The following is a 57671-nucleotide window of genomic DNA, read 5'->3' as shown; positions in this document are numbered from 1 at the left end:
TGTTCAAGGACGAAGTCCGCCGTCTGGGCCTGGAACTCGGCCTGCCGTACGACATGGTCTACCGCCACCCATTCCCAGGCCCGGGCCTGGGCGTGCGTATCCTGGGTGAAGTGAAAAAGGAATACGCCGACCTGCTGCGTCGCGCCGACCACATCTTCATCGAAGAACTGCGCAAGGCCGACTGGTACCACAAAGTCAGCCAGGCCTTCGTGGTGTTCCAGCCAGTTAAGTCGGTTGGCGTGGTAGGCGATGGCCGTCGTTACGCATGGGTAGTTGCGCTGCGTGCCGTAGAAACCATCGACTTCATGACTGCGCGTTGGGCGCACCTGCCGTACGAACTGCTGGAGACTGTCAGCGGCCGTATCATCAATGAGATCGAAGGTATTTCGCGCGTTACGTATGACGTGTCGAGCAAACCGCCGGCGACGATTGAGTGGGAGTAGGGTTGATTCGCAACTATATGATTTTTATCAAAAAAAATAAAAACAGAAAGCGATGTTTGCTACGACGTCAATGGCGTTCTTAATGGCGCGCATCGTACGCATGTGAGAGAGCTACATCGATACCATGGCCTGGATAAGGAATGCCGACATGGTATCGAGAACGCTTGGCTGCGCAGATGTCAGCAGTAACTGTTTGCCAGTCTCCACTTAAAGTAACTCTGCGCCCGGAAGCCTTGTCCGGCTGTGTATTCAGCGCTGCCGTACGGGCCAAGGCCGAAAAGCAGACGGCGGTAATTGGCGTAGTCGGAATTTTTTCGACTGGAAAAATCACGCCGAGTCGGTCATCAGCAGCGTGCGTCTGAGCGACGAAGAACGCGCGCGAAGCCGAGTGATGATAATCGACGCCAACCACAGGATCATTGCTAGCTCGGACGCCCGGGATCACTTGGGCGAAGGCATGGAATTGCGAGCTAAGGCCGGGCAGCCGAGTGGTTACAGCATGTTGAGCGGCAACAGTCGAGGATTACCTGGTGGAGCTGCGCACCTTGCAGTCGGAATTGGAAGCGCGGCGTAATTCTGCGCAATCGGCGGAAGAGTCGGCGTCGGTCAGCCGCGACCAATATGAAGCCGGGGCCATCGACTACCTCGATGTTGCCACTACCCAGTCCACTAGCCTGAGTGAGCGCCAGACCTTGCTCAGTCTGGGTGTCTACGCAGTTGGTGACCAGCGTCCAGTTACAAGTCGCCTTGGGCGGCTCCTGTACTGGGGGCACTGATCATCCCCCGGAGTAACCTGGCACCTGCGCTGCGCTGGTAAGTCGAATGCTGCAAAGCCGGTGCACCGGATGCTGCAATTGGCCAATTATTGTCATGCTAGTATCCGCGTGCCCCTGGGAACGGACCGTTCCTGCGTATGGGCGGTCCATAATGTTTGAGTATTTCGTCCAGTAGGAGGTTTTGCGTGCTCAGGAAGTCAAGTTTCGCACTGCTCGCCCTGTCTGCCGCCGCTTTTTCGGCGCAGGCTCAATCCGATCGTCAAGTGGTCGAGGACATGGTGACCCGCTCGGCCAATGTCTGCCCGGGCCACAGTACCGAGCGCACCACGCCCACCGTGAAGGCGGTGCCCGTCGGCGCGTTGCGGGTCATGCTCGATCGTGGCCTGGTCATGTGCCCCGATCGGCGCCTCGATGCCGACGCGCCGGCCGTGTTCTACGGCAGAGTCGGCGTTTTTGAATGGAACCCCGAAGTATCGGCAGGCTCGGCGGTGATCGTCAATCAGATCGACGCCATGACCCGTAAGGACGATTACCCATCGGACACCCTGGTGTGGGACGCCGAGGGTAGCCTCGAGCAGCGTACCGTGCCGGCTTTTGAAGCCAAGCCAGGGGCTGCGGTGCTGTACAAGGTCCGCTAGGCCCTGAAGACTTGGCGTAAAGCGTTAGATTGATTTCCAGGTGCATGGCTTCCTAGGACAGTCTGACGCGTACCGGCGCAGGTCAGCAGCTTCTGTTGTTGGTTGCGAGCTGGTGCCATTCAAAGGCGGGGCCGCTGCCCTCGTACTTAACAAAACCGCAGTTTCATCGACGCCAGTCGTTCCCTCGGCGTCGGTGAGCTGGCCCCTCTGCCACGGGTTGTTGCCGCTGATGCAGAGTTGACCCTGCTGCCGACTTGGCGTTGCCCCATAAGTATTAAGCCCAAAGTCAGATCGGCTAACGCTTTACGAAGTAGAAGCATGGGGCAGCGAAGTTTCGGCAGTTGGGTCAACTCTGCATCAGTGGCAACAGGCCAAGCTCAGCGTCACGTTTCCTGAGAAATCGACATTTTCAACAGAATTAGCCAAAAGCTGACATTCGGTTAATTGCGACTACCGGCCAAAAAGTAGCGGCCACGCTAACTAGAAAACCACGGGCGGTTCAGTTATGCCGTTTCATTACCAGATTTTGATAACGATCCCAGCATCTCCCTTAGGCGCGTTTCCGAAAGCGGTTCACTGAACAGAAACCCTTGTGCCATGGCACAGCCTGCTTCACTCAGCCATTGCGCTTGGCAGCGCGTTTCAACCCCCTCCGCAAGAGTTGTCAGGCTCAGTCCTTTACTTAGAGAAAGGACGGCTCGGACGATGCGGGCATTCTTGTCGTTTTCAAGAACCGTGCTGATGAAAGTGCGATCTATTTTAAGTTTGTCAAAATTGAACTGAGCCAGTTGAGCCAAGCTGGAGTAGCCTGTCCCAAAATCGTCCATGGCGATACGGATGCCCATTTCATGCAGCGCTTCTATGTGCTTGCTTGCCATTCCAAAATCGCTCACTACGGAGGTTTCGGTCACTTCCAATTCAAGCCTATTCGGTGGGAAGCCGGTTCGCTGTAATGCACCCTTCACTCGGTTGACGAGATTTTCGTCACGAAGGTCCAATGCGCTCAGGTTGAATGCTAGCAATAGGTGCTCAGGCCAAACTGCTGCCTCCCGGCAGGCTCGTTCCAGCAATAACGTGGTGAGCTCGCGCATCAGGCCGGATCGCTCAGCAGCAGGGATGAAATGTAAGGGGGAAATCGGCCCATGCAAGGGATGGTTCAGGCGGGCCAAGGCCTCGAAGCCAACAATACGCTCATCCTCCAGAGCAACAATTGGCTGATATGCCAAGCTCAGATAGCCATTATCGAGTGCTTCGCGCAGCAACTGCACTACTTGGGATTGCTTTTCCAGATGCACATCCCGACTCGGATCGAAAAACCGAACTGTATTCTTGCCGTCATGCTTACCTTGGTACAGCGCAAGATCGGCCCGCCGCAGCAAGCTGCTAAGGTCCCTCCCGTCTTGTGGAAACTGTGCAACACCATAGGTGCCCGCTGTGCAGAGACATACGGAGTCAAATACCATAGGGCTTGAAATCAAAGAGGCGAGTTGATCTAGGAAAAGACGAGCTGACTCGGCTGTTTTTGCAGACCGAATGATGAGCGCAAACTCATCTCCGCCCAGACGGCAGGCGAAATCACCATCTGGTAGGCTTGTACTGATACGGCTTGCCAATTCCCGCAACAGCCGATCGCCATAGCTATGACCATAAACATCGTTTACTGATTTAAAGCCATCCAAGTCAAACAGTACAAGAAAGAACGGATCATTAGGACACAGTCTGCGTGAATGGAACTCCAAGTCCAGCCCTCTACGGTTGGGCAACCGCGTCAAGGTGTCATGGATGGCCATATCGATGGCCGCTTTTTCAGCCAGACGTCGACCGACAATTTCCTTGCGAAGCTCGTAGACCCTTCGAATACCAAAGGCAAAGCCACACCAGCCCATGACGATGAGGCCTAAAAAGAACTCGTCTGCCTGCCAGCTCTCGTGCCGGATATTGAAGCGAGTAAGTGCTTCATAAAGGTCAAGGTGAAGGCCAGCCCAAAGCACGCAAGTGCCCAAACAGGCGACGACGATGAAGTCTAACCACGCTTGGTGGAGTCTCAAGAAGCGACGTAATAAACGGTCGGCCATGGAAATGCCATCATTTTAGGGTTCTCATCTTTAGCTATCGACCCATTTAAAACTTCCTTGAGTCCATCCATCATTCAGGACCCCTTACCGCCAACCACCTTTTTCGGCCCGCTTAACTTGTAATGACGTCCAGACGCTATTAATTTCGCATCATTTAGATGCGTGGGTCAGCGAAATTTCGGCAACTGGGTCAACTCTGCATTGCTGTTTACACCGTCCTGGCTATGGTCCGGTGTTGTGCTCCTGGTAGGTCGTTACGAGCAAGGATATCTGGAGCATTGCCGTCGCTGCGCGCTGGACCACTGATAGTCTGTCCACGCTTAGCCGCAAAGGCTAACTGGCATCAGCTTCGTTAAACGGATGCCGGTTTTCCCCCGCGTAGCTAGGGCGTGCCGCGGCTCAATCCACCCAGACGGGTTGAGATCGACTGCATGCCTTTGCCCAGTTCCCGAAGGGTGCTCGCATCTCGCGCGCCTTCTTCGCTGGCCGCATGGATACGTACCGCCAGCTCGTTGATTTCCTGAGTCACGTGGCTCTGCTCTTGGGCGGCAACGGCGATCTGCTGGGCGCGCTGGACGATGTCATCGAAACTGCCCACCGTAGTGCCCAATGTGGCGGACACGCCGACTGCCTGTTGCACTGACTCGCGAGTGCGTTGAGCGCCGTTTTGCATGGTTGTGACGGCAGAATTTGATGCCTGGCGCAGCTGGGTGATCATCTCCTGAATTTCGTTGGCAGACGTTTGTGTGCGGCCTGCGAGTGTGCGCACTTCATCTGCCACCACCGCAAAGCCACGTCCTTGCTCTCCGGCTCTAGCGGCCTCGATAGCAGCGTTGAGCGCCAATAGATTCGTCTGCTGAGAGATCGATTTGATTACCTCCAGCACGCTGCCAACTCGCTCGATGTCTTCACCTAACTGAGTCATGGCGGTGGCCGCGCCTGAGATGTCGGTCGCCAGGCTTTCGATGGACTCACCGTTGCGGTTGACTTGGTCCTGACTCTTTTGCGCTTCTACCAGTGAGCTGCGGGCCGTGTCCGAGCAGTCTGTGGTGTTGCGTGCGACCTCGTTGGCGCTGGCCGACATTTCAGTAATGGCGGTGGCGAGCAGGGTGTTGTCCATGCGTTGAGTCTCTGCCCGTTCAGCCAGGCCATTGGACAGTTGCGCCAGTTCGTTGGCCTGGGTTTCCAGTGACACCGACTCATCGGCAATGCGTCGCAGCATGGCCTGCAGAGAGCCAGCGTAATGGTTGACCGCAATGCGCAACGCGCCGAGTTCATCTGACCGCAGAATCTCTAGCTGAGCGCCTGCCTGACCGCCTTGGCCCAGACGTTCGATTTGCGCAGTGGTTTCCTCAAGCTGAGTCAGCAGCCGTTTGCCGGCCAGCCATGCCAGCCCCAGCAGGATGCCCAATAGGGGTAGCAAGAACAGCAAGATCTGCCCGGTCAGCTTGTTCGCGAGTCCGACCACGCGGGCCTCTGGCGTGACCAGCCCAATGCGCCAGCCGGTGCCTTCCATGGTTTCCAATGTGATGTAAGCCGGTCCATCCAAGCGCGCATCGTGTTCCAGATACAGCGTTGTCGTGCCGGCCGGCTTGCTCGACAGGCTTTCGGCGACCGGCTTCAACCACGTTTGTTCCTGGCTCAACCCGGCAATGGTCGGCAGGCCCTTGGTGCTCTTTGCATCGGGGAAAAACAGCAGGTTCCCTGAAGGATCGACCGCAAAAGCGTAGCCGCCGGTGACATTGCCCTTGGCCTTGAGAAACGCTGCGAGGCCGTCAAGTTTGAGATCGATAGTGGCGACACCGGCAAACGCGCCCTTTGCGAGGTAGGGCACGCTACAGGTCGTCATTGCCACGCCACTGACCGGGTCCTGGTAAGCATCTGACCAGACGCAACGTCCCGATGGCGCGGATTTCGCTCCCGTGTACCAGGACTCAGCCTGATACGGCGGGGTTTGCGCGGCGTTGTACTCGTCCGAGTAATCCAACCCATTGCTGACGTTGCGTGCCCAGAAAAAACTTCGGCGATCAGTACCGGCAGTAAAACTGTTGGGTTCTGGCCACAGACCGCCGCCTGCAATGGCTGCATCGCCTTGGCTGTCGATTACATTAGGCAGATTAGCCTTGAGCAGGGTTTCGTCGTGGGGCAGGGTTTCAGCCAGGTGCGCCATCGCTGTAGCGGTGCCTTCAATGCGATTCACTTGCAGGGCTAACTGGCGTGTAATCGCACGGGCCGATTGTTCCGCTGCCTCGGTTCCTGCTGCCACTAACTGAGGCTTGCCGCCCAAGGTCATGACTGAGTAAATCGCCAATGCCGTGAGAACCAGCAGCGTCAGGATCCCCAGAGTCATTCGCCCTGCGATGCGGTTGGGAAGTAGCGACATGCTGAAACTCCACAAAATTAAGGTTGGCTTTAGTTAATAGCGGCAGCCAAGCCCGGTAGTTGAGGCGCTACATGATATTTTGAGTGATTAGGCGACCGGTGGCTGTCAACGGCAATGCAGAATTGATACAGCTGCCCACATTTCGCTGACCCAGGCTTCTACTTCGTAAAGCGTTAGCAGGTCTGACGTTGGACTGAGTACTTATGGCGCAACGCCAAGTCGACAGTAGGGTCAATTCGTATCAGCGATAATAAAGAAATCGAAGGTTGTTTATTAATCATAGTATTTTCCATGGGTTTGGCTTTTTTTTATTATGGCCTCTATTTAAAGTGTGGAATTGTCTAGTTGATAATTGCGTGTGAGTAAGCGCCTATAGTAACTAGTTGATTTTGTGTAAAAAATTATAATGGTTACGATATTTTCTATGTAGTTAATGGCGCTGGCCATGGTGCTCAGTGCAACAATCACTATAAAAAGACATCGATACCATGTTCAGTTTTACAATGCTGCTATGGTATCGAGTGTGCTTGTCAGAGGACGTAATGGGTGGCGGGAGTCTGATTCAGCAACAAATGTGGTACAGCTCATGGTTCACACAATATTTGCCGACTCTGCAAAACGAATAATCGCTTGATGCTGTGCGATTATTCTTTGGCTGGAATTGATAACGTAGCTCTCAAACCTCCCTCTGCTCGGTTTACCAGTTCGATACGTCCGTTCAAACGCAGGGCTATTGTGTTGACGATGGTTAGCCCCAAACCGGCGCCTTGCGCCGTTCCACGGCTATAGAAACGCTCAAACAATCGCTCTCTAGATGACTCATCAATTCCCGGCCCCTGGTCGTCGACGGTCAAATGACAGAAGCCATCAGCCTGGTTCAGTTGCACAGCGATTACCCCGTGTTCGGGAGAGAAATTGGCTGCGTTGGTGATCAGGTTGCCCAGCGCGATGTCGATGGCGGAGGGGTTGGCGAATACATAAAATGGCTGGTCGCTGACATCGAATATCAGTTCAAGGTTTTTGCTCAACAACCACGGTGTCAGTTGCACGAGACTATTACGCACGGTTTCGTTGAGGTCGATGCGCTGTAGCGGTGGCGGATTGGGTTGGGGCTCCAGTCGCGCCATGGTCAGTAACTGGTTGACCAGTCGGCTGGTGCGATCAACGCCTGAGATAAGGAATTCCAGCGATTCTCGACGTTCCTGTTCTGTGCCTGCCTCCAGCAGGTTTTGCGCGTGCACTCGCAGCACGGCGAGTGGCGTACGCATTTCGTGGGCTGCGTCGGCAATGAAGCGTCGTTCACGGCCAAGCACTTCTTGAATCTGCGCGAGCATGCGGTTGAGCGCCGCCTGCATGGGCTCAAGTTCGCTGGGCAACGGTGCCAGTTGCAACGGCTCAAGTGAGCCGCTGTTGCGGGCACGTAGGGTCTCGGCCATGTTTGCCAAAGGCTTCAAGCCCCAGCCTATAGCGAGCCAGACCATCGCCGCGAGCAGTAAACTGCCGACGATGTTCGGCCATAGCGTATGACGCACGATGCGGTCGACCAGATCAGCGCGCACATCATCGAGCTCGCCAACCCAGATGCGCATGCCGTTTTGTGGGTCTTCAAGGAGAAAGGCGCGCCAATGACGATGGTTCACATCCACCACAGCACTGAAACCCGGTTGCGTCGGCGGTGAACTGAAGGACGGCGCGCTGGCGGTGTGCACCAACACCTCCCCGCCAGCGCTCCATACCTGAAAAGCAATTTTCCGTTCGTATGGATGACCATCGCCGCGCGGCAGCGCTTCGCCCAGTGCGCTATTGAAGGCCCGGTACAGTTCGGCGTGTTGCTTGCTCCCCAGCGGCATGCGCATCACGCCTTGCAATAAGCGCGCGTTCTGCGCCAGTTGAGCATCGTAAACCTCGGCGATTTCATGATTACTATCGTGCAGATTGAAGAGGCTGAGCACCGCCAGACCGGCCAGCAGCAGGCCAATGATCAGCGTCAATGTACGGCGACGGATCGAAGTCATCAGCGTTCCTCCACCAGATAGCCCACACCCCGAATGGTACGGATCAGCTCAGTAGAGAACTTTTTGCGCAGGTGATAGATGTGCACTTCCAGAGTGTTACTTTCCGCTTCTTCACTCCAGCCATAGAGCAGTTGAATCAGTTGATCTCGAGTCATCACCCGGCCCGGAGGTGAGAGCAGTTCATGCAGCAACTGATACTCCTTGGGCGTCAGTGCTACGGGATGGCCCTGGTAGCTGACCTGCTGGGTGCCGGGGTTGAGGATGATGCCGGCATGTTCGATCAGCGCTTGCGCGCGTCCGGCACTGCGCCGCAACAGCGCTCGCAATCGCGCCTTGAGTTCGGCCAGGTCGAACGGTTTGATCAGGTAGTCGTCGGCACCGGCATCCAGCCCCGCAATGCGATCTTCGGTTGCATCGCGGGCGGTGAGAATCAACACCGGCAGGTTCGAGCCGCTGTCGCGCAGGCGCCGCAGCACTTCGAGACCGTCCATGCGTGGCAAACCGAGATCCAGCACAGCGACATCGAACGTTTCGCTGAGCAGGGCATGCAGCGCGCTGCTGCCGTCCTTGAGCCAATCGACGGTGTAGCCTTCGCGCCCCAGCGCTTGATGGATGCCTTCACCTAGCGCCGCATCATCCTCAATCAGTAATAAACGCACGCGGACTCCTGTCAGTCGAGTTTCTTGTTGACGTCCACCAGCAGAGTGGCGATCTCTTTGCGGCGTCCCGCATCTGCCGTTTCACGGCCGGGACGCGGCGCCGCTTGCAGGGCTTTTTGCAGCGCCGCTTTTGCTTCAGCGTAGTGTTTCTGACGGTAGAGGTGATCGCCCCAGAAGTATAGGCTGTCGATGCCATCGGGGTTGAGTTGCAGCGCCTGCTTGAGCAGCTGTTCAGATTTGTCGCTGTCGCCAAAACCGATAGGCCAGCCGGGCACACGATCATACAGCGCCGCCAGGCTGGTATAGGCCGAGCCTTGCAGAGCCTTGGGGTCGAGGGTCAGGGACTTCTCCAGGTCGGCCTTAGCGTCCTTGGCTTTGCCCAGCGCTCCGAGTCCGCCTTCGGCACCGGCCCAGCTGCTGGTGACAATGCCTTTCCAGATCCAGGCTTCGGCCACCGCCGGGCGCTGCGCAGTGAACGCCTGGGTTTCGCTGGACAACTGCTCGAACGCGGCGGCGCGCTGTTTCTCCGCCACTTCATATTGGATGTGCGCCCAGGTTTGTTGAATGCTGCTCAGGCGCTGCTGGTCGGCGGCCTCCAGGGCCCAAACGCTTTGGCTGAGGGTTGCTATCAACAGGCACGCGAAGATTTTTTTCATGGCTTGAGGGTCTCGTTTTCGGGTTTTTCGCTGAAGCGACGGATCAGGGGCAACTGCTTGCGCAGCCCTCGATCGACCAGTTGCGGCAGTAGATTGTTGAGGCGCACGAAGAAGCGTTCGGGCCATCCCAGATACAGGTCGCGGCGGTCACCGGCAATCGCGTGGATCACCGCCGAGGCCACGGTTTGCGGATCATCAACGTTGGCCTTGAGCGCGTCGTTCAGGGCTTGCGCCGTCGCGCTGTTCATCGACGTGCGGGTGGCCCGCGGTGCGACGTAGAGCACGCTGACCCGGGTGTCGGCCAGCTCTCGGCGCAACGCTTCGGAAAACCCGCGCAGGGCAAACTTGGTCGCGCAATAGCTGGCGTAACCGGCATAGCCGATCGAGCCATAGGTCGAGCCGACGTTAACTACCATGGCGCTATCGGCCTGCTTGAGTAGCGGCAGCAATAGCTTGGTCAGGCAGATCGGCGCGTTGATGTTCACCGCGAGCATCGCATTGATATCACTGTCTTCTAGCTGTTCGAGCATGGCGAAGTGGTTCACCCCGGCGGCGTTGATCAACAGATTGACTCCGCCCATTTCTTCGGCGGCGGCGAGTACTTTGCGTTTGTCGCTTGGGAGTGTCAGGTCAGCCGCGACCCAGCACAGGGCGTCAGGGTAGCGTTTGAGCAGTGGAGCCAAGGCTTCCTGATGCCGTGCCACGGCCAATACTCGAGCACCGGCGGCGCACAAGGCTTCGGCGATAGCCATGCCGATACCGCCACTAGCACCGGTCAAGACGACGCGCGCGTTACGCAGCTGCATGTTCGGTCTCCGCGTCACGCGGCAGGCCACGAAACATGTCGGTGTACAGTCGGTACACGACTTTTGAAGCATGAATCACTGCTGCTTGATCCTCAGGATCTTCCAATTGGTTCATCAGGCGGCGATAGGTTTGCATGTGTTCGATGTCTAGAGAACCGTGAGAGCTCAGGTAACTGAAGGCGGTTTCCGGCAACGCCAGGCGCTCCTGAATGCTCCCTGCCGCGTGTGTGGCCAGGGCGATACTCGTGCCTTCGAGGACATTGACCATGCCAAATAGACCCACCGGGTTGCCTCGGGCAATCAGGTCATAAAGGAAGCTCACCATCAGCTCAATCGGCAGCGAAGGCTGGCCATCATGCACGGCCTTGCGATCACCTCCGCAGGCCGCAATGTCGTTGAGTACCCATTGTTCGTGGCCGTATTCGTCTTCGATGTACTCGCACACGGCTTTGCGCAACCATTCCAGACGCGTCGGCAAACGTGCGCCGCATGCCATCATCAATGGCACGGTGTGGCGCACGTGATAGTAAGCCTGTGCGAGAAAAGCCCGATAGCTATCGAGGCTAACCTTACCGTGCAACGCATCGTGGATAATCGGCAGGTTGAACAGCTCGTCGCGTTCACGCTGTGTGGCTGCTTGCAGGGTGTCGAAAAAACTCATGATGCGGATTCCTCTCGGACAACGGATTCGGTCAATTGGGCGTGGTACTGCGTGACGATGGCGTCACGGCGTGGGCGGCCATTGGCGGTTAGAAAGCCATTGGCTGCAGTGAAGGGTTGTGGCAGACGCGTCCACTGATGCACCTGTGCGTAATCGGGCAATGCCTCGTTGGCTTCGGCGACGGCAGCGGCTAGTTCGGCATCGGTGCAGTCCGGGCGATGCGGCCAGAGCAGGGCGTGATTGCGCGGCAAGGACTCACCGTAAACGAACGCCTGGGCGATGTGGCGGCGCTGGGTCAGCTCGGACTCGACCCATTCCGGGTTGACGTTGCGCCCGTAACTGGTGACGAACTGATGCTTCTTGCGCCCCTTGAGATAAAGAAAACCTTCCGGGTCGAACTCGCCCAGGTCGCCGCTCGGCCACCACTCATCGGCGTACGATGTGTCCCCTAGATAGCCGAGCAGCGTCGAGCCCTTGATTAGCACTTCACCGTCTTCGGCCAACCGCACTTCGACATGGGGCAGCGGTCGACCGACGCTGCCGGGTCTGAGTGCGCCGGGGCGGTTGAGGCACACCACTGACGCGCATTCGGATAAACCGTAACCTTCAAAAACCGGTAGGCCGACCCGTTGCGCACGGTCCAGCAAATCTTTGGAAACTCTTGCACCACCGACCGCCGCAAAGCGCAGAGTTTGCGGGGCGAAGGCTTTCTGTTCGGCGGCGCTGACTAGCATCAGCAACAGCTGTGGCACCAGGATAAGACTCTCCGGCGCACGCCCGGCGAGATAACCCAACAGGTGCGGCACATCGACGCCACTGGCGCCCTGAATACCGAGGGTTTTCTGGCTCGGCAAACTGAGCATCGCACCGGCATACAGCGCGGCATAACAGCCTAGGTTCTCCAGTAGTATCGCCAATGGCAGCAGCGCCAAGTGATGTTGCGGGCCGGTGGTTTCGCTCGCCTGATCCAGCTCTCGTGCGACCCGCAGCAAGCTGTCGGCACTCAGGCAAACACCTTTCGGCGTGCCGGTGGTGCCGGACGTGAAGGTCAGTTTGGCGGTGCCAATCGGCATGTGTCTTTGGCTGCTAAAGGCGCGGCACCAGAACTCGCCGCGTTGCTCATAGCCGGCAGCGCGCAGTTCGGGGTCCAACTCCGGTTCGGCAATCACGCGTTCGGCCTGACTCTGCTCCAGACAATGGGCGCGTTGTGCCGCGCTGAAAAACGGCGGCAGCGTTACGCAGGTCAACCCTTCGAACAACACCGCCAGATCCCAGAGCATTGCGTTGACGCCGTTGTCCAGCGCCAGGGCGACGACTTGCACCTGCTCATCGCGCAGCCGCTCCTGGCGATACAGCACTTCTGCATAGACGGTGGCGTAATCGAGTTTCAGCGTGTCGCCCCACAGAGCGGTCGCGTTGTTATTACGCTGGGCGTGCTCGCGCAATGTTTCCTGAAAGCGTTGCAGTTCAAGCGACATGACAGGCTCCTTCAATTGAGGTCGGCAAACCTAGGCGGCTGAACAGGCCGATATTGCGTAGGTGGACGAACCCGGCGCGGATGTTGCCGACGTGCACCCAGGGTTTGCTCTCGTAATAACTGCCCCAATGTTGGCGCTCGTCGCCCAGTCGATCTGGATCAGCGGCGCACAAGGTCACGGGTTTCAGTCCGAGACGATGGAAGCTGTTGACCAGTCCGATATTGCCAGTGAACGTCACCCATTCCAGGCCACCCATGGCCAGCAAATAGGTGATGGCGATGATGCTCAGGCGCGCGCTGCCGGTGTCGCTGGCCGCCAGATTGCCAACCTCGACAATGGCATTTCGGTCTACCGAGTGATCAGCCGCCGCGCTGATCAAAGGCTCAATTGGTTCATCCAGATACCGCTCCAGAAACAGCGGCTCAAGGTGCGCGCGACGCACGCCGGCCACTGCGCACAACTGGCCCTCACCGTTGTGCATACCGAACAGCTCGGGCATGAAGTGGCGGATGTCGGCGCCGTGGGCCTTGCGAAAACGCTGCTGGATAAAGTCTTCGAATGTCGCTCGCAAAGCGTCGTTCGGCAAAGCACCAGCCAGGGTTAACGGTGACGTTTCAGCCTGGCCGAAATGCAAGGGCAGGGGGATGTTCCAGTCGAGATCGAGCATGGGCCGAACGCCTTCCTCAATGAGATTGAGCGAAGTATCCAAGCCATTTCTTAACGAAGTCTGAAGGTGAAAGAGGAATAACCTTTGGGTCGATCTTCAGACTCTCTTAAGGCAGGACGAGCAGGGTGACGCAGCCGGTTCAAGGAAACCGGATCAACGGTCCCTCACAACAATCAACAGGCGCTTCTTATGACCAGCGACACCGCCGTAACCCGATATGGAAAACTTTCAATAGCCCTGCACTGGCTGATGCTCGCCCTGTTCGTCGGGGTATATGCCTGTGTTGAAATCAAGGGTTATCTGCCCAAAGGCAGCGAAGCGCGGGGTTTGCTCATGGGCTTTCACGGCTTGTTTGGTACAAGCATCTTCGCCCTGGTGTGGGTTCGCCTGGTCGGGCGCCTGAGCCCAAGACCACCGATCATCCCAAGACCACCGGCTTGGCAGACCGCTATCGCGCATCTGACACACCTTGCGCTTTACGGGCTGATGATCGCAACGCCCATCCTCGCCTGGCTGATGCTCGCAGCTGGCGATAAGCCGTTCCCTTACTTTGGCTTTCACGTGCCGGCACCGGTAGCCATTGCCCCGGACTTCGCCAAACAGCTGAAGTACTGGCATGAGCTGGTTGGCACTGCAGGATATTGGTTGATTGGTTTGCACGCGGTGGCGGGTCTGTTTCATCACTATTGGATGAAGGACAATACGCTGGAAAGGATGGTGTTTGAGCGAAATTCATGAAGGACAGCTATTGGCCGAAGGCGACGCGGTGAACTGCCCCGTCGCCGTTACCCGCTCATACTTCAGTCTGCTCAGCCATCTCAAGCGCGTCGTCCACTTCGACGCCAAGATATCTGACAGTGCTTTCTAGCTTGGTGTGACAGAGAAGTATCTGTACTGCTCTGATGTTTTTCGTTCATCGATAGATCTATGAAGCCTTGGTACGACGCATCGTATGAGTACCATATGGCACTGGGTCGAGGCCGATGGAGCTTACCCAGGCTTCCACTATGCGTGAGTATTGACGCGTGGATAGATGCTCGGAAGTTTTTAGCCAACTTGGAAACAGAAAGTCCCTATTTCTAAGTCGAGCCTGTTGTACCCATTCCTCCACAGCGAGTCGCGTCTTCGCAGTGATCTCGAATTGGACGGGCTGCAGTCGGCCAACCGAGGACAGTGACCGAACCGTTGCAAGCAGCCCATCGCCGCTCAAGGTCGCGCGCTCGCTGGTGGACCTTGAACAAGCCGACGGGATCAGACGCGAACACATGGCCGAGGGGCTGCAATATCGGGCGACAATGCTCCAGCCCCTGTCACCCCTTGGTAAGATCAACCAACGGCGTCTGCCGCACCTCAGTCTCCCGCCCATCCTGAATCTCGCTAACCTGCTTCAAGGCTCTATCTACCGCCGCCTTATCCGCCAACAAGCTATAGCTGATGCGGAACTGCTTGTGTTCCTTGGGCCCAATTGTCGGTACCAGATTCAGTGGTCGCTGATAACGGCGGTTGTAGGAAAAACTTGTCCCCGGCTCCAGCCCCGTGACATAGCCCTGGCCTTGGGTGTCGGTGTTTTTCCACAGGGAAAACACGGGCAGTGTCTGGGTATTGAAGCCGACCGAAACGCCCAGGCTACCGGCCTTGTTATGCAACACGGTCAACGTATCGCCCTTGGCATCGGCATACGGCACCACGTTGTACACCGTTTCGTCGTAGTCCTTGGTCGGTGCGCGGTAGGTTTGCCAGTCGGGCAGATCGTCCTTGGCCTTGTCGTTGAACGGCGACACCTGTTTCACCGGCGCGGCGAAACGAGCGCCCTGCTCCAGGAAAGGGGTGCTGAAGTTGCTGTGATAAAGCGCCTGGTATTCCTTCGGATAGTCGCCGTTGTTGGTCAGGGTGTCGTTGAGGGCGAACACGACGCTGCCGGGTTCGGTGACCAGTTCGGTCGCGACCGAGAAGTCGACCTTCTTGAACGCCTGCTCTTTCAGCTCGCCGCGCAGGGTAATGGCGTACGGTGGTTTTTCATCGATATGCAGCGTGACTTTATTCGCAGGAATGTTGGCGGCCCGACCGTGCAGGGTGAGCAGTTCGCCGTTGTCGACGCCGGGGTGGCCGACCCATTCGTATCCGCAGCGGGTGACCAGCTCATTGAAACCTTCCAGCCAGCCCAGACCACCGCGGCCATTGAGTTCGATGAAAGACGGATTGACCACTTCCTTGACCGGCGAATCCCAGCCCATGCGTACATTGCCAACCGAGGCCTGCAAGACGTTCATTCCGCGAGTCGGCACTACCGAGAGTTTCATCGTGCCGTTATCGATGTCGACGATGCTGACGCCCTCCTGCCGACCGCCGTGCAAGGTGCGCAAGGTAACGCTGAAGGGTTTGTCGGTTTTTATTCCGAGTTGCTGACTGGTGATCTGCCAGCTCTGGGCGGCTTTGTCAGTGTCGAGCAGAACGTAATCCCAGGCCATGGCGTGGGAGGCAGCGGACAGTGCGCTGAGGGCAACAAAAAGTTTGAGCGGGGTCATGGCGGCAGCCTTTCTTGGAGTTGTGCCATTTTTATAAACGTGATGAAACGTTTCAGCAAGCTAAAAGATCGACACGGTGATGTCGCTGATAGCTCATTTCTCCCTTCTGTTGCCGGCTAAAGACCCTAAGATGCACTTCGCGAATAGCGGCAATCGACCCAGGCTGTGTGAAGACGTTTTGGAGCAGATTTTTCAGTCAGGACTGGAACGAACATCGCGCTCTCACGCAAATTTTCGGGCCGCTGATTAACAAAACGCTCGCAGATTTTACGTAGCAACGAGACTTCAATACGGCGCATGCGTTTTCACACAGTCTGGCCCCTAAGCCGACGCTCATCTAAAATTCCCTATCGGTTTTGCTCCAAATGTGGTGCTCATAAGGCCAACTCCCTCGACCATTCCCTCAACACCGAAGACATCAAAACCCGCAACTGGGCCCGAGCACGATGTATGCGGTTAACCCGGATTCGACACCGAAAGCTTGCTGGTTCACGCCTGTGGATCCTTGGCGTCGCCAATGTAATGGCCTGCGACTTGGCGGAGACGTTTCAGTGGCCGAGTCGTAATGCGTTGTTGGGAATTGCACAGATCATCATGCTCGGTGAGCTGGCGCTGGATCGGTTGGACCGCCTGCGTAATCCCGACACCGGGCGGCGAGGGCGTGGGTGCCCTTGCCACTGGGCTCATGAGATATCGATCTGGTACCTGAACCCCTCGGCCGCCGCGCGGGAAATTCGGTATTCGAGCGGGGAGCTGTCATAGCCGAGGGCGGTGCGCTCGATGGTGACGACCGGGGCGCCTTCTTTGATCGAAAGGATTTTGGCGATGCCCCGGTCGGCTTGCTGCACGGTGAGGGTCTCGGTCGCCGAGCCGATACATTGGCCGCACTGGGTTTCATAAAACGGGTAGAGCAGTTTGCCGAAGCTTTCGGAATTAATGTCCAGCAATACGCCGAATCGTGTGACGGGGAGCCAGATATCCTCGTGAAACAGTGTGCGGCTTTCAACCATCCGCAGCCGCTCCAGGTGCACGACGTCTTCGTCGTCCGCCAACTTCAGTGCTGTTGCCACCGGCTGTGAGGGTTTTTGCCGGTCCTTTGCCAGGATGCTGCTGGTCGGTATTTCTCGCCCACCCGCGGCATTCACTTGCCTGAAGAATCGCGCCAGTGAGGCATCGAAGTTGGGGCGGCGCACGTAGGTGCCACGGCCCTGGCTGCGCAGGAGCAGGCCTTCATTGACCAGTGTGTCCACGGCCTTTCGTACCGTGCCGATGGCCACACCATAGTGTTTGGTGAGCTCGGTCTCCGTGGGGATGGGCGAGCCTGGCATCCATTCGCCGGTGCCGATCTTGGCGAGCATTTCTTCTCGCAAGCGCTGATAGAGCGGCAAGCGCTCGTCGTATCCGAGTGTAGGGGCGTTCATTTTTTCTTTGATTCCTTTTCGGCATGCGGAGCCACTTTATCACCTGTGTGAGGTTTGACAGATATCTATCCCTGAATATATGGTTATCTAGTCATATATATGAATTTCAGCTTCTATACACATGCTGACGATGGCAGATTAGGCCAAAGGACCTGGTTTCTCATGGGCGGCAGGTGATTTGCCATAACAACAAACGATCGGGGTTATCTGTTTATGACCAGCCTTCACCCGCCTGCCTTCACCGGTGTGGACACGCACGCCCACGTCTTCCGCCAGGATCTGCCGATGGTTGCCAACCGTCGCTACAGCCCGGGTTACAACGCTTTGGTGGAGCAATACCTGGATCACCTGGATCGCCACGGTTTTTCACACGGCGTGTTGATTCAGCCGAGCTTTCTGGGCACCGACAATCACTTCATGCTCGACGCGTTGCGCCGTTATCCGCAGCGCTTGCGTGGGGTGGCGGTGGTGGATGTCGCCGTCAGCGAAACCCAGTTGGACGAATTGGCAGAAGCCGGTGTGGTCGGCATCCGTTTGAATCTCATTGGTAAGGCGCTGGCGGATTACAGCGGCCCAGCCTGGACCGCTCTATTCCAGCAATTAGCGCTGCGGGGATGGCAAGTGGAAATTCAGCGCGGCATCGATGACCTGGCGCTGATCGTATCGGCCATCAGAGCCTGCGGTGTGACCGTGGTCATCGATCATTTCGGCCTGCCGACGGGGGGCATCAATGCAGGGAACCCCAACCATCAGGCGTTTCTAGAGTTGCTGAAGGATGACGGGGTGTGGCTCAAGCTGTCCGCCGCGTACCGCAGTCAATCCGATCTGGCCCAGGCGTCGCATGCGCTGGCTCTGGTGCGCGACGCGAGTGGCGGTCTCCAGCGACTCGTCTGGGGCAGCGATTGGCCCAACACTCAGTTTGAACAGCAGACGGACTATGCCCGGCAAGTCGCTTTCCTCGAGGGCTTGCTGCCGGACGCGGCCGAGCGGGCGCATGTGCTCAAGGACAACCCAGCGAAGCTGTTTGGCTTCGACATTTCCCGCTAAACCATCAATAACAACAATAGGACTTCCATCATGATGAGCCTGCTCGTCGTCGCGGCAATCGTTGTCGCCGTCGCCCTCGGTTACAAAACCAAGATCAACATAGGCCTGTTTGCCATCGCTTTTGCTTACCTGATCGGCTGTTACGGCATGGGGTTGAGCCCGTCCGAAGTCATCAGCCTGTGGCCGCTGAAGATTTTCTTCATCATCTTCTCGGTTTGTCTGTTCTATAGTTTTGCCACCGTCAATGGCACGCTTGAAAAGCTGGCGGAGCATCTGATTTATCGATGCCGGTCGATGCCTCAACTGTTGCCGTTCGCGGTCTTCTTCACGGCAACCGCCATCTCGGCGATGGGGGCAGGCTACTACACAGTGTTGGCGTTCATGGCGCCCATCACGTTGCTGCTGTGTGAGCGCACCGGGATGAGCCTGATCACGGGCGGCATGGCGGTCAACTATGGCGCCTTGAGCGGAGCCAACTTCGTCTCCAGCCAGAGTGGTATCATTTTTCGTGGCTTGATGGTCAATGCCGGCATCCCGGAAAACGAGGCTTTCATCAACGCCGCAGCGATTTTCGCCAGTACCTTGGTGATACCGCTGGCGGTGATTTCGGTATTGGTGTTTCTCACCGGCCATGGCAAGGCGATGAAGGCGTCCGCTTATGCGGTCGCCGTGCCGACGCCGCTGAACCGCGAGCAGACAATCACCCTGTGGCTGACGTTGGCGATGATGGTGATCGTGCTGGCGGCGCCCATCGCGCAAATTGTCTTCCCGGACAACTCCACGGTGAGCTTCATCAATTCGAAGATGGACATCGGTTTGATCGCCAGCCTGTTCTCGGTGATCGCGCTCTTGCTGAAACTGGGCGACGAACGCAAGGCCATGGCGTCCGTGCCCTGGGGCACGCTGATCATGATCTGCGGTGTGGGCATGCTGATTTCGGTCGCGATCAAGGCCGGGACCATCGGCTTGCTGGCATCGTGGATGGGCAATAGCATTGCGCCGATCATGGTACTGATTGTCTTCGGTGTGGTGGCGGCGTTCATGTCACTGTTCTCCAGCACACTGGGGGTGGTGACGCCGGCGCTGTTCCCATTGGTGCCACCGCTTGCCACGGCACTGGGGCTCGATCCGATGATCCTGTTCGTGGCCATCGTCGTGGGCGCTCAAGCCACCTCCATCTCGCCGTTCTCCTCTGGTGGCAGCTTGATATTAGGCTCATGTACCACGGGGCATAGCCGCAGCTCATTGTTCCAGCAGCTCCTGTTTCGCGCAGCGCCTCTTGGCTTTGTCGCGGCACTGGTGTTCAACGCTGTCCTGACGTTCGTTTAAGCACGGCTCTTCACGGCTCGGCGCCTTTGCCGAGCCGTTGCGTTTGGCACGTCGATCAACCAATAGGGAAAAATGACCCTCATTGATGAGCCGGGAAGGGTGCAGGCCATCCGATATCGGTCAAATCGAATGGGATTGCTTGCCGTCACCCATCCCGTTAAGGCTTTGATCGCGCTATCTGCGTTAACGTAGCGAGGAAAAATACTGTGTAGGCGGTTTACCCAAGGCTTTCTTGAACATGGTGATGAAGGCATTAACAGAGTCATATCCCAGAATGCCCGCCACACGCTGCACGGAGACACCCTCCGCCAAATGACTCAGTGCGATCATCAAATGCAACTGTTGGCGCCAGCGTCCGAAGCTCAGCCCAGTCGTGCTTTCCACCAGTCTGGCCAGTGATCGTTCGCTGGTTGCAAGCCGAGTGGCCCACTCGCGCAAAGTGGTTCGGTCGCCGGGGTCTGCAAAAAGCGTATCTGCGATTTTTTTGATCTTAGGGTGGTCTGATATCGGCAAGTGCAGCTCTTTCAACGGGGCATCGCAAAGCTGCTCAAGCAGTACTGCAACCAGTCGCGCTGTCTTGCCCTCGGACAGATAAGAAGGTTCCTGTTCAGCGAGATGCAGGATCAATTCCCGGACAAGGGGCGTGATTGCAACCGTACAGCACGCTTCAGGCATAGCTGCTGCGCCGGGCTCAACAAACAGAAAGCAGGTACGAGCGTTTTCGGTCACTCGGCAACTGTGAGGAGTACCGCCCGGAATCCATACCGCGTGCTGGGGAGGGACAAGCCAGAGTGCATTTTGTACCTCACAACTCACTGCACCTTGCAAAGACAGGATCAGTTGCCCCTTACGATGATCATGCGGGCTGACACTCGAATGATTGAGTTCGGGCGCAACCTTGAGGGCGATCGCTGCCTCAGCGAAAAGATCTGAATCGAAATCTTCCGGGGAGGAAACGCCATTTTTTGAACTTGGCATAATTTAGGTATCAGGTGTCTTGATATCTATATTAGATAATTTTGGGACTCTCTACAGTTGTTCTCTTTTCCGAGGACAGATAGAGAATATGTCAGACACAAAAAACAAGTGGCGGGCTATTGCGCTCGTGGCAGGCATTCTACTTATTGCCGTAAACCTGCGCGTTCCCTTTACCAGCATCGCGCCCGTTTTGCCGCTGATCCAGAATGATTTTGGCTTGAGCGCCTCAGCTCTAGGCCTGCTTACTTCACTGCCATTACTTGCCTTTGCAGCCTTCTCCCCGCTCAGCGCATCGGTCGCCCGCAGGTTCGGCATCGAGCGCACGCTTTTCGGTGCACTGGTGGTCATTTCATCGGGCATCCTGCTCCGCTCCGCAGGCAGCGTATGCGCGTTGTACGCCGGTACGATATTGATAGGCACTGGGATCGCCCTGGGCAACGTGCTGCTGCCCGGCCTGATCAAACGCGACTTCTCGACAAAAATGGCTTCCATGACCGGCGCATACTCCATCACGATGGGCGCAGCGGGCGCTGTCGGTTCAGCCGTAATAATTCCGCTGACCCAATCATGGGGGTGGCCGATTGCCCTGAGTTTGTTGGTCGCAGCCCCGTTGTTGGCGCTGGTGGTGTGGCTGCCGCAGTTGAAAAAACACGAGCACGTAAAGCTGTCCGGTCCGAAACAAGCGCCAACCGTGGCCGTCTGGCGTTCGCCGCTGGCATGGCAGGTCACACTGTTCATGGGGCTGAACGCGATGCCTTTTTATGTTGCCGTCGGCTGGCTGCCGACCATTCTGATGGATCATGGCATATCCCCGGAGCAAGCAGGCACGGTACACGGCACGCTTCAACTGACCACGGCAATACCCGGCTTGATTCTAGCGGCCACGCTTCGCCGTCTCAAAGACCAGAAACTGGCAGCCGCTACCGTCAGCCTGTTAACCGCCTCATCCCTGATCGGGCTCATTTACGCGCCAGACTACGCTATGTTGTGGGCCGCGTTCCTGGGCTTCGGCTCTGGTGCCAGCATGATGCTCGGCCTGACCTTCATCGGCTTGCGCACAAAAAATGCCGGTGACACGGCGGCACTGTCAGGCATGGCGCAGTGCGTCGGCTACCTGATGGCAGCCGCAGGCCCCTTGCTGCTGGGCCAACTGCACGACTGGACCGGGGGCTGGACAGCACCGCTGCTGATCACAGCCGCAATCTCCGTAGCCGGCGCATTCATCGGCATGCTGGCCGGGCGCAACGTTCAACTTGAACCTGCTGACTCATCGTCGCGAACAAGCCCAGCAATCCAGTCAGCGAATGCGCTCACAGCTGGCGATAGAAAGCGCTGATGCGGGTATAGCAGGTGCACAGGAACCGATGCGGGCTGCCAGTCAGCAAGCACTTCAACCAGCCGCCCTTCTCGCAGATGCTCGCTGACCACGTTCTCAGCGAGCTGCACTAGCCCGAAGCCTTCAAGGCACATTTTGATATAGAGCCCAGTCTCGTTGACAGCCGCTTTGCCGTTCACAGGGACTGAGATCTTGTCGGTGCCACGGGCGAAGCGCATTTCGCTTGCTTGCCGTGCGCGGCCCGAGAAGTAATGGATGGCCCGGTGGTGAGACAAGTCTTGCGGAGTTTGCGGAGTACCGTTTTCTTCGAGATAGGCGACAGACGCACAGGTCACCCAGCGAAACCGGCCGAGTGGGCGCGCAACGAGCGTTGAGTCATCGAGCTCGCCTGTACGAATAACGCAATCGACACCCTCTTGAACCAGATCAACCTGCCGATCGTTCACGCCTATCATCAGGTAGATATCCGGGTAGCGCCTGTAAAAGTCTTGCAGGTTTGGCATGACGATGAAGTGTGCAATGCCACCCGGCATATCGACACGCAAACGCCCCTGTGGCCGCTTTACGGAATCCGTCAGGCTGGTCTCTGTGTGTTCGATCAGCTCCAATATTTCCCGGCATTGCGCCAGATATTGAGCGCCCTCAGGCGTCAGGCTGACTCGCCGTGTGGTTCTGTTCAGCAAGCGCACTTGCAGGTACTTCTCAAGATTTTTAACGCTGCTGGTGACCGTCGAGGCTGGCAAAGAGAGCGTCTGTGCCGCCTGGATAAAGCTTCCTGCCTCAGCCACGCGGACGAAAACCTGCATCGCTTGAATACGGTCCATGACTGTTAGCAGCCTCAAAGCAGTGATCGGGAAAGGCCTTATTATTCGTGGAAATTGAATAATTAAAACAGTTTTACCATCTTTTTCCCGCAGTATCGCCTTGCGTACATTGCTTCCAACGAAATGTGAAGAGGTGTACAGAAAATGGCCGAATATAACCGCAGCATCGTGCTGGCCCCGGCCGCTCCCGCCGCCTGCACCCTTATCCGCGGCGCCACTGTGCTGAGCATGGACGGCGATATCGGTAATCTGGCGCGCGGCGATATCTTTATCGAGGGCAGCACCATCACGGCCATCGGTGAAAACATCGAGGCCGGCGACGCCGTTGTTCTCGAGGCATCCGGCATGATTGCCATGCCCGGCATGGTCGATACGCATCGTCACTCCTGGGAGGGCCAACTGCGTCAAATCAATCCGAATGCCCAAACCCTGGAAGACTACTGCAACGCAACGCACTTCTCGTTCGCCAAATACTATCGCCCGGCTGACATGTATATCGGCAATCTACTGACTGCATTGGGCTGCATCGATGCGGGCATCACGACCGTGGTCGATAACTCGCACAACAGCCGCACCGGCGCGCACTCCGACGCCGCGGTCGAGGCGCTGCTCGATGCTGGTATCCGGTCTGTACACGCCTCCGGTGCGCCGGTTTCTGGTGAATGGGACAAAGCCCATTGGCCCGGCAACCTAGAGCGCCTGCAGGAAAAATACGTCAGGAACGGTGACAACCCGCTGCTCTCGCTGGCGGTGATGGCGCAGCTGGAACCTGAACTGTGGGCTGAAGCCCGGCGTCTGGGGCTGCCGATCATCACTGAGTTTTTTGGTGGGGACATGGCAGCTGAGTTGGAGGGTTTGCATCGCGAGGGCCTGCTGCGCACCGATAACATCTTCAACCACTGCACCTCGCTGCCGGACGCCGGCTGGAAAATCCTTCGCGAGGCTGGCGTGCGGGTCAACGTATGCCCGCGTTCAGATGCCCACTACGGCATCGAAGATGGAATGTTCGCCATGCAGTCGGCCCAGCGTCACGGCATCAGTCCGGGGCTGAGTGTCGATAACGAAACCTCCTACAGCGGTGACATGTTCATGGAGATGCGGGTGGCGTTCTATCTGCAGCGCGTCATGGGCATGCATCAGCAGCGCTGCTGCGGCGCAGCACATCATCCGGTGACCCTGCCTGCTCATGGCCTGCTCAAAGCCGCCACTCTCGACGGCGCTACCTGTGCCGGATTGCAGGACAAAGTCGGCAGCCTGGCCCCCGGCAAACAGGCCGACCTGATCCTTATCAACACGCAGGACATCAACCTTTACCCGTCGGGTAACGCATTCGGCACCGTGGTACACGCGGCCGAACGCAGCAATGTCGACACGGTCATGATTGGCGGGCGCATCGTCAAGCGCGGCGGCAAGGTGCTGGGCGTGGACAGCGAAAGGCTGCGTGCAGCAATCGACGAATCCCGTGAGCATCTGTTTGCTGCCGCAGGCTACCAGCCGGATATTTTTGCCGAGACATTTATGCCGCTTGAGTCAGCCAAGTAAGGAGACGCGAGATGAACGCAGCCTACTACCTGCTGGCCATCGCCGCAGGGCTTGGCATAACCCTGCAGACCACGCTGAATGGTCAACTCGCTAAAGGTGTGGGTGGAGATTCCGTAGCGGCGGCGCTGTTCTCATTTACTGCCGGAGCGGTATGCCTGGGCGTCTTTTCATTGATGCGTGGCGGGATAGTGGCCTCACTGGCGGCTATACCTGCCCAGCCCTGGTGGAGCCTGCTGGGCGGTCTGCTGGGTGCCGGTGCCTTGCTTAGTTATGTGGTGCTTGCGCCAAAAATCGGCCTGTCAGCCCTGCTGGGCCTCGCTATCGCAGGTCAGATTATCTCTTCACTGGTTATCGATCATTTCGGATTGATGGGGGCATCGGAAAGGCCGGTGTCTCTCGTAAAGTTGGCCGGGGCGATGGTGATGCTCGCAGGCTTGGCCATCGCCCTGTTCGGTGACAGGTGGTCAGCGCTTTTCTCCAACTGACTGCCTTGTTTACCCCATCCTGTTTCGTAGGACGCAACCATGTTTAAAACCCTAACCGACACCGCCAGTCTTCTTGGCGAATGCCCTGTCTGGTGCGAAAGAACGGAGGGGCTTTCACAGAGCCAGCTTGCGCACCGTCATGGCATGAGCCGCTCCACCATTTCGCGGGGCGAGAACAACACGATCTCCGAAGTTCGCGGCGGTAGGAGAGAAGATGACTGCTGCATGGACGGCAGGGCTGGCAAAAAGTATCGCAGTGCAATGATCTTCCCGGTTGATGCTTACCTGCGCGCAATATCCGAAAAGTAAAACTTATCCAACGTATGCCGCGACTCGGTGTACTCGAACTGCCGCCCGTCCTGCAAAAACGTCTGGTTGCTCACCACGATCACATGGCTCTGCCCTTCGAGGTCAAGGTGTGCCTGGTCGTCCTTGCCGCGTGGCAGGGCTTCGATAGTGCGTTGGGCGTAGGCGATCTGCAGTTGCAAGGTCTGTTCAATGAACGCGTAGATCGACTGTTCGGCGATGTCGCGGTGCAAACCCGGGATCACATCAGCGACGAAGTGGTTGATGTCCAGGATCACGCGTTTACCGCCGATGCGCCTTACCCGCTTGATGCGGGTGATCAGCGTACCGGGCTCTGCTTCGATGTGCTGCAGCAGTGAACCCTCCAGTGGGCATTGGGTGAACTCGACCACTTCAGTGTGTACGTCGTCGCCCAGGTCGGCGTGGGTTTCGTGGAAGCTGACGATGCCGCCGAGTTGGAACTCAATCGGGTTGGGCGACAACACGAACGTGCCCTTGCCATGGATTTTTTGCGCGAACCCACGCTCCTGCAACTGCTCGATGGCGCGACGCACGGTGCCTCGGCTGGCCTGGTAGCTGTCCATCAGTTCGGTTTCGGAGGGAAGGCGCGTGCCGCGCTGCAGGCGTTCGGTGGTGATGCTGGCAAGCAGATCCGTGTAGATCTGGTTGTATTTGCTCATGGGGATGGCTCTTTGCCGGGGTTGCGGTCAAGGCAGGAACCTTAGTGGCAGAGAGGGGGTTTGTCCATTAGGCCCTTGGATTTATGCGGCGTGCAGCGATGCGGCGGCCTACAGGAAATAAACAAAATTAAACTCGTACAGACGAGCTGTTGCTTTAACTCGTACAGACGAGTACTTTTGCCCTCGGCGTGCTGCCAATGACTGCCCCTCAAATAAAAAAATCAAAGTGGAAAACAAGCATGAGCCACGACTATTCGAACATTGCCCGCGAGATCCTCGAAAACCTCGGGGGCCGCGACAACCTTGAGCAAGCTGCCCACTGCGTGACCCGCCTGCGCCTGGCGCTCAAGGACCCGAGCCTGGTCAATGGCAGCGCGCTGAGCCAGGTCGATCTGGTCAAGGGTTCGTTCTTCACCGGCGGCCTGTTCCAAGTGGTGATCGGTCCCGGCGAAGTGGAAAGGGTCTACGCCGCCCTGCGCGAACAGACCGGTCTCGCCGCCGCCACCATCGCCGATGTGAAGAAGAAGGGCGCCGACAAGACCAACGCTATGCAGCGCCTGGTGCGGGTGTTTTCCGATGTGTTCATGCCGATCCTGCCCGCGCTGATCATCGCCGGCCTGTTGATGGGCGTGAACAACCTGATGGGCGCCAAGGGCATGTTCATCGAGGGCAAGACGCTGCTCGAGGCCTATCCAAACCTGGATGGGCTGTGGAGCCTGATCAACCTGATGGCCAACACCTCGTTCGTGTTCCTGCCGGCGCTGGTCGGCTGGTCGGCGGCCAAGCGCTTCGGCGGCAGTGAAATCCTTGGCATCGTGCTGGGCCTGATGCTGGTGCACCCGGACCTGCTCAACGCTTGGAACTACGGCAAAGCCGTGGCCGGGCTCGACGGCCAGAGCCTGCCGTACTTCGATATTTTTGGCTGGTTCCAGATCGAAAAAGTCGGCTACCAGGGGCAGATCCTGCCGATCCTGATGGCGGCGTATGTGATGAGCGTGATCGAGAAATGGTTGCGGGCGCGGGTGCCCAATGCGATTCAACTGCTCGTCGTGCCGATTACCACCATCGTCGTTACCGGTGTGCTGGCCCTGGCGATTATCGGCCCGGTGACCCGTCACCTCGGCATCCTGATCACCGAAGGCGTGGTCACCCTGTTTGACCTGGCGCCGATGGTCGGCGGGGCGATTTTCGGCCTGCTGTATGCGCCGCTGGTGATCACCGGCATGCACCACATGTTCCTTGCCGTGGACCTGCAACTGATCTCCACCCAGGGCGGCACCTTTATCTGGCCGATGATCGTCATGTCCAACCTGGCCCAGGGCAGCGCCGCGCTCGCGGTGTTCTACATGAGCCGCAATGCGCGGGACAAAAGCATGGCTTCGACTTCGGCAATTTCGGCGTATTTCGGCATCACTGAACCGGCGATGTTCGGGGTGAATTTGCGCTTCAAGTTTCCGTTTTATGCGGCCCTTGTTGGCTCGGCGCTGGGCAGCATTTTCCTCGCGCTGAACAAGGTGCAGGCTTCGGCCATTGGGGTGGGGGGCTTGCCTGGATTTATCTCGATCGTGCCGCAATCCATCGCGGTGTTTGTGATCGGCATGGTCATCGCGATGGTGGTGCCGTTTGTTTTGACCTGTGCGTTGAGCATGAAGATTGTTCGGCCCGGATACAGGGTCGCCTGATCTGGCGCCTTCGCCAGCACACAACTCTACTGAAGGAACCCACCATGCAAAACTGGCAACACTCGGTGATCTACCAGATCTACCCCAAAAGCTTCCACAGCCACGCGGGTAACGCCACCGGTGACCTGCTGGGCATCGTGGACAAACTCGATTACCTGAAATGGCTGGGCGTGGACTGCCTGTGGATCACCCCGTTCTTGCGCTCGCCGCAACGGGACAACGGCTATGACATCAGCGACTACTACGCCATCGACCCGAGCTACGGGACCATGGCCGACTGCGACCTGCTGATCAGCGAAGCGGCCAAACGTGGCATTAAGCTGATGCTGGATATCGTGGTCAACCACACCTCCATCGAGCACGAGTGGTTCCAGCAGGCGCGCAGCAGCCTCGATAACCCGTACCGCGACTTCTACATCTGGCGCGACCAGCCGAACAACTGGGAATCCAAGTTCGGCGGCTCGGCCTGGGAATACGAGGCGCAAACCGGCCAGTACTTCCTGCACCTGTTCGACCACACCCAGGCCGACCTCAATTGGGACAACCCCCAGGTGCGCGCCGAAGTGTTCAAGCTGATGCGCTTCTGGCGCGACAAGGGCGTGGGCGGTTTCCGCCTGGACGTGATCAACCTGATCTCCAAGCCCGCCGACTTTCCCGAAGACAACAGCGACGGCCGCCGTTTTTACACCGACGGCCCGAATGTGCACGAATACCTGCAGGAAATGCACCGCGAAGTCTTCGAAGGGCATGACCTGATCAATGTCGGCGAGATGTCATCCACCAGCCTCGAACACTGCATTCGCTACTCGCGGCCGGAGTCGAAAGAGCTGTCGATGACCTTTAACTTTCATCACCTGAAAGTGGACTACCCGAACCTGCAGAAGTGGGTGAAAGCTGACTTCGATTTTCTGCAACTCAAGCAGATCCTCTCCGACTGGCAAATGGGCATGCAAGCCGGTGGCGGCTGGAACGCGCTGTTCTGGTGTAACCACGACCAGCCACGGGTGGTCTCGCGTTTTGGCGATGACGGCGAGCACCGCGTGGTCTCGGCCAAGATGCTCGCCACCGCGCTGCACTTCCTCCAGGGCACGCCGTTCGTGTACCAGGGCGAAGAGTTGGGCATGACCAATCCGGGCTTCGACAGGATCGAGCAGTACCGTGATGTGGAGACGCTGAATATCTTCCGCCTCAAGCGCGATGCCGGCGAGTCCGAGACGTCGAGCATGGCGGCGATCATGCAGAAGTCGCGGGACAACGGTCGCACGCCGATGCAGTGGAATGCGTCGGAAAATGCGGGTTTCAGCGCCGGCGAGCCCTGGATCGGTATTCCGGAAAATGCTTCAACGATCAATGTCGAAAGCCAGCTGGATGACCCGGATTCAGTGCTGCATCACTACCGTATGCTGATTGCCTTGCGTCGGCATGAGCCTCTGATCCAAGAAGGTGTGTACCGTCAACTGCTGCAAGACCACTTACAGGTCTGGGCGTACCTGCGCGAAGGCCATGGCGAGCGCCTGTTGGTGCTGAACAACTTCTACGGCACGCCCTGCGACATCCAACTGCCGGACACCGTGATCAACCCTGCAAGTGAACAACGCCTGCTGATCAGCAACTACCCCGACTGCCCGCAACGTACCGCCACGGTGGCGCTGCGTCCTTACGAATCGTTTGTGCTGCACCTCAAGGACTGAGACTCGTTGTAACCCCGTGTGGGAGCACGGGGCGCTTTGAAAAAACATAATAAAAATATCGGAGTGCTTTATGAAAACAACAATAAAGCTGGGCCTCGTTGCGTCTTGTTTAAGCCTGCCTATTGGCGCTCAAGCCTTGGAATTTGCCGGTTACGTGCGCAGTGGCGCGGGGACTTCAACGGGCAGCGGCCCACAGCAATGTTTCCAACTGCCGGGGGCGCAAACCAAATACCGCCTGGGTAACGAATGCGAGCAGTACGGCGAACTGGAGTTGCGCCAGGACCTGGTTACCCTCGACGACGGCTCGGTGCTCAGCGTCGATGCCATGGCGTCGCTCTACAACAAGTACGACCGTGAACTGAAGTTCCAGGGCGAGAACAACGGCACCGCGCGCATGCCGCAGATGTATGCGCAGTGGTCCAACCTGCCCAGCCTCAATGGCGGCTCGCTGTGGGCCGGTCGGCGTTACTACAAGCGTAACGACATCCATATCTCCGACTTCTACTACTGGAACCAGAGCGCCACGGGCGGGGGGATCGAGGACGTACTGATCGGCGACCTCAAGTACAGCTACGCGATTTCCCGCAAGGACAACCTGTACCAGAAGGAATACGCCACCCGTCACGACTTCAACGTCGCAGGCTTCAAGACTAACCCTGGCGGCGAGCTGGAGCTGGGCTTGAGCTACATCGAAAAAGCGGGCGGGCGTGACACCAACAGCGGCTGGGCGATCACCGCGCAGCACGTGCAAAAACCTTTCCTGGGCGCCAAGAACAAGTTTGCCTTGCAGTATGGCGAAGGCCCAGGCACTGGCCTGGGTTACACCGGCAATACCTTCCTGGATAAGAGCAGCAAAAGTTACCGCGCCGTGGAGTTTTTCGACTGGCAGGTGACTCCGCGTTTCGGTGGGCAGATCGAGGCGGTGTACCAGAAGGACATTCGTCCCGGCAGCCAGGATCAGACCTGGATGTCCCTCGGTGTGCGCCCGGCGTACGCCATCAGCGAGCAGTTCAAGCTGGTCATCGAGCTTGGGCATGATCAGGTTGACGCCAGCGGCGGCACGCGCAAGCTGAGCAAATTTACCTTCGCCCCAACCTGGTCGCCCAAAGGCCCGGATTTCTGGGCGCGGCCGCAAGTGCGCTTGTACTACACCTATGCAACGTGGAACGAAGCGGCCAAGCGCGCGGCGAATGAATTGGCGGCGGGGTCGGCGTTGTCAGACACCGGCTCCTACGGCACGGCGCGGCATGGGGCGAACGTTGGTGTGCAAGTTGAATATTGGTGGAAGTAACTAGACGGGTGTACACGGACTAAACATGTGGGAGCGAGCAAGTCGAATCGTCATACCGCCGCTCCCACATTTTGATCGTCGTTACTCCAAATTTTTGCATCCAGCCAATGATATTTACAGAACAAAACAGCAGGTGAAGCCATGACCACAACTCAACCCTTGGAACTGCTGGCGCCCTTGTCGGGTGTGCTGCTGGCGTTGGACAAGGTGCCCGACCCGGTATTCTCCAGCCGCTTGATCGGCGACGGCCTGTGCATCGACCCCACGTCGCAGACCCTCTGCGCGCCACTGGCCGGGGTGATCAGTAATATCCAGGACAGTGGGCATGCCGTCAGCATCACCGACGACAACGGCGTCCAGGTGCTGATGCATATCGGCCTGGACACCGTGAACCTGGCAGGCCAGGGCTTCACTCGGCAGGTGCAGGAAGGCCAGCGGGTGGAGGCCGGGCAAGCGCTGATCGAATTCGATGCCGATTATGTGGCGCTCAATGCGCGCAGTTTGCTGACCTTGATGCTGGTGGTCAGCGGCGAGCCGTTTACCCTGTTGGCGAACGGTCTTGTGGCGGTCGGCCAGCCGTTGTTGCAGTTATCCCCACGTGAAACTGTTGAAACGCTGGACGAGGAGGACGGCGATGCGCTGTTCTCCAAACCGCTGACCTTGCCTAACCCCAACGGTTTGCACGCCCGCCCTGCGGCGGTGCTCGCCCAGGCGGCGAAGGGTTTCAATGCGAGCATCTACCTGCACAAGCAAACCCAGAGCGCCAATGCGAAGTCGCTAGTAGCGATCATGGCGTTGCAAACCGTGCAGGGCGACACCGTGCAAGTGAGCGCGGCAGGGGAGGAGGCCGAGGCGGCGATCAACGCGCTGGTGGGCTTGTTGGCTGAAGGCTGTGGCGAGGCGGTTGCGACCGTTGCTGAACCGGTCGCGGCGGTATTGTCGGCAACGCTGCTGCGGGGCGTGTGTGCGTCACCGGGTTCGGCGTTTGGCCAGGTCGTTCAAGTGACCGAGCCTGAGCTGGCTATCATTGAACACGGCACGGGTGAAACCGCTGAACGTGCTGCCCTGGCGCGTGGCCTGCTGGCTGCAACCGAAGCGCTGCAAGCTCTGCAAGACAAGGCCGCCGGCAGTGCCCAGGCAGAGATCTTCCGGGCACATCAGGAACTGCTCGAAGACCCAACCTTGCTGGAACAAGCCCACAGCCTGCTGGCTGACGGCAAGAGCGCCGTATTTGCCTGGAACCGTGCCACGGTCGCGACGGCCAGCGTGTTCCAGGGCTCAGGCAATGCTCTGCTTGCCGAACGTGCGGCAGACCTGGCCGACGTCGGCCAGCGCGTGCTGAAACTGATCCTCGGCATTCAAGACAGCGCCTGGGACTTGCCGGAACGCGCGATCCTGATCGCTGAACAACTGACGCCGTCGCAGACCGCCAGCCTGGATACACGCAAGGTGCTGGGTTTCGTCACGGTCGGCGGCGGCGCAACCAGCCACGTCGCGATCCTCGCCCGCGCCCTGGGTTTACCAGCGATTTGCGGTGTGTCGGCCCAAGTGCTGGCGTTGGCCAATGGCAAACAGGTCCTGCTCGACGCCGACAAAGGCGAGCTGCACCTTGAGCCGAACCTGGCCGAGATCGAACAGTTGGAGGCGGCGCGCATGCAACAGGCGCTGCGCCATCAGCGCGACGTGGCGCACGCGTCTCTACCGGCAACCACCCGCGATGGCCATCACGTCGAAGTCACCGCCAACGTGGCTTCGTTGACGCAGGTGGAACAGTCCTTGAACCTCGGCGGGGAAGGCGTCGGCCTGTTGCGCTCGGAATTTCTCTACCTGGACCGCAACCGCGCGCCGAGCCCCGACGAGCAAGCGGCGACCTACACCGCGATCGCCCGTGCCCTGGGCTCCGAGCGCAACCTTGTGGTGCGCACCCTCGACGTTGGTGGCGACAAACCGTTGACCTATGTGCCCATGGACGCCGAGACCAACCCATTCCTCGGTTTGCGCGGCATCCGCCTGTGCCTGGAGCGCCCGGAGTTGCTGCGCGAACAGTTCCGCGCGATCCTCGCCAGTGCCGGTTTTGCGCGGTTGCATATCATGTTGCCGATGGTCAGCCTGCTGTCGGAGTTGCGCCTAGCCCGTAAGATCCTCGAAGAGGAAGCGCTGGCGCTGGGGCTCAGCGAGTTGCCGAAGCTGGGGATCATGATTGAAGTACCGTCTGCCGCCTTGATGGCGGACGTGTTCGCGCCCCATGTGGATTTCTTTTCTATCGGCACCAACGATTTGACCCAATACACCCTCGCCATGGACCGCGACCATCCGCGCCTGGCCGGCCAGGCCGACAGCTTCCACCCGGCGGTGTTGCGCTTGATCGCCACCACGGTCAAGGCCGCGCATGCTCATGGCAAGTGGGTCGGCGTGTGCGGTGCACTGGCGTCCGAAGCGCTGGCGGTGCCGGTGCTGATCGGGCTGGGTGTGGATGAGTTGTCGGTCAGCGTGCCGTTGATCCCCACCATCAAGGCCACCGTGCGCGAGCTGGACCTGGCTGGCTGCCAGATCATTGCCCGCCAGGTGCTCGGCCTGGAAGAAGCCGGTCAGGTGCGTGAGGCATTGCGCCAATATCACGCGGCTACCGTTGAAACCTCACCTGTTGTGGAGCTTTGAGCATGTTCGAGAAATTGCAGCAGGCGTTCTGGAAGGCCCTCACGCCGGATTTGATTGCCGAGACGGTAGCGGCGCCGGGTTTGTTGTCGGCTGATGTGCTACGGGCGTTGGGCGGCGCGGATAATCTCAAGTCGCAGCAGCGGGTGGCGCTGACGCGGGTGCGGGTGCAGCTGCAGGATGCTGCGAAGGTGGATGCTGCAGCGTTAAAGGCTGCGGGTGTGCCTGGGGTGATGGTGTTGGCGGGTGGGGTCGTGCACCTGCTTACCGGGCTGGGCTCGGTCTAGAGATCAACGCAGATCAATGTGGGAGCCGGGCTTGCCCGCGATAGCGGTGTGTCAGGCTGCGGGTATTTCGACTGCCAGGCCGCCATCGCGGGCAAGTCGCACCGCCGCTCCCGCAGGGTTTTGCAGCGTGTTGAATAGCGTGTCTTACAGCTGCGAGTTATCTTCCGGCGGCTTGGTCTTATCCACACCCGGCACGTGCAGGTTGCCCTCAACCACCTGGTTACCTTCCAACTGCGGCTGCGTCACCCAAGTCAGAATGTCGTAATACCGCCGGATGTTCGCCACAAAATGCACCGGCTCACCACCGCGCGCATAACCGTAGCGCGTCTTGCTGTACCACTGCTTTTGCGACAGGCGCGGCAGCATCTTCTTCACATCCAGCCACTTGTTCGGGTTCAAACCTTCGCGCTTGGCCAGCGTGCGCGCATCTTCCAGATGGCCGCTGCCCACGTTGTAGGCGGCGAGGGCAAACCAGGTGCGATCCGGCTCGGCGATGCTGTTGTCCAGTTCATCCTTGATCTTGGCCAGGTACTTGGCGCCGCCCATGATGCTTTGCTTGGGGTCCAGGCGGTTGGACACGCCCATCGCCTGGGCGGTGTTCTGGGTCAGCATCATCAGGCCGCGCACGCCGGTCTTGGAGGTGACGGTCGGTTGCCACAGCGATTCTTGATAGCCAATGGCTGCCAACAGGCGCCAATCGACCTTCTCTTTCTTGGCATAGGCCCGGAAGTTTTTCTCATACTTGGGCAACCGCTGCTGCAGATGCTGGGCAAAGGTGTAGGCGCCTACGTAGCCGAGTACATCGACGTGCCCGTAATAGCGGTCTTTGAGACGCTGCAGGGTGCCGTTCTTCTCGACCTTGTCCAGGTAACTGTTGATCTCGTTGAGCAGGCTGTTGTCTTCACCCGCCGCCACGGCCCAGCTCTGATTGCTGGGATCGCCCAGGTCGAAGGCCACGCGCACTTTGGGGAAGTACACCTGGTTCATGGCGACTTCGTTGGAGTCCACCAGGGTCAGGTCGATTTGCCCCTCGTCCACCATGCGCAGCAGGTCGACGACTTCAACGGCGTCGGACTCTTCGTATTCAATCGCAGGATTCTGCTTCTTGAGCGCCGCCAGTTGTTCGGCGTGGGTGCTGCCCTTGAGCACCATGATCTTCTTGCCCACCAGGTCTGCCGCGTTCGTCGGGCGGGACTGGCCATTGCGATAGATGATCTGTGGGGTGACTTCTAAATAAGGGTGGGAGAAACGCACCTGCGTCCGGCGCTGTTCGCTGCTGACCAGGCCTGCGGCAGCGAGGACCGGGCCGTTGGGCTTGCCCAACTGGCCAAACAGGTCATCCAGGTTGTCGGCGGTCTCGATCTCCAGCTTTACCCCCAGGTCGTCGGCAAAGCGTTTGACCAGTTCGTATTCGAAACCGGTTTCACCGTTGCGGTCCTGGAAATACGTGGCCGGACTGTTTCGGGTGATCACCCGCAATACGCCATCCTCCTTGATTCGCTCGAGCGTGCTGGGCTTATCAACACAGGCGCTGAGCATCAGGAAGAGTCCGGTTGCGATAAGCCATTTGGCGCATCGCGGGCGCAAAGCAGTTGGGGAGAACATCTGCGCAGTATACGCAAACGGCCCACGGCGCCATATCTCGACAGCGCGGGACTTGTCTGCTAGCGCTTGCAAAACTGTGCTGCAGCCCGCAGAAACGGGGCTTGGCGAGGGATTGTGACGGTTAAAATAACTGCGCGGAATACCCCGGACGCCCCCTCAAAAGCGGTGCAATCCGGCCAACTGACGTCTGGCAGTCGCCACCGGTAGCGTTTCGGGTGCCGTTGGCGGCGGTTTACGCTAGAATGCACGGCCTCAAAGCACACCCCTTCCCGAGGCTGTCCCGAAGATGTTGATCCTGCGCGGCGCTCCTGCCCTTTCTGCCTTTCGCCACAGCAAACTCCTTGAGCAACTGAGCCAGAAGGTTCCAGCGGTTACAGGCCTGTATGCTGAATTTGCTCACTTCGCCGACGTTACCGGCGTGTTGGCCGCCGACGAACAGCAAGTGCTCGCACGCCTTCTGAAGTACGGCCCGAGCGTTCCCGTTCAAGAGCCCAATGGCCGCTTGTTTCTGGTTCTGCCACGGTTCGGCACCATTTCGCCCTGGTCGAGCAAGGCCAGCGATATCGCCCGTAACTGTGGCCTGGAAAAAATCCAGCGCCTGGAGCGTGGTATTGCCTTCTATGTCGCGGGCCAGTTCAGCGATGCCGACGCCGAGTTGATCGCCAGCAGCCTGCACGACCGCATGACCCAGATCATCGTCAGCCAGATGGAACAGGCTGCCGGCCTGTTCAGCCACGCCGAGCCCAAGCCGCTGACCGCGATTGACGTGCTCGGCGGTGGCCGCGCCGCCCTTGAGAAGGCCAACACCGAGTTGGGCCTGGCCCTGGCCGAAGACGAGATCGACTACCTGGTCAACGCCTTCAACGGCTTGAAGCGCAACCCGCACGACATCGAACTGATGATGTTTGCCCAGGCCAACTCCGAGCACTGCCGTCACAAGATCTTCAACGCCAGTTGGGACATCGACGGCGAGAGCCAGGAAAAAAGCCTGTTCGGCATGATCAAGAACACCTACGTGATGCACAGCGAAGGCGTTCTGTCGGCTTATAAGGACAACGCCTCGGTCATCGTCGGCTCTGTTGCCGGCCGTTTCTTCCCGGACCCTGAGACCCGCCAGTACGGCGCGGTGCAGGAGCCGGTGCACATCCTGATGAAGGTTGAAACCCACAATCACCCGACCGCGATTGCCCCGTTCCCTGGCGCAGCCACCGGTTCAGGCGGCGAAATCCGCGACGAAGGTGCTACCGGCCGTGGCGCCAAGCCCAAGGCTGGCCTCACCGGTTTCACCGTGTCCAACCTGCAGATCCCCGGCTTCGAACAGCCGTGGGAAGTGCCGTACGGCAAGCCTGAGCGCATCGTGACCGCACTCGACATCATGATCGAAGGCCCGCTGGGCGGCGCCGCGTTCAACAACGAATTCGGTCGTCCGGCGTTGACCGGTTATTTCCGTACCTTCGAACAGTCCATCACCACCCCGCGTGGCGATGAAGTGCGCGGCTACCACAAGCCGATCATGTTGGCCGGCGGCATGGGCAACATCCGTGAAGAACACGTCAAGAAAGGCGAGATCCTGGTCGGCTCCAAGCTGATCGTCCTCGGCGGCCCGGCGATGTTGATCGGCCTGGGCGGCGGCGCAGCGTCCTCCATGGCCACCGGCACCAGCTCGGCGGACCTGGACTTCGCTTCGGTACAGCGCGAGAACCCAGAGATGGAGCGCCGGTGCCAGGAAGTCATCGACCGTTGCTGGCAGTTAGGTGACAAGAACCCGATCAGCTTCATCCACGACGTCGGCGCCGGTGGTTTGTCCAACGCCTTCCCGGAACTGGTCAACGATGGCGACCGTGGCGGCCGTTTCGAACTGCGCAACATTCCAAACGACGAACCGGGCATGGCCCCGCACGAAATCTGGAGCAACGAATCCCAGGAACGCTACGTTCTGGCCGTTGGCCCTGAAGACTTCGCGCGCTTCCAGGCCATCTGCGAACGCGAGCGTTGCCCGTTTGCCGTGGTCGGCGAAGCCACGGCCGAGCCGCAACTGACCGTCACCGACAGCCACTTCGGCAACAGCCCGGTGGACATGCCACTCGAAGTGCTGCTGGGCAAAGCCCCGCGCATGCACCGTTCGGCCGTACGTGAAGCCGAGCTGGGCGATGATTTCGACCCAAGCCCCCTGGAGCTGGCCGACAGCATCGAACGCGTGCTGCACCACCCTGCCGTGGCGAGCAAAAGCTTCCTGATCACCATCGGCGACCGCACCATCACTGGCCTGGTTGCCCGTGACCAAATGGTCGGCCCGTGGCAGGTTCCGGTGGCAGACGTTGCCGTCACCGCCACCAGCTTCGACGTCTACACCGGTGAAGCCATGGCCATGGGCGAGCGTACGCCGCTGGCCCTGCTGGACGCTCCGGCGTCGGGCCGCATGGCGATTGGTGAAACCCTCACCAACATCGCGGCTTCGCGTATCGGTAAATTGTCCGACATCAAACTGTCGGCCAACTGGATGTCCGCTGCCGGTCACCCGGGTGAAGATGCACGCCTGTATGACACGGTTAAAGCAGTCGGCATGGAGCTGTGCCCGGAGCTGGGCATCACCATTCCGGTAGGCAAGGACTCCATGTCCATGGCCACCCGCTGGAACGAAGACGGCACCGACAAGAGCGTCACCTCGCCGCTGTCGCTGATCGTTACCGGTTTTGCACCGGTCACCGACATCCGCCAGACCCTGACCCCGCAACTGCGCATGGACAAGGGCACCACCGACCTGATCCTGATCGACCTCGGCCGTGGCCAGAACCGCATGGGCGCGTCGATCCTGGCACAGACCCATGGCAAGCTCGGCAAGCACGCGCCGGACGTCGACGACGCCGAAGACCTCAAAGCCTTCTTCGCCGTGATCCAGGGCCTGAATGCCGACGGCCACCTGCTGGCCTACCACGACCGTTCCGATGGCGGCTTGCTGACCAGCGTCGTGGAAATGGCTTTCGCCGGTCACTGCGGCCTGAACATCGTGCTCGACAGCGTTGCCGAGGATGCGTCTGAAATCAACGGCATCCTGTTCAACGAAGAGCTGGGCGCCGTGATCCAGGTGCGCCAGGACGCGACCCCGGACGTACTCGCCCAATTCAGCGCCGCCGGCCTGGACGACTGCGTGGCGGTGATCGGCCAGCCGATCAACAACGGCGAGATCAACATCTCCTTCAATGGCGACACCGTGTTTGCCGGCCAGCGCCGCTTGCTGCAACGCCAGTGGGCCGAGACCAGCTTCCAGATCCAGCGTCTGCGTGACAACGTCGAGTGCGCTGAGCAGGAGTTCGACCTGATCCTGGAAGAAGACAACCCGGGCCTGAGCACCAAGCTCAGCTTCGACGTCAACCAGGACATCGCAGCGCCTTACATCAAGAAAGGCATTCGTCCACACGTTGCGGTTCTGCGTGAGCAGGGCGTCAACGGCCAGGTGGAAATGGCGGCCGCGTTCGACCGCGCCGGCTTCAATGCGATCGACGTGCACATGAGCGACATTCTCGCCGGTCGCGTTGATCTCAATGAGTTCAAAGGCCTCGTCGCCTGCGGCGGCTTCTCCTACGGCGATGTGCTGGGTGCCGGTGAAGGCTGGGCCAAATCGGCCCTGTTCAACAGCCGTGCCCGCGACGCGTTCCAGGGTTTCTTCGAGCGCAACGACAGCTTCACCCTGGGTGTGTGCAACGGTTGCCAGATGATGTCCAACCTCAGCGAACTGATTCCGGGCAGCGAGTTCTGGCCGCACTTTGTGCGCAACCGTTCCGAGCAGTTCGAAGCCCGTGTTGCCATGGTGCAGGTGCAGGAATCCAACTCGATCTTCCTGCAAGGCATGGCCGGTTCGCGCATGCCCATCGCCATCGCCCACGGTGAAGGCCATGCCGAGTTCGCCAGCGAAGAAGCCCTGCTCGCAGCCGACCTGTCCGGCACCGTGGCGCTGCGTTTCGTCGACAACCACGGCAAGGTCACCGAGACCTACCCGGCCAACCCGAACGGCTCGCCGCGCGGGATCACCGGCCTCACCAGCCGCGACGGTCGCGTGACCATCATGATGCCGCACCCGGAGCGTGTCTTCCGCGCCGTGCAAAACTCGTGGCGCCCGGAGGAGTGGAGCGAAGACGGCGCCTGGATGCGCATGTTCCGCAACGCACGCGCGTGGGTGAACTAAGACGGTGTACAAGCTCGCCTTCTTCGTGCCCGACAGCCATGTGGAGACGGTGAAAGCCGCCGTCTTCGCCGCTGGCGGCGGGCGCATCGGCAGCTACGACAGCTGCGCCTGGCAAGTGCTGGGCCAGGGTCAATTTCGCGCAATGGACGGCAGCCAGCCGTTTATTGGGCAGGTGGGCCAGGTTGAAGTGGTTGAGGAATGGAAGGTTGAGCTCGTGGTGGCGGACGAATTGATTGCGGCGGTTGTGGCTGCGCTCAAGCTTAGCCACCCGTATGAGACACCGGCGTATGAGGTGTGGCAGTTGGCGGATTTTTAACTCGCACGCTGCAAAAACAAGAAACCCGCTGGGCCAGTTTGGTCAGCGGGTTTCTTGTTGTCTGTGGGGCCTCATCGCAGGCGCCTCAGATCTTTCCCACAAGCCTTTCAGGTTGTCCCTCGGAACTCCTCTCCCTAGCCTCCCTGCTTTGCATTTTCTCAGTGGTGGAATGTTATGAGTCTGACGACCAGAACTGATATGCGGCTATTGCCGGGCGTGATGTATAACGTCACAATCGCGCCATGATCGTTAGTTGGAAACATAAAGGCCTTCGCATCTTTTATGAAACGGGCTCAACGAAAGGGATCAATGCCAACCACGTGAATCGCTTGCGCCGTGTCTTGCTGATTTTAGATAGCGCGATTCATTGGAGTGATCTGGAACTGCCAGGTTGGCGCTTCCATCGCTTGAAGGGAGATCTTGTCGACTACTGGTCAGTGAGCATCAGTGGTAACTGGCGCATCATTTTTCGTATGTATGACGATCAAGTCGAGCTGGTCGACTATCTGGATTACCACTGAGAAGGGGTCTGTTTATGGGTATGCACAATCCTCCTCACCCAGGGGAAATACTGCTTGAGGATGTCATTCCCGGGCTTGGAATGACGATCACTGAAGTTGCTCGACGCCTGGGTTTCGCTAGGGAAACCTTTTCAAGAATTCTTCATGGGCATGCGCCTGTTAGCCCTGATCTAGCTGTGCGGCTTGAGCGCGCAGGCATCAGCAAGGCCCAGATGTGGCTCTCAATGCAGAGCAGTTATGACCTGTGGCAGGCAGAGCATAGAGAACAGCCTGTTATTGAGCGGTTTGCTCGGATTGAGTAACCGAGATTAAAGAGTCCGCCGATAATTTGTTAGTGCTGAACAGCGCACCTATAATCATGCCGCTTTCATACAGCGGTTATTGAGTCATGGTGGCTGTGTGCGGGAGACCCTCGGGTCTGCCGAAGTTCCTAACAACTGAGAGTGTTGGACCTACAGGAAGTACCGATCAGCAACTGACCCCACCCACTCTGTGGCGAGGGAGCAAGCTCCCTCGCCACAGAGTGGTCAGGCGTTGATTGGACGGGTAACCAACCGCTCCAATGCCTCGCCCAACCCTAAAGCCTTGTCACCAATCAACAGGTGCCAAACACCGCTTTCCAGCTGGCTGACGCCTTGGCAACCTAGCGCAGTGAGATCAGCTTCAGACAACCCCGAATCATCCCCCAACTCCACCCGCAACCGGGTCATCGCCACCGCTTCCAACTCCCGCACATTCCCGCGGCCACCCAACGCGCTCAGCCATTTCTCGGCCTCCTGCACATTCACCGTCACCGGCTTATCCACAGGCGCAGCCGACAACGGTGCACTGGCAACAAACGACGGCATCGCCAAGCGAATCTCATCAGCAATGCTATCCGCCATCGGCCCGACCACCACCTGCAAACTCCCGCCGTTCCCCGGCCGAACTACGGCCATGGCGCCCAGTGCTTTGAGCTCCGAGTCCACCGCCTTGGTGCGATCAACCATGTCCAAACGCAGGCGCGTCGTACAGGCGCCGACACTCAACAGATTGGCCGAACCGCCCAACGCACGGATGTAGGCACTGGCCCGCAGGTTATCCGTCATTACCTCAGCCTGCACCACCTGGACATCTTCCCGGCCCGGTGTCTTCAGGTTGAAGCGACGAATGCAGTAGTTGAACACGCTGTAGTAAATCACCGCATAAGCCAGCCCAACCGGGAACACCAACCAACCATTGGTGGACTTGCCCCAACCCAGCACCATGTCGATAAACCCACCGGAGAAGGTAAACCCCAGGTGGATATTCAGCATATTGGTGACAGCCATCGACAGGCCCGTCAGCACGGCGTGAATCAGGTACAGAAACGGCGCAAGAAACATGAACGCAAATTCAATCGGCTCGGTCACGCCGGTCAAGAACGAGGTCAGCGCCATCGACAGGAAAATCCCGCCCATCACTTTGCGGCGCTCAGGCAGCGCATTCCGATACATCGCCAAGCACGCAGCGGGCAGGCCGAACAGCATCACCGGGAACATGCCGGTCATGAACTGGCCGCCTTTCGGGTCGCCCGCGAAGTAGCGGGTGAGGTCGCCGGTCACTACCGCACCGGTCGCCGGATCGGTAAAGGTGCCAAACACAAACCACGCCATATTGTTGAGGATATGGTGCAGGCCAGTGACGATCAGCAGGCGGTTAAACACGCCAAACACGAAGGCGCCAATGCTGCCGCTTTCCATCAGCAGCACGCCAAAGCTGTTGATGCCTTGCTGGATGGGCGGCCAGATCAAACCAAAGATTACCCCCAGCCCGACCGCGCTGAACCCGGTAACAATCGGCACAAACCGTCGCCCACCAAAGAACGCCAGGTACTCCGGCAGCTTGATGTCCTTGAAGCGGTTATACAGCCCGCCCGCCATCAAGCCGCTGGCGATACCGGCGAGCATGCCCATGTTGATGGACGTGTCCATCACCTTGAGCGTGGAGACCATCACCAAGTAACCAATCGCCCCGGCCAAGCCCGCTGTGCCGTTGTTGTCGCGGGCGAAACCCACGGCGATGCCGATGGCGAAGATCAGTGCCAGGTTGGCGAAGATCGCCTGCCCGGCGTCGTGCATCACCGCGATGTTCAGCAGGTCGGTGTCGCCCAGGCGCAGCAGCAGGCCGGCAATCGGCAGGATCGCAATCGGCAACATGAGTGCACGGCCCAGGCGTTGCAGGCCTTCGATGAAATGTTGGTACATGGCGTGTCTCCTTTTGTTGTTGTTATCAGCTCAACGGCCAGTGGTGTTGACAGGCTTGGCGAACGGCCTTTGCGCAGCTCAGGTCGAGCAGGCCTTGGCTTAATTGCCGGCATTGCGCCGCGTCCAGGTGGCGGACGCGGTCCTTGATTTCGCCGATCTGCGGCGGGCTCACCGACAGTTCGCTGACACCCAGGCCGATCAGCACCGGCGTAGCCAGCGGGTCGGAGGCGAGGGCGCCACATACACCCACCCAGCGCCCGTGTTTCGCAGCCCCTGCACAGGTCTGGGCGATCAGCCGCAACAGCGCCGGGTGCAACGCGTCGACCCGCGCGGCGAGGCCGGCGTGGTCGCGGTCCATCGCCAGGGTGTACTGGGACAGGTCATTGGTGCCGATGGACAGGAAGTCTGCGTGCTTGGCCAACTGGTCGGCCATCAGTGCGGCGGCGGGCACTTCGATCATCACACCGAGTTCGGGGCGTTGGGTCAGTTCCAGCTCTACGCACAGTTGATCCAGGCGCTGGCGGATGTGCAGCAGCTCATCCACTTCGCTGACCATCGGCAGCAGGATGCGGCACCGCGCCAGCGGGCTTACTTGCAGCAGGGCACGCAATTGCTGGTCGAGCACGTCGGGGCGGACCTGAGCCAGGCGAATACCGCGCAGGCCCAGCACCGGGTTAGCTTCGACAGGTAGTGGCAAGTAGTCGAGCTGCTTGTCGCCACCCACATCGATGGTGCGGATGATCACGGACTTGTCGCCCATGGCATCCAGCACTGCCTGATAGGCGTGACGTTGTTCCTGCTCATCCGGCGCGGTGCGGCGGTCGACGAAGAGAAATTCGGTGCGCAGCAGGCCGACGCCATCAGCGCCGTTTTCAAAGGCCACCTGGGCTTCGGCACTGGAGGCGACATTGGCCGCGACTTCAATGGTCACGCCATCGCGGGTGCGCGCCGGCTCCTGGGCTTGGGCCTGTTGCTGTTGGCGACGCAGGTTCTGTGCGTTACGAATCTGGTGCACTTCGGCGTGACGCGCTTCGGTGGGCTCCAATTCCAGACGGCCATTGACGGCGTCGAGTACCACGCGTTGGCCTTGGGGCACGTCGAGCACGTCGGCGCCCAGCGCCACCACACACGGCAAGCCTTTGCCACGGGCCAGGATTGCTACATGGGACGTGGCGCCGCCTTCGGCCATGCAGATGCCGGCAGCCTCCTGGGCACTCAATTGCAGCAGATCAGACGGCGTCAATTCGTGGGCGCTGACGATCGCACCTGCAGGCAATTCGAAGTGCCAGGCTTCCCCCAGCAGTGCGCGCAATACGCGTTGTTGCAAATCCCGTAGATCATTTGAACGTTCGGCGAACAGGGGTTTGCCCAAGGCCAGCAACACCGCGCATTGCGCCTGGATCGCATTGCGCCAGGCGTGGGTAGCGGCGCTGCCGTTTTCGATGGCGCCGGTGGCCGCTTCCAGCAGTGTCGGGTCTTCCAGCAAGGCGAGATGCGCCGCGAAGATGTCCTCTTCCTCGACGTTCTTACGCTGGCGGGCGTGCTCCAGTGTCGCGCGGATTTCACTGCGCACTTGCTCCAGCGCAGCGTCCAGGCGTTGCAGTTGTTCGTCGGCAGAATGGTTGCCGGTGTCGGCTGGCAGTTCGATACCGGTCAGGCGGAACAGCGGCCCGCAGACCAATCCCGGCGCAGCGCACACACCTTGCAACACGCCAACTTCGGTATTTGCCCGGCGTGGCGCGACGATGGCAGGGGCGTGGTGTTCTTCTTTGATAGCAGCGGACAAGGCCGCGACCAACGCCTGCAACGCGGCCTCTGCATCCTTGCCGCGACAGCTCACACGGACTTCGTCACCCTCGCCAATGCCCAAACCCATCAAGCCAATCAGGCTGTCGCACGACGCCGACTTATCGCCGAACTGCAGCTGTGCCTGGCTGCTGAAACCCTGGGCGGCCTTGCGCACTAATGCCGCCGGGCGCGCATGCAAACCGCCCCGATGGGTGATGCGCACGTTAGCGCTGGCTTCAGCTTCCGAGTTATCCACAGGCGCTTGAGCCGACGCCGCCGAACGCGCCACGATCTGCACCAGCGGCTCGCCGACCTTGACCGTTTTCTCCACTACCGCGCGCAACTCGAAGCGCTCGCCATTGGTCAGGATGATCAGGCTGACCAGGCTCTTGCACTGGCGCGCAATGCGGTCCAGGTCAAACTGCACCAACGCCTGACCCTTGCTGACCCGCGCGCCGTCCTTCACCAACAAGGCAAAGCCTTCGCCCTTCAGTTCGACCGTGTCGATGCCCACATGCATCAACACTTCGGCGCCGTTATCGGCGCGAATGGTCAGCGCATGCCCGGTGCGGGCGACATGGATGATCACCCCGTCACACGGTGCGTGCAGGCAATCGTTCAGCGGGTCGATGGCAATGCCGTCGCCCATCGCGCCGCTGGCGAACACTTCGTCGGGAACGTTGCCCAGGGCCAGCACCGGCCCGGTGAGGGGAGCGCTGAGGGTCAGATCATTATTGTTCTTGGACATCGGCACGGTACTCATCAGGAAAACACGGCAATCGACTCAGTGAGTGCGAGTGACTTTGCTCAGGTGGCGTGGCTGGTCGGGATTCATGCCCCGGGCTTCGGCTAAACCCGCAGCCATGACGTAAAAGCTCTGGATCGCCAGGATCGGGTCCAGACTTGGGTGTTCGGCGCGGCTCAGGGGCAGGTCGCGCTCGGCGATATCGTCCGGCGCGGCCAGCAAAACGCGTGCACCGCGCTGGCGCATATCGGCGGCCAGGCTCAACAGGCCGGCTTGCTCGGCACCGCGTGGGGCAAAAACCAGCAATGGGTAGTTGTCGCCAATCAGGGCCATCGGGCCGTGACGCACCTCGGCGCTGCTGAAGGCTTCGGCCTGGATCGCCGAGGTTTCCTTGAGCTTGAGCGCGGCTTCCTGGGCGATGGCAAAACCGGCGCCTCGGCCGATGACCATCAGTTGCTGGCAGTCGCGCAGGGCATCGATGGCGATGCTCCAGTCCTGTTGGGCGGCGGCGCGCAGGTCATCGGGCAGGGCGCGACAGGCTTGCAGCAGCTCGGCGTCGCCGTTCCAGTGGCCGATCAATTGCGCAATGGCGCTGAGGGTGGCGATAAAACTCTTGGTCGCGGCCACGCTCTGTTCCGGGCCTGCACACAGCGGTATATGAAACTCGCAGGCGGCTTCCAGCGGCGAGTCTTCGGCGTTGACCAGCGAAATGCTCAAGGCGCCGCGCTTGCGCAGCAGGCGCAGGCTGTTGACCAGGTCCGGGCTCTGGCCCGACTGGGAGAAACCAAACACCACCTGGCCACTGACTTTCATCGGCGCCTGCAGCAAGGTCACCACCGACATGGGCAATGACGCCACCGGAATGCCCACATGCTGCATGGCCAAGTAGGCGAAGTAGCTGGCGGCATGGTCCGAGCTGCCACGCGCGATGGTCATCGCCACGTGTGGCGGCTGACGGCGCAGGCGGCCGGCGATTTCCTCCAGCGCCGGGTCCAGGCCTTGCAGTTGGGCGGCGACGGCGTCGCAGGAGGCCAGGGCCTCTTCAAGCATTTTTGAAGTCAATGGTTTCTCCTTCGACCATTACGTCGGTGAGTATCAGGGAGCGGTCCAGGCGTACGCAGTCGGCAAAGCTGCCGGTTTGCAGGCGACCGCGTTCTTCCAGGCCCAGGTAGTCCGCAGGAAATTGCGACAGGCGTTGTGAGGCTTCGCTGATGGGCAGGCCGATTTTCACCAGGTTGCGCAGCGCCTGGTCCATGGTCAGCGTGCTGCCGGCCAGGGTGCCGTCGGCCAGGCGCACGCCACCCAGGCATTTGGTCACGGTGTGGCTGCCCAGCTTGTACTCGCCATCGGGCATGCCGGCGGCGGCGGTGGAATCGGTGACGCAATACAGGCACGGGATCGAACGCAGCGCCACGCGCATGGCGCCGGGGTGCACGTGGAGCAGGTCCGGGATCAGTTCTGCATATTTCGCGTGAGCCAGGGCCGCGCCGACGATGCCGGGCTCGCGGTGATGCAGCGGGCTCATGGCGTTGTACAAATGGGTGAAGCTGGTGGCACCGGCGGCAAGGGCTGCAACACCTTCTTCATAGCTGCCGAGTGTGTGGCCGATCTGCATGCGCACACCGCGTTCGCTGAGGGCGCGGATCAGAGCGTCGTGCCCGGCGATTTCCGGGGCGATGGTGATCACGCGGATCGGCGCCAGGCGCAGGTAGGCTTCCACTTCGGCCATCAACGCAGTGTGGGCGAAATTGGGTTGGGCGCCGAGTTTTCCCGGATTGATGTAGGGCCCTTCCAAATGCACACCGAGTACGCGGGCGCTGCCTGTCGGGCGCTGCTCGCAGAAGCTGCCGAGTTGGCCGAGCACGCTGGAAATCTCGTCGACCGGTGCAGTCATGGTGGTAGCCAGCAGCGAGGTCGTACCAAAACGCACGTGTGTGCGGGTAATCGTCTCGAAGGCCTCCAAGCCTTCCATGATGTCTTTGCCGCCACCGCCGTGCACGTGCAGGTCGATAAAGCCTGGCAGCAGGTAAGGCAAATCGTTTTCCGCCGGGTCGCAGGGAACACCGTCAATGGCGGTTACCTTGCCGTGTTCGTGCACCAGCCGGCCGCGAATCCAGCCGGCGGGCGTGAGGATATTGTCTTCGGACATGGGCAGTTCTCTAGAGTCGCAGTTCAGCGGAGTAATCATGGCGGCGCAGCTCTGCGACGAAGTCGTAGTAGTCGTTGCGGCAGTAGGTGTCGGTAATTTCGATGGGCGTGTTGTCGGCGGTGTAGCCCACCCGGGTCATCAGCAGCATGGCGGTGCCGGGGGCGATGCCCACCAGCTTGGCGAACTCATCCGAGGCGTTGATTGCCTGGATGTGCTGCAGGGCACGCACCACAGGTTTGCCGATGCCTTCCAGGTATTCGTACAGCGAATTGCCAATGGCTTGCGGATGCGGCAGCACCGAGGCGGGCAGGGTGGTCATTTCAATTGCCATCACCGTGTCGTCGGCCTTACGCAAACGCTTGAGGCGCGCCACTTTGTCGGCGGGCGACAACCCCAGGCGAATCAGTTCTTCGTGGGTCGGCTGGGTAATTTCGCGCTCCAGCCATTGGGAAGTGGGCACAAAGCCCTTGAGCCGCAACATCTCGCTGAACCCCGACAAGCGTGACAGCGGCTGTTCCAAGCGTGGCGAAATAAAGGTGCCGGAGCCTTGATTGCGGCGGATCAGCCCTTGGGCAAACAACACTTCCAGCGCTTTGCGAGCGGTCACTCGCGAGATGCTCAGTTGCTCGCTGAGCACGCGTTCCGACGGCAGTGCCTGTTCGGACGTCCACTGGCCGGCATGGATCGCCGCTTCCAGTTTGCGCGCCAATTGCAGGTACAGCGGCGTGGATTGTTTATCGTCAGGGCGCAGGGCCAGGATGGGATTCATCTGTCAGGTTTCCGATGCGTTATTGGAGTGTTGTCGCCCGGTAATGGCCGAAAATTAATACCACTTAAATACCATGTCAATGCAGCCAAAACGGTGCAAGCAATGGTTTAAGGGCCCTGCAATGGGGCTTGGTATCAAGTGGTATTAGAGAGGTCTGTATCGCGCGCAGAACTGTGCAGCCCGGCCTGGTGAACTGGTATTCACCGGCAGGCGCTGCCTGGCGCAGGAATTTTTTTTGAATTATTTTACGAACGGTACGAGATTACGGACGAATCTCGATCAGGGTGCCGTCTTTGACCAGGTTCCACACTTCACGCATATCCACGTTGCGCATGCCGATGCAGCCGTCGGTCCAGTCCAGGGTGTGAAACCACTGTTCCGGGTAATCCTCGGTGTCGGGGGTGCCGTGGATCATGATCATGCTGCCCGGCTTCACGCCTTCGCGGCGAGCGCGGGCGGCGTCGCTGATATTCGGGTAGGAGATGTGCATGGCCAGGTTGAAGCGGTCGCTGGTCTTGCGCCAGTCGAGCCAGTAGAGGCCCTCTGGTGTGCGGCGGTCGCCCTCGATCAGCTTGTGGCCCTTGGGGTTCTTGCCCAAGGAAATGCGGTAGGTCTTGATGGGCTTGCCGTCGTTGATCAGTTGCAACTGATGGGCGGACTTGAGCACCAGGACTTTTTCGACGGTTTTGCCGCCCAGGGTTTCTACGGTGGCGGCCGACGACAGGTTCGCGAACGACAGGCAGATAAGAGCAAGCAACCAACGCATTGAAACGGGTATCCCTAGTGTCATGGGGCGGGCTTGCCCAGCGGCGGTACAGCCTCGCTGCGCACCGGGAAGGATTGCTGTCGGCGGTCAGCGAAAAAGTATTCCAGGGTCCGCCCGACCGTGCGGAAAGCCAGCTCGGACCAAGGGATGTCGGCTTCGTCGAACAACTGCACTTCCAGGCTTTCGGGGCCTGCGGCAAAGTCCAGGTCGAGCAGGTCGGCGCGGTAGAAGATATGCACCTGGTTGATATGCGGCACGTCAATCAGCGTGTAAATGGCCATGTTGTGCACGCGTGCGCAGGCTTCTTCCAGGGTTTCGCGGGCGGCGGCCTGTTCGACGGTCTCGCCGTTTTCCATGAAACCGGCGGGCAGGGTCCAGTAACCCAGGCGCGGCTCGATGGCGCGGCGGCACAGCAGCACTTTTTCGCCCCACACCGGCACCGTGCCGGCAACGATGTTGGGGTTCTGATAGTGAATGGTTTGGCAGTGATCACACACAAAGCGCAGGCGGCCGTCGCCTTCGGGGATGCGCTGGGAAACCGGTTTACCGCACTGGCTGCAGAAATTCATGCTGGGGTTCCTGGAAAGTGCGTCTATCTTGGCGTGACGGGCAGGGCGCTGCAACAAGTTGTCGTTTAGCGACACCACGCGGGTTTTGGGCTTGGGCACCCGCGAGCTTTGGTGCATGATGCAAGGTAGCCAACAGACCGAGATGACTCATGCTGGACGAGCTACTTCGCCGGGTAAGCAATCACACCCCCCACATGCTGGAAACTGACGGGCGTTTCCCCGAGGCCGCGGTGCTGGTGCCGATTACCCGCAGTGACGAACCTGAGCTGATCCTGACCCTGCGCGCCAGTGGCCTGTCGACCCATGGTGGCGAAGTGGCCTTTCCCGGCGGGCGCCGCGACCCCGAAGACCCGGACCTGATCTTCACCGCGCTGCGCGAGGCCGAAGAAGAAATCGGCCTGCCGCCTGGTCTGGTCGAAGTGATCGGCCCGCTGAGCCCTTTGATCTCCCTGCACGGCATTCGGGTCACGCCTTATGTAGGCGTCGTCCCCGATTACGTCGAATACCTGGCCAATGATGCCGAGATTGCCGCTGTTTTCAGCGTGCCTTTGGACTTTTTCCGACAGGACCCGCGCGAACATACCCACCGAATCGATTACCAGGGCCGCAGTTGGTACGTGCCCAGCTATCGGTTTGGCGAATACAAGATCTGGGGGCTGACGGCGATTATGATCGTCGAGCTGATCAATTTGCTCTATGACGACGCCGACATCAGCCTGCACCAGCCACCCAAGAGCTTCATCAATATCTAAGCCATCGTTTGAATGGCAACGCCGTGAGGGAAAATCATGAAATATCGCCTGGGCGACGCCCGCGTCGAGACTCATCCACAGAGCTGGGTGGCACCGAATGCCACGCTGGTGGGCAAGGTCAAGCTGGAGGAGGGCGCCAACGTCTGGTTCAACGCGGTGTTGCGCGGCGACAACGAACTGATCCTGATCGGCAAGAACAGCAATGTGCAGGATGGCAGCGTAATGCACACCGACATGGGCTACCCGCTGACCCTGGGCACCGGCGTGACCATTGGTCATAACGCCATGCTGCACGGTTGCACGGTGGATGATTACAGCCTGATCGGCATTAACGCGGTGATCCTCAACGGCGCGAAGATCGGCAAGCACTGCATCATCGGCGCCAACTCGCTGATCGGCGAGGGCAAGGAAATTCCTGATGGTTCGCTGGTGATGGGGTCGCCAGGCAAGGTGGTGCGGGCGTTGACCGACGCACAAAAACGCATGCTTGAAGCCAGCGCTGCGCACTATGTGCATAACTCGCAGCGTTATGCGCGTGACTTGGTTGAGCAGGAAGAATGAACCCGAGTGAACGGCCCGTCGCGTCGCCGTGCGTGAGCATTTGCGCGCTGGATGATGATGATATTTGCACCGGCTGTCAGCGCACCGTGGATGAGATTACGCGTTGGAGTCGCATGGACAATGCCGAGCGCCGGGTGGTGTTGGGGTTGTGCCATGAGCGGGCGGTGGCGAGTGGGTTGGTGTTTATGGTTTCCGGCAAATCCGGCGGCTGATTTGCAGTGAGTGGGGCAAGCCCGCTCACTGCAGTCGCCCGCTCGCCACAATGGTTACTGTGAAGTACCCTGTGCGGCATCACCCACAGGCCCACCCCCATGCTCTTCCTGATCGCCTATATCAGCAGCGTCGTGCTGATCAACTTCGCCTTTTCCAACGCCCCGCACCTGGATGTCATCTGGTCCGCCTGGGGTGGCTTGGTGTTTATCCTGCGCGACATGGTGCAGACCCGCTTCGGTCACGGCGCAATCCTCGCCATGCTGGCGGCGCTGGTGCTGTCGTATATCACCTCCGACCCTTCTATCGCACTGGCCAGTGCCACAGCGTTTGCGGTCTCCGAGTGCATCGACTGGCTGGTGTTCAGCATCACCAAGCGCCCGCTCCACGACCGCCTGTGGATCAGTTCGGCGCTGAGCATTCCCCTCGATACCTTTATCTTTTTCGGCCTGATCGGCGCGCTCACTCCCGCGGTAGTGGGCACCGCACTGGTGTCGAAATTTGCCGGCGTCACGGTGGTGTGGCTGATCATGGCGTGGCGGATCCGCAAGCGTGCCGTCGCCAACTGAGGCCAATTTTTACAGTTCATGTAAAATGCCGGCCTTTCTCCCCATGATCCGCTCCCCCTGAGGACCTGAGATGACCCGAATCGGAACTCCATTGTCGCCAACCGCGACCCGCGTTTTGCTGTGTGGCTGCGGTGAGCTGGGCAAGGAAGTGGTAATCGAACTGCAGCGCCTGGGCGTTGAAGTGATTGCCGTGGATCGCTACGCCAACGCGCCGGCCATGCAGGTGGCGCACCGTAGCCACGTCATCAACATGCTCGACGGTGCCGCCCTGCGTGCCGTGATCGAAGCCGAGAAGCCGCACTTCATCGTGCCGGAAATCGAAGCCATCGCCACTGCCACCTTGGTCGAGCTGGAAGCCGAAGGCTTCACCGTGATCCCGACCGCGCGCGCTACCTCGCTGACCATGAACCGCGAAGGCATCCGTCGCCTGGCCGCCGAAGAGCTGGACCTGCCGACCTCGCCGTACCACTTCGCCGATACCTTCGAAGACTACAGCAAGGCCGTGCAAGACCTGGGCTTCCCGTGTGTGGTCAAGCCGGTGATGAGTTCGTCGGGCAAGGGCCAGAGCCTGTTGCGCAGCGCTGACGACGTGCAGAAAGCCTGGGATTACGCCCAAGAAGGCGGGCGCGCCGGTAAAGGCCGGGTGATCATCGAAGGCTTTATCGACTTTGACTACGAAATCACCTTGCTGACGGTGCGTCACGTCGGTGGCACCACGTTCTGCGCACCGGTTGGCCATCGTCAGGAGAAGGGCGACTACCAGGAATCCTGGCAGCCACAGGCCATGAGCCCGATTGCGCTGGCCGAATCCGAGCGCGTTGCAAAGGCCGTGACCGAGTCCCTGGGTGGCCGTGGCCTGTTTGGCGTGGAGTTGTTCATCAAGGGTGATCAGGTGTGGTTCAGCGAAGTATCGCCGCGTCCGCATGACACGGGCTTGGTAACCCTGATTTCCCAGGACTTGTCGCAGTTCGCGCTGCACGCTCGCGCAATCCTGGGGTTGCCGATTCCGTTGATCCGTCAGTTCGGGCCTTCGGCTTCGGCGGTGATCCTGGTGGAAGGGCAGTCGACCCAGACGGCGTTCGCCAACCTTGGCGCTGCGTTGAGCGAACCGGACACGGCGTTGCGCCTGTTTGGCAAACCGGAAGTGAAGGGTCAGCGTCGGATGGGTGTGGCATTGGCGCGGGATGAGTCGATTGAAGCGGCTCGGGCGAAGGCTACCCGTGCTTCCAAAGCCGTTGTAGTCGAGCTGTAATCGAGGCGCGCCTTTCGCGAGCAAGCCCGCTCCTGCATTCGACCGCGTTCCTATTGGATAAATGCGGTCAAACTGTGGGAGCGGGCTTGCTCGCGAAGGCGGTCTATCAGGCGACCTTGTTCAAGTCATTATCCCGCGTCTCTTTCAGGCACAGCACAGCAATCAAACTGAGCAGCGCTGCCGCCGACACATACCCACCGACATAACTCAGCCCACCCATCGCCACCAGCTTGGTCGCGAAGAAAGGTGCCGCTGAAGCCCCCACGATCCCACCCAGGTTATACGCCGCCGACGCGCCGGTATAACGCACGCGCGTTGGGAACAACTCCGGCAGCATGGCGCCCATCGGCGCGAAGGTCACGCCCATCAGGAACAGCTCCAAGGCCAGGAACAGCGCCACCGCCCAGGTCGAGCCGTGGGTCAGCAGCGGCTCCATGGTGAAGCCCGACAGGATCGCCAGGATCGCACCGACGATCAGCACCGGCCTGCGCCCGTAACGATCACTCGCCAGGGCTGCCAGCGGCGTGGCCAGGCCCATGAACAGCACTGCGAAGCACAGCAAGCCAAGGAAGGTCTCGCGGCTGTAGCCCAGGGTCGAAACGCCGTAGCTTAGGGAAAACGCCGTGGTGATATAGAACAGCGCATAGCACACCACCATGGACATGGCGCCCAGCAGTACGGGCAGCCAATGCTGGCTGAACAGTTCCACCAGCGGCACTTTTATTGGTGCTTCTTTGGCCACGGCGTTGGCGAATACCGGGGTTTCATGCAGCTTCAGCCGTGCGTACAGGCCAACCATCACTAACGCGGCGCTGAGGATGAACGGAATGCGCCAGCCCCAGCTGCGGAACTGCTCGTCGTTCAAGCTCATGGCCAGGATCAGGAACAAGCCGTTGGCCGCCAGGAACCCGATGGATGGACCAAGCTGCGGAAACATGCCGAACCATGCGCGCTTGCCCTTGGGCGCATTCTCGGTCGCCAGCAGTGCCGCGCCGCCCCATTCCCCGCCCAGGCCAAGGCCCTGGCCGAAACGCAGTACGCACAACAGGATCGGTGCCCAGGCTCCGATGCTGTCATAGCCGGGCAATAAGCCGATCAGCGTTGTGCACACGCCCATCAGCAACAGCGATGCGACCAGTGTCGATTTACGCCCGATACGGTCGCCGAAGTGGCCGAACAGCGCCGAGCCCAGCGGGCGGGCGATAAAGGCGATGCCAAAAGTCAGGAACGACGCCAGCATCTGCGCGGTGCCGGAGGTCTGTGGGAAGAACACCGGGCCGATCACCAGCGCAGCAGCCGTGGCGTAGATATAGAAGTCGTAGAACTCGATGGCGGTGCCGACAATGCTCGCGGTGGCAACCCGTGCAGTCGAGTTGGTCGGGGCGGCGGGCGCGGCCTCGTTGTAGGTTGTGCTCATGGCAGTATCCCTGATGGTCGTTGCGCGTTTGGACGCGGATTATTATTGGTCAAACACCCATGGATCAGGGTTGTGCGCGGGGCGGCTCGGGATGGGAGCGAACACCGGTCAGACAGGATGAAGCGGTGCCTGGACGCGTTGGGTGCGGGTAGCACACGGTCTGGCGGGGCTTTGGTAAGCCGCAGGGATTATAGGAAGGGGTTTGCGCATACAACAAGGGTGTTGGCGAGGATCTAAGGTTTGGAGCCAGCTCCCACAGGGAACGAGTTGATTCAGGCAGCCACCGGCATCCTACTGGTATGCCAGATCAGCACCTTGCTCACGCGGTTGTCCTCGGTCTCGAGGATTTCCAGGCGATAGCGCCCGATTTTCAGGCACACCGCGCAGTCTGGGATGGTTTCCAGTGCTTCGGTCACCAGGCCATTCAGCGTCTTGGGGCCGTCGCTGGGCAGGTGCCAGTTCAGGCTTTTGTTCAGTTCGCGGATCGAGGCGGCGCCATCGATGATATAGCGGCCATCCGGTTGCGCTTCGATATGCGGGTTGTCCGCACTCTGCTCGCTTTCGAATTCGCCGACGATTTCTTCGAGGATATCTTCCAGGGTGACAATGCCCAGCACTTCGCCGTACTCGTCCACCACCATGCCCAGGCGTCGCTGCTGCTTGTGAAAGTTCAGCAGTTGCAGTTGCAGCGGCGTACTTTCGGGAACGAAATAGGGTTCGTGGCAGGCGGCGAGCAACGCTTCCTTGGTCAGGCTGGCGTCGGGCAGCAGGTGCTGGATCTGCCGCGTGTTGAGCACCGCCTGGACCTGGTTGATATCACTGTGAAACACCGGCAGGCGTGTGCGCTCGGAGGTGCGCAGTTGCTCGATGATTTCTTCGACCGAGTCATCCAGGTTGATGCCGTCCACTTCGCTGCGCGGTACCAGGATGTCGTTGACCGTGATGTTGTCCAGGGCGTGGATGCCGGGCATGCCGGGGCGGTGGTCTTCGTCGGCTTCCGGTTCCGTTTCGTCGTGGTCGTGGTCGGGCAGCGGTTCATCGCTCTTTTTCACCACGCCGGATTGACGTGCGAATGGACGCAACAGCAACAGGCTGATGCCATTGAGCAGCCAGGCAAGGGGGTAAAGGATTTTCAGCGGTACGCCCAGCAGCGTGTTTCCAAAGCCCAGCACCGCTTGCGGATAACGAACGGCGAGGGCACGGGGCAGGTAGTCGGCGAGTATCAGCAGGATCGCGCAGGAGATCAGCCAGCCGAGCCAGGGGCCGTTCTGCGCCCAGGCATAGATCGCCAGCAGCGTGCAGAGGATCACCACGGCGGCGCGACACAGGCTGTTGCACAGGATCAGGCTGTTACGCGGGAAGCTCAGGCGGGCGGCAGCCTTGTCACCCTGGCGTGTACCAGGGCGCAAGGCCAGCAAGTGTTGTTGCGCAGCTTCGATGGCGGTAAACAGCGCGGCCCATAACACCAGCAAGGCGATTACTGCGAGCATCGGCTCCAGCGGCAAGTTGTCCATGATCGCGGCCCGTCAGATGTGCAGGATGTATTCGCGAACCAGCTTGCTGCCGAAATAGGCCAGCATCAGCAGGCAGAAACCAGCCAGGGTCCAGCGGATCGCCTTGTGTCCGCGCCAACCGAGGCGGTTGCGGCCCCACAGCAACACGCTGAACACCACCCACGCCAGGCACGCCAGCAGGGTCTTGTGCACCAAGTGCTGGGCGAACAGGTTTTCGACGAACAGCCAGCCGGAAATCAGCGACAGCGACAACAGCGTCCAGCCGGCCCAGAGGAAGCCGAACAGCAGGCTTTCCATGGTTTGCAGCGGCGGGAAGTTCTTGATCAGCCCCGAGGGGTGCTTGTGCTTGAGCTGGTGGTCCTGCAGCAGCAGGAGCAGGGATTGGAAGACGGCAATGGTGAACATACCGTAGGCCAGGATGGAAAGCAGGATGTGCGCGAGGATGCCCGGCTCTTCATCAATCACCTGCACCGTGCCAGTGGGCGCGAATTGCGCCAGCAACACGGTCAGCATGCCCAGTGGGAATAGCAGCACCAGCAGGTTTTCGACGGGAATCCGATAACAGGCCAGCAAGGTCAGTGCGATGACGGCCGCCGCAATCAGGCTGGCGGCGCTGAAAAAATCCAGGCCCAGGCCGACTGGGGTCATCAGGTGGCTAAAAAGACTGGCAGCGTGAGCCAGCAGGGCTAGGACGCCAAGGCCGACCAGCAGGCGTTTATCAGCCTTGGTGCCTTGGGCCAGACGAGTGCCCTGATAAAGAGTCGCAGCGGCATACAAAATGGCGGCGGCGAGGCTGGGTAGCAAACTGGGTGGCAAAGGGAGCATAAATCCTGATAGGCAAGCCCGAAAGGCGCTGAGTTTGGCATACCCCTGCGTAACACGAAAGACTCTCAGGCCAGACAGCGGGTGTGCATGGCGGCAGTCTTCGCTATAATCCGCGACCTGCCCACGCCGCAGGCTCGCCGAGCGCTGTTTCAAATAGCGATTTACCGCAGCCTGGGCCGCCATTACCTCGGTCTACCGATGCACTTCGTTGAATAGGGCCTGAAAGGATCGCGCATGTTTGAAAACCTGACTGACCGTCTCTCGCAGACGCTGCGCCATGTCACCGGCAAGGCCAAGCTGACCGAGGACAATATTAAAGACACCCTGCGTGAAGTGCGCATGGCGTTGCTGGAAGCCGACGTGGCTTTGCCGGTGGTGAAGGACTTCGTCAACTCGGTCAAAGAGCGCGCGGTAGGTACCGAAGTGTCCCGCAGCCTCACGCCGGGTCAGGCCTTTGTGAAGGTCGTCCAGGCCGAGCTCGAAAGCCTGATGGGCGCGGCCAACGAAGACTTGAACCTCAGCGCCGTGCCGCCGGCCGTCGTATTGATGGCCGGTCTGCAGGGTGCGGGTAAAACCACCACCGCCGGCAAGCTGGCGCGCTTCCTTAAAGAGCGCAAGAAAAAGTCCGTCATGGTGGTGTCGGCCGACGTGTACCGTCCGGCGGCCATCAAGCAGCTGGAAATGCTTGCCAGCGAAGTAGGCGTGACCTTCTTTCCGTCTGACCTGAGCCAGAAGCCGGTCGACATCGCCAACGCAGCTATTAAAGAAGCCAAGCTGAAATTCATCGACGTGGTCATCGTCGATACCGCCGGTCGCCTGCACATCGATGAAGAGATGATGGGCGAGATCAAAGCGTTGCACGCTGCGATCAACCCGGTCGAGACGCTGTTCGTGGTCGATGCCATGACCGGCCAGGATGCGGCCAACACCGCCAAGGCTTTTGGTGACGCACTGCCGTTGACCGGCGTGATCCTGACCAAGGTCGACGGTGACGCGCGTGGCGGTGCCGCGTTGTCGGTACGTGCCATCACCGGCAAGCCGATCAAGTTCATCGGTATGGGCGAGAAGAGCGAAGCGCTCGAGCCGTTCCACCCCGAGCGTATTGCCTCGCGAATCCTCGGCATGGGCGACGTGCTCAGCCTGATCGAGCAGGCCGAAGCCACGCTCGACAAGGACAAGGCCGATAAACTGGCCAAGAAGCTGAAGAAGGGCAAGGGCTTCGACCTCGAAGACTTCCGCGACCAGCTGCAACAGATGAAGAACATGGGCGGCCTTGGCGGCCTGATGGACAAGCTGCCGAACATCGGCGGTGTCAACCTGGCGCAAATGGGCAATGCCCAGGGTGCGGCAGAGAAGCAGTTCAAGCAGATGGAAGCCATCATCAACTCCATGACCCCGGCCGAGCGCCGCGACCCTGAGCTGATCAGCGGTTCGCGCAAGCGTCGGATCGCCATGGGTTCCGGTACCCAGGTGCAGGACATCGGTCGCTTGATCAAGCAACATAAGCAGATGCAGAAGATGATGAAGAAATTCTCCGCCAAGGGCGGTATGGCCAAGATGATGCGCGGCATGGGCGGTATGTTGCCCGGCGGCGGTATG

Annotated in this window: 50 protein-coding genes and 5 pseudogenes (2 of these 55 cut by a window edge); 28 read left to right on the top strand and 27 right to left on the bottom strand. The window is 59.6% G+C overall.

What is annotated here, in order from left to right:
- The 3 genes from guaA to AACY44_RS08775 form a co-directional block, all read left to right on the top strand.
- Positions 1-443, top strand: partial view of a glutamine-hydrolyzing GMP synthase gene (gene guaA / locus AACY44_RS08785; RefSeq protein ID WP_339420569.1) — the end only. Its footprint begins 1135 nt before the window's first position; the window shows 443 of its 1578 coding nt (coding positions 1136-1578); its start codon lies off the left edge, out of view; its stop codon occupies positions 441-443.
- Between the two features lie 530 nt (positions 444-973).
- On the top strand, positions 974-1219 hold the full coding sequence (locus AACY44_RS08780) for a TolC family protein (RefSeq protein ID WP_339420570.1): 246 nt from the start codon (positions 974-976) through the stop codon (positions 1217-1219).
- Between the two features lie 185 nt (positions 1220-1404).
- Positions 1405-1857: a hypothetical protein gene (locus AACY44_RS08775; RefSeq protein ID WP_339420571.1), complete on the top strand. Its 453-nt coding sequence runs from the start codon at positions 1405-1407 to the stop codon at positions 1855-1857.
- Between the two features lie 503 nt (positions 1858-2360).
- Here the strand turns inward: AACY44_RS08775 and AACY44_RS08770 are convergent.
- Positions 2361-3932, bottom strand: coding sequence for a putative bifunctional diguanylate cyclase/phosphodiesterase (locus AACY44_RS08770; protein WP_339420572.1), 1572 nt, complete (start codon positions 3930-3932; stop codon positions 2361-2363).
- 195 nt (positions 3933-4127) lie between these two features.
- Here AACY44_RS08770 and AACY44_RS27715 point away from each other — a divergent pair.
- Positions 4128-4238: pseudogene (locus tag AACY44_RS27715) on the top strand (DUF2252 domain-containing protein); the annotation flags it as partial.
- A gap of 76 nt (positions 4239-4314) precedes the next feature.
- Here the strand turns inward: AACY44_RS27715 and AACY44_RS27710 are convergent.
- The 9 genes and pseudogenes from AACY44_RS27710 to AACY44_RS08730 form a co-directional block, all read right to left on the bottom strand.
- The gene (locus AACY44_RS27710; RefSeq protein WP_370468000.1) at positions 4315-5016 is read right to left on the bottom strand and encodes a methyl-accepting chemotaxis protein; all 702 of its coding nucleotides are present in this window, start codon (positions 5014-5016) and stop codon (positions 4315-4317) included.
- A gap of 417 nt (positions 5017-5433) precedes the next feature.
- A pseudogene (locus tag AACY44_RS27705) lies at positions 5434-6225 on the bottom strand (cache domain-containing protein); the annotation flags it as partial.
- 734 nt (positions 6226-6959) lie between these two features.
- Entirely contained in the window at positions 6960-8330 is a 1371-nt protein-coding gene (locus AACY44_RS08760) for an ATP-binding protein (RefSeq protein ID WP_339455922.1), read from the bottom strand.
- Positions 8330-8989, bottom strand: a complete 660-nt coding sequence (locus AACY44_RS08755; RefSeq protein WP_339435990.1) for a response regulator — start codon at positions 8987-8989, stop codon at positions 8330-8332. The genes AACY44_RS08760 and AACY44_RS08755 overlap by 1 nt, the downstream gene beginning before the upstream one ends.
- An 11-nt stretch (positions 8990-9000) precedes the next feature.
- On the bottom strand, positions 9001-9645 hold the full coding sequence (locus AACY44_RS08750) for a tetratricopeptide repeat protein (protein WP_339420576.1): 645 nt from the start codon (positions 9643-9645) through the stop codon (positions 9001-9003).
- A complete protein-coding gene (locus AACY44_RS08745) occupies positions 9642-10451 on the bottom strand; it encodes an SDR family oxidoreductase (RefSeq protein ID WP_339420577.1) in 810 nt (269 codons plus the stop codon). Before AACY44_RS08745 ends, AACY44_RS08750 begins: the two co-directional genes overlap by 4 nt.
- On the bottom strand, positions 10438-11112 hold the full coding sequence (locus tag AACY44_RS08740; RefSeq protein ID WP_339435991.1) for a TenA family transcriptional regulator: 675 nt from the start codon (positions 11110-11112) through the stop codon (positions 10438-10440). Before AACY44_RS08740 ends, AACY44_RS08745 begins: the two co-directional genes overlap by 14 nt.
- Entirely contained in the window at positions 11109-12590 is a 1482-nt protein-coding gene (locus AACY44_RS08735) for an AMP-binding protein (protein ID WP_339506068.1), read from the bottom strand. Before AACY44_RS08735 ends, AACY44_RS08740 begins: the two co-directional genes overlap by 4 nt.
- A complete protein-coding gene (locus tag AACY44_RS08730) occupies positions 12580-13257 on the bottom strand; it encodes a thermostable hemolysin (RefSeq protein ID WP_339435993.1) in 678 nt (225 codons plus the stop codon). The genes AACY44_RS08735 and AACY44_RS08730 overlap by 11 nt, the downstream gene beginning before the upstream one ends.
- Positions 13258-13446: 189 nt before the next feature.
- On the opposite strand from AACY44_RS08730, the gene AACY44_RS08725 reads away from it, so the two are divergent.
- Positions 13447-13995 carry a cytochrome b gene (locus AACY44_RS08725; protein WP_339420582.1) on the top strand — a complete coding sequence of 183 codons (549 nt, stop codon included), beginning with the start codon at positions 13447-13449 and terminating at the stop codon, positions 13993-13995.
- Between the two features lie 55 nt (positions 13996-14050).
- On the opposite strand, the pseudogene AACY44_RS08720 reads toward AACY44_RS08725, so the two are convergent.
- Positions 14051-14410 (bottom strand): annotated as a pseudogene (locus tag AACY44_RS08720) (tyrosine-type recombinase/integrase); the annotation flags it as partial.
- 32 nt (positions 14411-14442) lie between these two features.
- Here AACY44_RS08720 and AACY44_RS27700 point away from each other — a divergent pair.
- A pseudogene (locus AACY44_RS27700) lies at positions 14443-14549 on the top strand (Mg chelatase-like protein); the annotation flags it as partial.
- A gap of 18 nt (positions 14550-14567) precedes the next feature.
- On the opposite strand, the gene AACY44_RS08715 reads toward AACY44_RS27700, so the two are convergent.
- Positions 14568-15782: an aldose 1-epimerase family protein gene (locus AACY44_RS08715; protein WP_339420583.1), complete on the bottom strand. Its 1215-nt coding sequence runs from the start codon at positions 15780-15782 to the stop codon at positions 14568-14570.
- A 437-nt stretch (positions 15783-16219) separates the two neighbouring features.
- On the opposite strand from AACY44_RS08715, the pseudogene AACY44_RS27695 reads away from it, so the two are divergent.
- Positions 16220-16424, top strand: a pseudogene (locus AACY44_RS27695) (DUF6124 family protein); the annotation flags it as partial.
- A 41-nt stretch (positions 16425-16465) separates the two neighbouring features.
- Here AACY44_RS27695 and AACY44_RS08710 read toward each other — a convergent pair.
- Entirely contained in the window at positions 16466-17203 is a 738-nt protein-coding gene (locus tag AACY44_RS08710) for a GntR family transcriptional regulator (protein ID WP_339435995.1), read from the bottom strand.
- Positions 17204-17416: 213 nt separating this feature from the next.
- Here AACY44_RS08710 and AACY44_RS08705 point away from each other — a divergent pair, with 213 nt between their 5' ends.
- Positions 17417-18250, top strand: a complete 834-nt coding sequence (locus tag AACY44_RS08705) for an amidohydrolase family protein (protein WP_339435996.1) — start codon at positions 17417-17419, stop codon at positions 18248-18250.
- Between the two features lie 30 nt (positions 18251-18280).
- On the top strand, positions 18281-19579 hold the full coding sequence (locus tag AACY44_RS08700; protein WP_339530057.1) for an SLC13 family permease: 1299 nt from the start codon (positions 18281-18283) through the stop codon (positions 19577-19579).
- Positions 19580-19762: 183 nt separating this feature from the next.
- Here AACY44_RS08700 and AACY44_RS08695 read toward each other — a convergent pair whose 3' ends face one another.
- Positions 19763-20557 (bottom strand): AraC family transcriptional regulator, encoded by a 795-nt coding sequence (locus AACY44_RS08695; RefSeq protein ID WP_339420587.1) that lies wholly within the window; start codon positions 20555-20557, stop codon positions 19763-19765.
- A gap of 88 nt (positions 20558-20645) precedes the next feature.
- Here AACY44_RS08695 and AACY44_RS08690 point away from each other — a divergent pair, with 88 nt between their 5' ends.
- Positions 20646-21893, top strand: coding sequence for an MFS transporter (locus AACY44_RS08690; RefSeq protein WP_339530055.1), 1248 nt, complete (start codon positions 20646-20648; stop codon positions 21891-21893).
- On the opposite strand, the gene AACY44_RS08685 is transcribed toward AACY44_RS08690, so the two are convergent.
- A complete protein-coding gene (locus tag AACY44_RS08685; protein WP_339438127.1) occupies positions 21806-22717 on the bottom strand; it encodes a LysR family transcriptional regulator in 912 nt (303 codons plus the stop codon). The genes AACY44_RS08690 and AACY44_RS08685 overlap by 88 nt on opposite strands.
- 144 nt (positions 22718-22861) lie before the next feature.
- Here AACY44_RS08685 and AACY44_RS08680 point away from each other — a divergent pair, with 144 nt between their 5' ends.
- The 3 genes from AACY44_RS08680 to AACY44_RS08670 are packed head-to-tail and all read left to right on the top strand — an operon-like array spanning position 22862 to position 25053.
- Positions 22862-24259: an amidohydrolase family protein gene (locus AACY44_RS08680; RefSeq protein WP_339436001.1), complete on the top strand. Its 1398-nt coding sequence runs from the start codon at positions 22862-22864 to the stop codon at positions 24257-24259.
- Positions 24260-24270: 11 nt separating this feature from the next.
- A complete protein-coding gene (locus AACY44_RS08675) occupies positions 24271-24744 on the top strand; it encodes a DMT family transporter (protein WP_339436002.1) in 474 nt (157 codons plus the stop codon).
- Between the two features lie 39 nt (positions 24745-24783).
- Positions 24784-25053, top strand: a complete 270-nt coding sequence (locus tag AACY44_RS08670; RefSeq protein WP_339455909.1) for a helix-turn-helix transcriptional regulator — start codon at positions 24784-24786, stop codon at positions 25051-25053.
- On the opposite strand, the gene treR is transcribed toward AACY44_RS08670, so the two are convergent.
- Entirely contained in the window at positions 25026-25730 is a 705-nt protein-coding gene (gene treR / locus AACY44_RS08665; RefSeq protein WP_339436004.1) for a trehalose operon repressor, read from the bottom strand. The two genes, AACY44_RS08670 and treR, sit on opposite strands and share 28 nt — an antisense overlap.
- 239 nt (positions 25731-25969) lie before the next feature.
- Here treR and treP point away from each other — a divergent pair, with 239 nt between their 5' ends.
- The 5 genes from treP to AACY44_RS08640 all read left to right on the top strand — a co-directional run bounded on the left by treP (position 25970) and on the right by AACY44_RS08640 (position 33336).
- The gene (gene treP / locus AACY44_RS08660) at positions 25970-27412 is read left to right on the top strand and encodes a PTS system trehalose-specific EIIBC component (protein ID WP_339420593.1); all 1443 of its coding nucleotides are present in this window, start codon (positions 25970-25972) and stop codon (positions 27410-27412) included.
- Between the two features lie 44 nt (positions 27413-27456).
- Complete coding sequence (gene treC, locus AACY44_RS08655) at positions 27457-29103, top strand: alpha,alpha-phosphotrehalase (protein ID WP_339530052.1); 1647 nt, start codon at positions 27457-27459, stop codon at positions 29101-29103.
- A gap of 70 nt (positions 29104-29173) precedes the next feature.
- Entirely contained in the window at positions 29174-30394 is a 1221-nt protein-coding gene (locus AACY44_RS08650) for a maltoporin (protein WP_339530050.1), read from the top strand.
- A gap of 141 nt (positions 30395-30535) precedes the next feature.
- Positions 30536-33052, top strand: coding sequence for a phosphoenolpyruvate--protein phosphotransferase (gene ptsP, locus AACY44_RS08645; RefSeq protein WP_339530048.1), 2517 nt, complete (start codon positions 30536-30538; stop codon positions 33050-33052).
- A 2-nt stretch (positions 33053-33054) separates the two neighbouring features.
- Positions 33055-33336: a PTS transporter subunit EIIB gene (locus AACY44_RS08640; RefSeq protein ID WP_339420597.1), complete on the top strand. Its 282-nt coding sequence runs from the start codon at positions 33055-33057 to the stop codon at positions 33334-33336.
- Between the two features lie 144 nt (positions 33337-33480).
- Here AACY44_RS08640 and mltF read toward each other — a convergent pair whose 3' ends face one another.
- Entirely contained in the window at positions 33481-34941 is a 1461-nt protein-coding gene (gene mltF / locus AACY44_RS08635; protein ID WP_339417328.1) for a membrane-bound lytic murein transglycosylase MltF, read from the bottom strand.
- Positions 34942-35227: 286 nt separating this feature from the next.
- On the opposite strand from mltF, the gene purL reads away from it, so the two are divergent.
- The 4 genes from purL (at position 35228) to AACY44_RS08615 (ending at position 40263) form a co-directional block, all read left to right on the top strand.
- The gene (gene purL / locus AACY44_RS08630; RefSeq protein ID WP_339530046.1) at positions 35228-39124 is read left to right on the top strand and encodes a phosphoribosylformylglycinamidine synthase; all 3897 of its coding nucleotides are present in this window, start codon (positions 35228-35230) and stop codon (positions 39122-39124) included.
- A gap of 4 nt (positions 39125-39128) precedes the next feature.
- Positions 39129-39440, top strand: a complete 312-nt coding sequence (locus AACY44_RS08625) for an NGG1p interacting factor NIF3 (protein WP_339417325.1) — start codon at positions 39129-39131, stop codon at positions 39438-39440.
- Positions 39441-39682: 242 nt separating this feature from the next.
- Entirely contained in the window at positions 39683-39961 is a 279-nt protein-coding gene (locus tag AACY44_RS08620) for a type II toxin-antitoxin system RelE/ParE family toxin (protein ID WP_015885715.1), read from the top strand.
- Positions 39962-39975: 14 nt separating this feature from the next.
- Positions 39976-40263, top strand: coding sequence for a HigA family addiction module antitoxin (locus AACY44_RS08615; RefSeq protein WP_010207958.1), 288 nt, complete (start codon positions 39976-39978; stop codon positions 40261-40263).
- Between the two features lie 225 nt (positions 40264-40488).
- Here AACY44_RS08615 and nagE read toward each other — a convergent pair whose 3' ends face one another.
- The 7 genes from nagE to AACY44_RS08580 form a co-directional block, all read right to left on the bottom strand.
- Positions 40489-42186, bottom strand: a complete 1698-nt coding sequence (gene nagE / locus AACY44_RS08610; protein WP_339417324.1) for an N-acetylglucosamine-specific PTS transporter subunit IIBC — start codon at positions 42184-42186, stop codon at positions 40489-40491.
- A 25-nt stretch (positions 42187-42211) separates the two neighbouring features.
- Positions 42212-44722, bottom strand: a complete 2511-nt coding sequence (ptsP, locus tag AACY44_RS08605; protein WP_339530044.1) for a phosphoenolpyruvate--protein phosphotransferase — start codon at positions 44720-44722, stop codon at positions 42212-42214.
- 36 nt (positions 44723-44758) lie between these two features.
- Positions 44759-45781, bottom strand: a complete 1023-nt coding sequence (locus AACY44_RS08600) for an SIS domain-containing protein (RefSeq protein ID WP_339530042.1) — start codon at positions 45779-45781, stop codon at positions 44759-44761.
- A complete protein-coding gene (gene nagA, locus AACY44_RS08595) occupies positions 45762-46868 on the bottom strand; it encodes an N-acetylglucosamine-6-phosphate deacetylase (protein WP_339417321.1) in 1107 nt (368 codons plus the stop codon). Before nagA ends, AACY44_RS08600 begins: the two co-directional genes overlap by 20 nt.
- A 10-nt stretch (positions 46869-46878) precedes the next feature.
- Positions 46879-47637 carry a GntR family transcriptional regulator gene (locus tag AACY44_RS08590; RefSeq protein ID WP_339417320.1) on the bottom strand — a complete coding sequence of 253 codons (759 nt, stop codon included), beginning with the start codon at positions 47635-47637 and terminating at the stop codon, positions 46879-46881.
- 262 nt (positions 47638-47899) lie between these two features.
- On the bottom strand, positions 47900-48403 hold the full coding sequence (locus AACY44_RS08585) for a L,D-transpeptidase family protein (protein WP_339417319.1): 504 nt from the start codon (positions 48401-48403) through the stop codon (positions 47900-47902).
- A gap of 20 nt (positions 48404-48423) precedes the next feature.
- Entirely contained in the window at positions 48424-48972 is a 549-nt protein-coding gene (locus tag AACY44_RS08580) for an NUDIX hydrolase (RefSeq protein WP_339530040.1), read from the bottom strand.
- Between the two features lie 149 nt (positions 48973-49121).
- Between AACY44_RS08580 and AACY44_RS08575 the strand changes: the two genes are divergently transcribed.
- The 5 genes from AACY44_RS08575 (at position 49122) to purT (ending at position 52316) form a co-directional block, all read left to right on the top strand.
- The gene (locus tag AACY44_RS08575; RefSeq protein ID WP_339417317.1) at positions 49122-49724 is read left to right on the top strand and encodes a CoA pyrophosphatase; all 603 of its coding nucleotides are present in this window, start codon (positions 49122-49124) and stop codon (positions 49722-49724) included.
- A gap of 36 nt (positions 49725-49760) precedes the next feature.
- Positions 49761-50285, top strand: coding sequence for a gamma carbonic anhydrase family protein (locus tag AACY44_RS08570; protein ID WP_339417316.1), 525 nt, complete (start codon positions 49761-49763; stop codon positions 50283-50285).
- Positions 50282-50497: a DUF1289 domain-containing protein gene (locus AACY44_RS08565; RefSeq protein ID WP_339417315.1), complete on the top strand. Its 216-nt coding sequence runs from the start codon at positions 50282-50284 to the stop codon at positions 50495-50497. The genes AACY44_RS08570 and AACY44_RS08565 overlap by 4 nt, the downstream gene beginning before the upstream one ends.
- A gap of 99 nt (positions 50498-50596) precedes the next feature.
- A complete protein-coding gene (locus AACY44_RS08560) occupies positions 50597-51064 on the top strand; it encodes a preQ0 transporter (RefSeq protein ID WP_339427482.1) in 468 nt (155 codons plus the stop codon).
- A 70-nt stretch (positions 51065-51134) separates the two neighbouring features.
- Positions 51135-52316, top strand: a complete 1182-nt coding sequence (gene purT, locus AACY44_RS08555; RefSeq protein WP_314567802.1) for a formate-dependent phosphoribosylglycinamide formyltransferase — start codon at positions 51135-51137, stop codon at positions 52314-52316.
- 106 nt (positions 52317-52422) lie between these two features.
- Here the strand turns inward: purT and AACY44_RS08550 are convergent, their stop codons facing one another.
- The 3 genes from AACY44_RS08550 to AACY44_RS08540 all read right to left on the bottom strand — a co-directional run bounded on the left by AACY44_RS08550 (position 52423) and on the right by AACY44_RS08540 (position 56072).
- On the bottom strand, positions 52423-53733 hold the full coding sequence (locus tag AACY44_RS08550) for an MFS transporter (protein ID WP_339417313.1): 1311 nt from the start codon (positions 53731-53733) through the stop codon (positions 52423-52425).
- Between the two features lie 272 nt (positions 53734-54005).
- The gene (locus tag AACY44_RS08545) at positions 54006-55247 is read right to left on the bottom strand and encodes a transporter associated domain-containing protein (RefSeq protein WP_339417312.1); all 1242 of its coding nucleotides are present in this window, start codon (positions 55245-55247) and stop codon (positions 54006-54008) included.
- Between the two features lie 12 nt (positions 55248-55259).
- Positions 55260-56072 (bottom strand): cytochrome C assembly family protein, encoded by an 813-nt coding sequence (locus AACY44_RS08540; RefSeq protein ID WP_370467834.1) that lies wholly within the window; start codon positions 56070-56072, stop codon positions 55260-55262.
- Positions 56073-56306: 234 nt separating this feature from the next.
- Between AACY44_RS08540 and ffh the strand changes: the two genes are divergently transcribed.
- Positions 56307-57671, top strand: the 5' portion of a protein-coding gene (gene ffh / locus AACY44_RS08535) for a signal recognition particle protein (RefSeq protein ID WP_339417311.1). The gene runs 12 nt beyond the window's last position; only the first 1365 of its 1377 coding nucleotides appear in the window; its start codon is at positions 56307-56309; the stop codon falls past the right edge of the window.

It is taken from the genome of Pseudomonas sp. RA_15y_Pfl1_P11 (assembly GCF_963970975.1).
Lineage (GTDB): Bacteria > Pseudomonadota > Gammaproteobacteria > Pseudomonadales > Pseudomonadaceae > Aquipseudomonas > Aquipseudomonas tritici.
This window is presented reverse-complemented; position numbering and strand designations above follow the sequence as displayed.

Coding starts and splice junctions, on each gene's coding strand:
- AACY44_RS08550 (WP_339417313.1), bottom strand. CDS start 53,733: ATGAGCACAACCTACAACGAGGCCGCGCCCGCCGCCCCGACCAACTCG.
- AACY44_RS08615 (WP_010207958.1), top strand. CDS start 39,976: ATGGGTATGCACAATCCTCCTCACCCAGGGGAAATACTGCTTGAGGAT.
- AACY44_RS08770 (WP_339420572.1), bottom strand. CDS start 3,932: ATGGCCGACCGTTTATTACGTCGCTTCTTGAGACTCCACCAAGCGTGG.
- AACY44_RS08740 (WP_339435991.1), bottom strand. CDS start 11,112: ATGAGTTTTTTCGACACCCTGCAAGCAGCCACACAGCGTGAACGCGAC.
- AACY44_RS08685 (WP_339438127.1), bottom strand. CDS start 22,717: ATGGACCGTATTCAAGCGATGCAGGTTTTCGTCCGCGTGGCTGAGGCA.
- AACY44_RS08705 (WP_339435996.1), top strand. CDS start 17,417: ATGACCAGCCTTCACCCGCCTGCCTTCACCGGTGTGGACACGCACGCC.
- mltF (WP_339417328.1), bottom strand. CDS start 34,941: ATGTTCTCCCCAACTGCTTTGCGCCCGCGATGCGCCAAATGGCTTATC.
- AACY44_RS08695 (WP_339420587.1), bottom strand. CDS start 20,557: ATGCCAAGTTCAAAAAATGGCGTTTCCTCCCCGGAAGATTTCGATTCA.
- AACY44_RS08560 (WP_339427482.1), top strand. CDS start 50,597: ATGCTCTTCCTGATCGCCTATATCAGCAGCGTCGTGCTGATCAACTTC.
- AACY44_RS08730 (WP_339435993.1), bottom strand. CDS start 13,257: ATGCTCGATCTCGACTGGAACATCCCCCTGCCCTTGCATTTCGGCCAG.
- ptsP (WP_339530048.1), top strand. CDS start 30,536: ATGACCACAACTCAACCCTTGGAACTGCTGGCGCCCTTGTCGGGTGTG.
- AACY44_RS08640 (WP_339420597.1), top strand. CDS start 33,055: ATGTTCGAGAAATTGCAGCAGGCGTTCTGGAAGGCCCTCACGCCGGAT.
- AACY44_RS08580 (WP_339530040.1), bottom strand. CDS start 48,972: ATGAATTTCTGCAGCCAGTGCGGTAAACCGGTTTCCCAGCGCATCCCC.
- purT (WP_314567802.1), top strand. CDS start 51,135: ATGACCCGAATCGGAACTCCATTGTCGCCAACCGCGACCCGCGTTTTG.
- treC (WP_339530052.1), top strand. CDS start 27,457: ATGCAAAACTGGCAACACTCGGTGATCTACCAGATCTACCCCAAAAGC.
- AACY44_RS08745 (WP_339420577.1), bottom strand. CDS start 10,451: ATGCAGCTGCGTAACGCGCGCGTCGTCTTGACCGGTGCTAGTGGCGGT.
- AACY44_RS08585 (WP_339417319.1), bottom strand. CDS start 48,403: ATGCGTTGGTTGCTTGCTCTTATCTGCCTGTCGTTCGCGAACCTGTCG.
- purL (WP_339530046.1), top strand. CDS start 35,228: ATGTTGATCCTGCGCGGCGCTCCTGCCCTTTCTGCCTTTCGCCACAGC.
- AACY44_RS08570 (WP_339417316.1), top strand. CDS start 49,761: ATGAAATATCGCCTGGGCGACGCCCGCGTCGAGACTCATCCACAGAGC.
- AACY44_RS08710 (WP_339435995.1), bottom strand. CDS start 17,203: ATGAACGCCCCTACACTCGGATACGACGAGCGCTTGCCGCTCTATCAG.
- AACY44_RS08620 (WP_015885715.1), top strand. CDS start 39,683: ATGATCGTTAGTTGGAAACATAAAGGCCTTCGCATCTTTTATGAAACG.
- AACY44_RS08670 (WP_339455909.1), top strand. CDS start 24,784: ATGTTTAAAACCCTAACCGACACCGCCAGTCTTCTTGGCGAATGCCCT.
- treR (WP_339436004.1), bottom strand. CDS start 25,730: ATGAGCAAATACAACCAGATCTACACGGATCTGCTTGCCAGCATCACC.
- AACY44_RS08700 (WP_339530057.1), top strand. CDS start 18,281: ATGATGAGCCTGCTCGTCGTCGCGGCAATCGTTGTCGCCGTCGCCCTC.
- AACY44_RS08545 (WP_339417312.1), bottom strand. CDS start 55,247: ATGGACAACTTGCCGCTGGAGCCGATGCTCGCAGTAATCGCCTTGCTG.
- nagA (WP_339417321.1), bottom strand. CDS start 46,868: ATGTCCGAAGACAATATCCTCACGCCCGCCGGCTGGATTCGCGGCCGG.
- nagE (WP_339417324.1), bottom strand. CDS start 42,186: ATGTACCAACATTTCATCGAAGGCCTGCAACGCCTGGGCCGTGCACTC.
- AACY44_RS27710 (WP_370468000.1), bottom strand. CDS start 5,016: ATGTCGGCCAGCGCCAACGAGGTCGCACGCAACACCACAGACTGCTCG.
- AACY44_RS08650 (WP_339530050.1), top strand. CDS start 29,174: ATGAAAACAACAATAAAGCTGGGCCTCGTTGCGTCTTGTTTAAGCCTG.
- treP (WP_339420593.1), top strand. CDS start 25,970: ATGAGCCACGACTATTCGAACATTGCCCGCGAGATCCTCGAAAACCTC.
- AACY44_RS08750 (WP_339420576.1), bottom strand. CDS start 9,645: ATGAAAAAAATCTTCGCGTGCCTGTTGATAGCAACCCTCAGCCAAAGC.
- AACY44_RS08690 (WP_339530055.1), top strand. CDS start 20,646: ATGTCAGACACAAAAAACAAGTGGCGGGCTATTGCGCTCGTGGCAGGC.
- AACY44_RS08735 (WP_339506068.1), bottom strand. CDS start 12,590: ATGTCGCTTGAACTGCAACGCTTTCAGGAAACATTGCGCGAGCACGCC.
- ptsP (WP_339530044.1), bottom strand. CDS start 44,722: ATGTCCAAGAACAATAATGATCTGACCCTCAGCGCTCCCCTCACCGGG.
- AACY44_RS08565 (WP_339417315.1), top strand. CDS start 50,282: ATGAACCCGAGTGAACGGCCCGTCGCGTCGCCGTGCGTGAGCATTTGC.
- AACY44_RS08715 (WP_339420583.1), bottom strand. CDS start 15,782: ATGACCCCGCTCAAACTTTTTGTTGCCCTCAGCGCACTGTCCGCTGCC.
- AACY44_RS08540 (WP_370467834.1), bottom strand. CDS start 56,072: ATGCTCCCTTTGCCACCCAGTTTGCTACCCAGCCTCGCCGCCGCCATT.
- AACY44_RS08760 (WP_339455922.1), bottom strand. CDS start 8,330: ATGACTTCGATCCGTCGCCGTACATTGACGCTGATCATTGGCCTGCTG.
- AACY44_RS08675 (WP_339436002.1), top strand. CDS start 24,271: ATGAACGCAGCCTACTACCTGCTGGCCATCGCCGCAGGGCTTGGCATA.
- AACY44_RS08725 (WP_339420582.1), top strand. CDS start 13,447: ATGACCAGCGACACCGCCGTAACCCGATATGGAAAACTTTCAATAGCC.
- AACY44_RS08575 (WP_339417317.1), top strand. CDS start 49,122: ATGCTGGACGAGCTACTTCGCCGGGTAAGCAATCACACCCCCCACATG.
- AACY44_RS08590 (WP_339417320.1), bottom strand. CDS start 47,637: ATGAATCCCATCCTGGCCCTGCGCCCTGACGATAAACAATCCACGCCG.
- AACY44_RS08680 (WP_339436001.1), top strand. CDS start 22,862: ATGGCCGAATATAACCGCAGCATCGTGCTGGCCCCGGCCGCTCCCGCC.